This window comes from Planobispora longispora (assembly GCF_016863135.1).
GTDB lineage: Bacteria > Actinomycetota > Actinomycetes > Streptosporangiales > Streptosporangiaceae > Planobispora > Planobispora longispora.
In genome coordinates, this window is record NZ_BOOH01000064.1 from 1 (window position 1) to 57444 (window position 57444).

Consider the following 57444-nt stretch of genomic DNA (forward strand, 5'->3'; position numbering starts at 1 on the left):
CACCGACGGTGTCCTTGGTCTCGGCGGCGTTGGCCGCGGCTGCCTTCGACTGGGTCGCGCGCAGCTCCTCAAAGCCCGCATCGACGCGCTGGCTGAGCGGCTCGGCCTCGTTGAAGCCCGCCCAGAAGGCATCCAGGTCACCGGCGGCAGCGGCGGGCATGATCTTCTCGTCCCGGATGGCGGTGTAGGCGCGCCAGTCGGCATACACCCGCTCCCAGGCGCTCTTGTCGGCCGTCATCTCCGCGAACACAGTGGCGTCCTGGGCGATCTCGGCATCCAGCTGGTGCATCTCCTCGGCGTTCTTCGGCCGGTACTCGGCGTCCGACATGTAGTAGTTGAGCACCAGGTTGCGCACCTGCAGCAGATCGGTGTGCAGCTCGGCCAGGGTCTCGATCGGGCGCACGCCCTCGGTGTAGATGGCCGAGGCCTTGCCATCGGCGGTGTTAAGGCCGCTGAGGCTCACACCGATCACCAGCAGGCCCGCGGCGGCCACCGCGGCGACGGCGGCGAAGATCTTGGCGGTCAGCGGCAGGTCACGGCCGCGGGCGGCCAGCGACCGCCGCGCCGACGGGTCCGATACGGGCAGAGCCGAGGACATGGGTATTCCTTCAGGTGAAAAGACAGGGAAATGAGCAGTGGCCGGGGGTGCTCTTCCCATCGGCCGATATCGGCCGATGTTGAGGGGCAAGCGGCGACGTCGTCAGCGGGCCGCTGCCGGTGCTCTCACCGGTGAGAACCGCACAGCAAGGCCGGCCGTATCACCCGGGCTCGCGGCAATGGCGGCTCAGCGGTGTTCGCCGCTGCGGGCCAGCAGGTGGCCGATGCGTACGGCCAGCTCGCGCGGGCTGAACGGTTTGATCATGTAGTCGTCGACCCCGGCCCGAAAGCCCTCCTCCACATCGGCCTCATGCGATTTGGCGGTCAGCATCAGCACCGCCACCTCGGCCAGCTCCGGCGTGGCGCGCAAGGTGCGGCAGACCTCCGGCCCGCTCAAACCCGGCATCATCCAATCCAGCACCACCACGTCGGGATGCAGCTGCGCGGCCAGCGCCAGCGCCTGGTGGCCGTCTGCGGCGACATGCACCTCATAGCCTGCTGCCTCCAGGCGAAAGGCGGTCAGCTCCTGGATGTCGAGGTCATCATCGACGATCAGCACGTGGGTCATATGCTCCCCCGCTTTCCCCCGTTTTGCCGCTCGATGTCCCGAGGTGTGCCCGCCGCTGCGCCGGCTTATCCGCAGCCGTCCCCCCGAGGTGGCCGGGGTGAACCCCCGGGAGCTGCAGATACCCGGCACGCACGGCCGCGGTGCGGCAGGTGAGGGGCGCGCGTGCTCACCGGCCCGGCGGCCGACGGTTACTTTCAAAGCGCCGGGTCAGCATCGAGGCGCTCGGCACGACCGCCGGCGAAGGAGAGGGGGAGCAGCCACGATGGCGATCCTGCCGTGGCCGCGCGATGAGATCGAGCGCCTGGCCGAACTGCACGCCCTGGGCGCCCTGGAGGACGTGCCGGATCCGGATTTCTCCGCGCCATCGCCGAGGCGGCCGCCGAGATCTGCCAGACTCCGATCGGGCCGGTCAACCCGATCGGCCAGATCCGCCGATATTTCAAGGGCCACGCCGCCGCCACCGGCATGGACCGCCAGATCGCGTTCGCCCACCGGCTGCGTCAGGCCGGGATTCCTTGTGGTGGATGACGGTGAGCGGGATCGGCGTCCCGTCCCGCGCGGGCGCGTGCGTGCACCTCGTCGAAGTCCACCGGTGAGCGGGGCGTGAGCCCGGTGTCCTGGAGGGAGTGGCCGTCGTAGCAGTAGAGCCGTGGCGCGTCGGTCCAGCCGGCCATCAGCAGCAGGGCTTCGGGCCGCGTCGGGTGGGTGGTCCACTCCAGGATCGCGCCGTCGGCCGGCATCGGGAGGTCGGCGGGCTCGCCGGGTGCGGCAGAGCGTCCAGGTGCTCGCGGGCGTGCCTGGCCTGTCCCTGGTCGGCCAGGGCATCCTCGTGGAGACCGAACCGGGATTATTCGCTCAGTCCCGCCCCCGAAGACCCCGGCCCGGACGTGACGTCGTCCATGGGCCGACCCCCCAGGGCGGCGGCGAGACGCGAAGCGAGACTCGCGAGGGCGGCACGCAGTTCCGGGCCGCCCTCGACGCGGAAGGGGAACGGCACGTTCGACAGCCACTCCTGCGCATACATCGTCGGGTTGCTCGTGCTGCCGACGAGCACGCACCCGTCCCGCGACGGTTCGAGCCTTCCCATCGGCGGCCGGATCCAAGGCGCCACCTCGGCCGGGGGAGCGTCGAACACGACGCGCGTGGCGAACTCCCACCCGGTGCCCAGGTTCTCCTCCAGCGCCGCCACCGGGTCGAGGTCGTCGGGCGGCTCGAACGTGTGCGTACTCTGCTGAACCTGGAGGACGCGGTCCACCCGGTAGGTACGGACGGCGTCCGCGCGGTGGCAGTGGCACAGCAGGTACCAGCGCCCGTGACGGACGACGACCGCCCAGGGGTCCACCTCGGTCTTCCACTGGTTGCCGGACTCGCTCCGGTAGGCGACCACCACGCGCCGCCGGTCCGCGATGGCGGTCACGAGCACGCTGGTGGTGGCGGGATCCGGACAGGCCGAGAGCCGGTCGGGCGCCGCCGACGCATACTCACGCAGCGTCGCCGCCTGCCGTCCGACGTTCTCGGGCAGGGCTCGGATGATCTTGCCCAGGGCGGTGCCGACGAGGTCGCCGACATCGGCGGCCGCCGGCTGGCCGTTGAGCACCGCCATGACCAGGCCAAGCGCCTCGGGTTCTGTGAAGGCGACCGCGGGCAGCCGCGTCCCGCGCCCGAGCCGGTATCCACCGTACGGGCCGCGGACCGACTCGACGGGGATGCCCGCCTCCCGGAGGATTCCGACGTACCGGCGCGCGGCCCGCTCCGTGACGCCCAGACAGGCGGCGAGCTCGCCGGCCGTCACGCCAGGGCGGGCCTGGAGGATCTGCATGGCGCGCAGAGCCCGTGCGGTGGGACTGAGATCGGTCGGCACGCGAGCACATTACGAGATCACGTAATGAACAGGAAGTAGAACGTCCGGAATCGGCCCTAGCCTGACGTCCTGACCGCGTTCCGTCCTCACCGGAACGCGCCGAAGGAAGAGAACTGATCATGGATATTCTGCTCATCGCCGGCCTGTGGCTCGACGGATCGGCGTGGGACGACGTCGTGCCCGCCCTTCAGGCGCTCGGTCACCGCCCCGTACCGGTCACCCTGCCCGGGCAGGGTGACGGATCCGCCTCGGCCACTCTCGAGGACCAGGTGGCAGCCGTGCTCGCAGCCGTGGAGTCGGCCTCAGGAAAGCCCATGGTGGTGGGGCATTCCGCCGCTTGCACCCTGGCCTGGACGGCCGCCGACGCGTGCCCGGAGCGGATCGCCAAGGTCGCGTTCATCGGCGGCTTCCCGGCCGCGGACGGGCAGCCCTACGCCGACTTCTTCGAGGTGAAGGACGGCGCCATGCCCTTCCCCGGCTGGGGCCCGTTCGAAGGATCGGACTCCGCCGACCTCAGCGAGGAGGCAAGGAGCAACTTCACCTCCGCGGCGATTCCCGTCCCCGCCGGGGTGACGAAGGGCGTGGTGCGCCTGACGGACGAGCGACGGTTCGACGTGCCCGTCCTCGTCGTGTGCCCCGAGTTCACCCCCGCCCAGGCTCAAGAGTGGATAACCGCCGGTGCCGTTCCCGAGCTGGCCAAGGCCAAGCACCTTGACCTTGTGGACATCGACTCGGGCCACTGGCCCATGATCACACGGCCTGCCGAGCTCGCCCGGCTCCTGGCCGCCGCGGCCCCTGAGGCGGCCCCTTGAGGAACAACCCCACAGCTCCCTGAGCCCTCCATCGTCGCGATAGCTCCAGGACCTGGGCTGGGACATGTGGATCTCCATAGTGCGTCGGAAACCCAGGTGTCAACGATGACCGTCAGTTTTAGAAACCAGCGCGGGCACCGGCGTCACCGAGGCCGTGTACAGGCACCAGCTCAGACCTGTGATCACGAAGGGTGCGCACACCATGAACGCCGTCTTCGGCGCCAGCCGGCGGGCTGAGTTGGAGTGAGGTGGCTCCCCGGCGGGCTCCCATCGCCCCGGAGAAAACAGAAGAGCCCGCCGGTTGGTGTCAACCGACAGGCTCTGACCTGCGTCTCATCTGTGTGGGCGATACTGGGATCGAACCAGTGACCTCTTCGGTGTGAACGAAGCGCTCTCCCGCTGAGCTAATCGCCCGCCCTGTGCGGCTCCTCGCGGTGCCGACGTGGAAAACCATACAGCAATCCGGGGCAGCTCGCGAAGTGACGCCGTCGGAGACGTGATCATGGGGGTGACGGTGTGGCGCCACGCGACAGAGGGCAAAGGGTCGGCGATGAGGCCATTGGGGCGCTACGGTGTCATAGCATCGTCCTGATCCGGAGAAGTACCGTACGACCATGGCTAGACCTCTATCGCCTGAGACGCCCTCCAACCGGGAGTCGACCGTGATGGAAACGATGCGCAAAACCCTCGTAAATACGACCCCGTTGATGGCGTTTAGCCAGCTAGGTGACGAAATGTCGCGCTGTGATGTGCGTTACAGAAGGGCCTGGAGGCGGAATCTCTCCTACGGGTCTCTCCGTTCCGCCTCATAGGAGCGGACGAGATCCGATGAGAGCAGTGGAAGCCCCGCGCAGGGGACCGACGACGAAAAGGTTTGGCTGACGATGAACAGCACCACCGTCTCTGCCGAGCTGGGCCTTCGGCTTGTGGTCCCCGACCGAACCACCGTCCCGTTGCTGGCCGGTCTCAGCTACACGGCCGACGATCCCTACGCGATCCGCATGGCCTTCCACGTGGGCAACGACGAGCCGGTCGAGTGGATCTTCGCCCGCGAGCTGCTGACCGTGGGCATCGTGCGCCGGGTCGGCGACGGCGACGTCCAGGTGTGGCCGGCGCGCGCCGACGGCGAGCGGACCTTGCACATCAGCCTCACCTCCCCGTTCGGGCAGGCGCTGTTCGAGGTGCCGCTGGCTCCTCTCACCGAGTTCCTGCACCGGACCTACGAGCTGGTCCCGGCGGGCCGCGAGACCGACTTCATGGATCTCGACGCCGAGCTGAGCAACATGCTCTGGAGCTCCTGACCCGCAACCCCGTCTCCTCGCCTCAGCCGCGCCCCGGAGAACGGTCCGCACCTCGGAGCCGCGGCCCGGTCAGAGCCGCTCGAGCATCTTCCGCATCCGCGCGATCTCGATGCCCTGACCGGAGGTGACGTCGGCGGCCGTGGCGCGCATGATCCGGTCGGTGCCGTTCCGCAGCTCCACCCCGGCCATCTCCACCGCCGCCTCGTGATGGGCGATCATCAGGGTCAGGAAGAGCTTGTCGAAGGCGCCGCCGCGCGCGGTCCTGAGCTGGTTCATCTGCTCCTGCGTGACCGTGTGGTCGTCGTGTCCCGGAGGCGTACGGCCGACCGACCTCAGCCAGGACGTCATGGCCGCGATCTCCGGCCGCTGCGCCGCGGTGATCCGCTCGGCCAGCGTCTTCACCTCCTGGGACGACGACCGCGGCGGGACCAGCGCCGCCATCTCCAGCGCCTGCCGGTGGTGCGGGATCATGCCCTCGGCGAACGTCACGTCGGCCGCCGTCACCCTGGCCTCCGACTCGCCGAGCCGCTCCCCCGGCCGCGCCGTACGCCCGGATCCTCCGGGATCGCCCGGAATGATGACCGGCGCGCCGCTCTCCGCCACCAGCGGAGTCCTCTCCTCCGGCGCGGATCCCGCGCACCCCGAAAGGGGCAGTGTCAGCGCCATGAGAACGAGAGCGCCACCCAACCGATACATACCCCACATAACATCAATAATGATGTAAAGGAATCCAAGTGATGGGGGCAGTGTGCGATCAACCGTGGCGTTCGCGCTGGCGGCAGTTCTCGTGACGGCGGGCTGCAGCGCGAATCCGGGACCTTCGGAGCCCGCGTCCCCTCCGGCCGCGGCGAGCTCCAGCGCCCCGCCCGCCTCGCCGGGTGAGACCCCCGCGGGCTCCGCCGTCCTGCACAGCGACAACGTCACACACGTCGCCAACGTGCCGCCGCGAGCCCCGCTCGACGGCCCCCAGGCCTGGGGCACCGACCTGGCCTTCCAGGGCGACCACGCCTTCGTGGGCAACTTCGACGGCTTCACCGTGTTCGACGTCTCCGATCCGGCCAAGCCCCGGATCGTCAGCCAGGTGCTCTGCCCCGGCGAGCAGAACGACGTCTCGGTGACCGGGAACCTGCTGTTCCTCTCCATCGACATGCCGCGCGGCGGTCCCGGCTGCGACGACGGCGAGCAGACGGGCGAGCAGGGCTGGGAGGGCATCCGGATCTTCGACATCACCGACAAGGCCCACCCGAAGTTCGTCTCGGCGGTCAGCACCTCCTGCGGCTCGCACACCCACACCCTGGTGCCCGGCAAGACGGCGGAGACGGTCTACCTGTACATCTCCTCCGCCGGCCCGGAGCCCGGGAACCCGAGCTGCCCCGGCCCGCACGACATCTTCTCCATCGTCGAGGTCCCCACCGGCGATCCCGCCAAGGCCAAGGTCGTCTCCAAGCCGAGGCTCTCCGACGACCCCCGGCCGGGCGCCTCGGTGGGTCTCGGCGGCTGCCACGACATCACCGTCTACCCGGAGAAGAACCTGGCCGCGGCCGCCTGCTTCGGTGACGGCATCCTGCTGGACATCACCGACCCGGTGAAGCCCACCGTGATCCAGCAGGTGAGCGACAAGGAGAACTTCTCCATCTGGCACTCGGCCACCTTCAACAACGACGCCACCAAGGTGGTCTTCGGCGACGAGCTGGGCGGCGGCATGGGCGCCACCTGCGACCGCAGCACCCCCAGGACCAAGGGCGCGAGCGCCGTCTACGACCTCTCCGAGGATCGCACCCTGACGCTCCGCGGCTACTTCAAGATCCCCAGGGAGCAGCAGCCGGACGAGAACTGCGTCGCCCACAACGGCTCACTGATCCCGGTCCCCGGCAAGGACATCATGGTCCAGTCCTGGTACCAGGGCGGCGTGTCGATCTGGGACTTCACCGACTCGGCCAACCCCCGCGAGATCGGCTTCTTCGAGCGCGGCCCGGTGGAGGGCCTGGCGGGGTCGTGGTCGGCCTACTACTACAACGGCCACATCTACTCCAGCGACATCACCAGGGGCCTGGACGTCCTGCGGATCGACGACCCGCTGACCGACCCCGCCAAGACGGCGAAGGCGGAGGAGCTCAACGCCCAGACCCAGACGGCCTACTGAGAGCCGAGGGGTTTCGGCTCCCGTACGGCGCACGCGGGCCGTGCGGGAACCGGGGCTCCGGCCGCCACGGGCCCGGAGCCGTACGGGAAACCGGACGCCGGGAGCGGTGCGGAGACCGGGCGGCCGGCCCTCACGGGTCGAGGTCGGCCCCGGCCCGCTCGGCGAAGACCCGCATCGCCTTGGCCGTGACCGGGCCGGGCGCGACCGGGAGCACGGTGCCGTCGACCGCGCGGATCGGCTGGACGTCGCGGGTCGTGGAGGTCAGGAACGCCTCCTCGGCCTCGTAGAGGGCCGAGAGCGGCACGTCCTCCTCGGTCCCGCCGCACCATTCCAGGACGAGCGCGCGGGTGACCCCCGCCAGGCAGCCGGAGGCGAGGGTCGGGGTGACCAGGCGGCCGTCCCGGACGATGAAGACGTTGCTCCCGGTGCCCTCGCAGAGGTTCCCCGCCAGGTTGCCGAAGATCGCCTCGCCGCCCCCGCGGGCCTTGGCGTGGAAGAGCGCCTTGGCGTTGTCGCCGTAGGAGGTGCTCTTCACCCCGGCCAGCGCGCCGCGCTCGTTGCGCGGCCACGGCACCACGGCGACGTCGGCGGCGGCGGGGAACGGCTTCTGCTCCCCGACGATGATCACGGTGGTGGTCCCCTGGTCGCCCCGGTCGGAGCCGAGCGGGCCGGGCCCGCTGGTGTAGGTGATGCGGATGCGCCCGAGCGTCCAGGCGGGGGCCTCGGCCAGGCAGGCCCGGACTCCCTCGGCGATGGCGTCGGTGTCGGGCGCGGGCAGGTCCATGCGCTCGGCGGAGAGCCGCAGGCGGTCGAGGTGGCGGGTCAGGGCGAACGAGGCGCCGCCGACGCACTTGACGGTCTCGAAGACGCCGTCGCCGACCATGAGGCCGTGGTCGAAGACCGAGACGACGGCCTCGGCCGGGTCGATCAGTTTCCCGTTGACCCATACGGGTGTGTTCATCAGATCTCCTTGTCGGGGGTGGAGGCGAGCGCGATGAGCCGGGACGCCTTCAACTCGGTCTCGTGCCACTCACGCCGCGGGTCGCTTCCCCAGGTGATGCCCGCCCCCGTGCCGAAGTGGATCTCGTCGGCGGAGAGCCAGAAGGTGCGGATGCCCACGGCCAGCGCCGCCCGCCGCCGATCGGCGTCGACCCAGCCCACCGCACCACAGTAGGGCCCCCGGGGCTCGGGTTCGAGTTCGTTGATGATGCGGAGAGCAGAATATTTCGGTGCGCCGGTCACCGAACCCGGAGGAAACGTCGCGGCGAACAGCTCCGGCCATCCGAATTCCGGCGCGAGCCGGGCCCGGACCGTGGAGACCAGGTGCACCAGGCCGGGGTGCTCCTCGACCTCGCACAGCGCCGGCACGCTCACCGATCCCACGACGGCGACCCGGCCGAGGTCGTTGCGGACCAGATCGACGATCATCACGTTCTCGGCGTAGTCCTTCTCCAGCAGGTCCTCGGCCGTCGCGCCGGTCCCCTTGATCGGCCCGGACTCGATCACGTCGCCGTCCCGGGACAGGTAGAGCTCCGGCGAGGCCGAGACCACGCTGAGGCCGGGCAGGCACACCGTGGCGGCGTGCGGCGCGGGGTTCCCCTCCGCCAGCCGTACGGCCAGCGCCACCGGGTCCGGGTCCCCGGCCAGCGGCGCGGTCAGCACCCGGCACAGGTTGGCCTGGTAGACGTCGCCGCGCTCGATGTGGTCGCGGATGCGGCGCACGCCGTCCTCGTAGGCGGCCCGGTCGAGCGAGCTGCGCCAGGCCGACGGGCGGGGCCCCCGCCAGGGGCCGCGCGGCACGGGCAGCGGGGCGGGCCGGACGTCGGCGAACCGGGCGCACGTGACCTTGCCCTCGTAGTCGACCACGACGGCCCACCAGCCCCGGCCGTCCAGTGCGGACAGGTCGGTGGTGACGTCGAGGAGCCGGGTGGCCAGCAGGCCGCCGGCGTGGGCGAAGGAGTCGTGCACCCCCCTATTGTCGCGCCTGTCCGCCCGTCACCCCGGCCACCGCCCCCGCCAGGGACTCCAGCAACGCGCGGGCGGCGGGCAGGGGGGTGCGGGGCAGGGCGGCCGAGACGGCGCGGCGCGGCGCGAACTCGCCCAGGGAGCGGAGCGCGAGCCCCGGCGGCACCGCCCACGCGGCGAGGGAGGGCACCAGGGTGACGCCCAGCCCGGCCGCCACGAACCCGAACTTGCCCGTCCACTCGCTGATCCTGAGGGTGCGCGGGGTGAACCCGGCACGGGCGCAGGCGTCGCCGAGCATGGTGCGCTGCCCGGGCGGCGGCGCCTCGATCCAGGTCTCGTCCCGCAGCTCGCGCAGGTCGACGTGCTCCCCCGCGGCCAGCGGGTGGTCGCCGGGCAGCGCGAGGAGCAGTTCGTCCTCCGCCAGCTCGACCACCTCGACCTCGTCGTCGTACGGCAGGCCGGACGGGTAGTCGCTGACCACCGCGATGTCCAGGCTTCCCTCGCGCATCCGGCGCAGCAGGCCGCCGCTGGGCCCCTCGATCGGGACGAGTTCGACCTGCGGGAACTCCTGCCGGAAGGCCCGCAGGGCGGTGGGGACCAGGGCCACGTTGGCGGTGGCGAACGCCCCCAGGCGGACCCGTCCCCGGTAGCCGCCGTGGATCCCGGCCAGCTCGTCGGCGGCCCGGGCCAGGCGGTTGAGGACGACCAGGGCGTGCCGGCGGAGCAGTTCTCCGGCGGGCGTGAGCCGTACGCCCCGGGGCAGGCGCTCGAAGAGCGGGCCGCCCGCCTGCCGTTCCAGGGAGGCGATGCGCCGGGAGACGGCGGACTGGGTGTAGGCCAGCTCGGCGGCGGCCGCGGTGAACGATCCGGTCCGGGCGACCGCGTCCAGCAGCCTCAGGGCGTCGACGTCGAACACATTCCTCCATCGCATGGCTTACATGAATGATAGTCGCTGGTGGAATGCTTGGATTGTTCCTAACGTCGGCCGGGTGATTGCTTTTCTCGGTCTGGGGCTCATGGGCGCCCCGATGGCCCGGCGACTCGTGGAGGCCGGGCACAAGGTGACGACGTGGAACCGCACCCCGCGCGCCGTGGAGGGGGCCGCGACGGCGGGCACGCCCGCCGAGGCCGCGGCGGGGGCGGAGCTCGTCATCACCGTGCTCAGCGACCCCGCGGCCGTGACGGAGGTGCTCACGGCCGCGACGCCCGGGTTGCGGGACGGGACGCTGGTGGTGGAGATGTCCACCGTCGGACCGGCCGCGGTGGCCGCCCTGCGCGACCTCCTCCCCGCCGGGGTGGGACTGGTGGACGCGCCGGTGCTGGGCAGCGTGGGCCCGGCGCGGGACGGCGCGCTGACGGTCCTGGCCGGCGGGCTCCCCGCGGACCTCGCGCGCTGCCGGAAGGTGCTCGGTGTCTTCGGCGAGGTGCGCGAGCTCGGCGGGCCGGGGGCGGGGGCGGCGATGAAGCTGGCGGTGATGAGCGTGCTCGTGCCCGCGCAGGTGCTGCTCGCCGAGGCCGTCGCGTACGGCCGCGCGGCCGGGGTGGACGCCGGGGCGCTGCTGGACGTGCTGGACGCCACCCCGCTCGGGGCGCTCGCCGAGCGGGTCCGCCCGGCGGCGGAGGGCGGGGCCGTCGGGCGGCGGTACGGCCTCGGCCTGGCGGCCAAGGACCTCGCCCTGGCCGTGAAGGACCTGGCCGTGAAGGACCCGGCCGTGAAGGACCCGGCCGAAGACCTGTCCGCCGGGAACCCGGCGCCGGCCGCGCGCCGGGGGCTGACGCTCGCGGCGGCGGCCGGCGAGCGCCTGGCCGGGGCGGTCTCCCTCGGGCTGGGCGGGGAGGATCTGACGGCCGTGTTCGGACACCTCGCCCGGGAGGCGCGGGATCCGGGCGACGGGGCGGCTCGCCGCGCGGCGGACCCGACGGCGACGGAGCTCACGGAGACGGGGCCCACGGCGACGGGCGCTTCGGGGGCGGAGGCCGGGGCGGCCCGCCGTACCGGCGTGGAGAAGATCAACCCCGAGTCGGTCCCGGCGACCAACGGGCTTTACTCCCACGCCACCCGCACCGGGAACCTGCTGTTCGTCTCGGGGCAGGTGGCGCTGGACGCCGCCGGGAACGTGCTCGGCGAAGGCGACATGACCGCCCAGTCCGAGCGCGTGATGGAGTCCCTGGCCCGCATCCTCGCCGATCAGGGCTGCACGTTCGACGACGTGACCCACATCCGGACGTTCCTCACCGACATGTCGCGCCTGCCGGAGTACGGGGCCGTCCGGCGGCGCTTCATCACCGGGGAGCCCCCGGCCAGCACGACCGTGGAGGTGTCGCGGCTCTTCCGGCCGGGGCTGCTGATCGAGGTGGAGGTGACGGCGGCCGTCCCCGCGGGGCGGTGACCGTTCCCGCGGGGCGGGCGGGGCCGCCGCGCATGAGCGCCGGGCGGCCCCGCCCTGCCGGGCCTCAGGCGAGCGGGCCGGTCACCGACTCCGCGGCGGCCACGACGGAGTTGTCGGCGACCAGGCGGACCACCGTCTCGATCTCCGGCGCGAGGAAGCGGTCCGGGCCCGGGCCCGGCACGTTCTGGCGCAGGAGGTTCACCACGGCGCCGGTCGCGGGCGCGGGAGCGTGCGGCGCGCGCAGGTCGATGGCGCGGGCCGCGGTGAGGATCTCCACCGCGAGCACCCGGGTCAGGCCCTCCACCGCGCGGCGCAGCTTGCGCGCGGCCGACCAGCCCATGGAGACGTGGTCCTCCTGCATGGCGGAGCTGGGGATGGAGTCCACGCTCGCGGGCGCGGCCAGGCGCTTGAGCTCGGAGACGATCGCGGCCTGGGTGTACTGGGCGATCATGTGGCCGGAGTCCACGCCGGGGTCGTCGGCGAGGAAGGCCGGCAGGCCGTGGTTGCGGGCCACGTCGAGCATGCGGTCGGTGCGGCGCTCGGCGATGCTCGCCATGTCGGCCGCCGCGATGGCCAGGAAGTCCAGCACGTAGCCGACCGGGGCCCCGTGGAAGTTGCCGTTGGACTCCACCCGGCCGTCGGCCAGGACCACCGGGTTGTCGATCGCGGAGGCGAGCTCGCGCCCGGCGACGGCGGCGGCGTGCGCGAGGGTGTCGCGGGCGGCGCCGGCGACCTGCGGGGCGCAGCGCAGCGAGTAGGCGTCCTGGACCCGGGTGCAGGTGCCGTCCCGGTGGCTGGCCATGATGCCCGAGCCCGCGAGCAGCGCGCGGAGGTTGGCGGCGCTGTCGGCCTGGCCCGGGTGCGGGCGCAGGGCCTGCAGGTCGGCGGCGAAGACGCGGTCGGTGCCGAGCAGCGCCTCCACGCTCATGGCCGCGCTGATGTCGGCGGTCTTGAACAGCCGGGCCAGGTCGTCCATGGCGAGGATCAGCATGCCGAGCATGCCGTCGGTGCCGTTGATGAGGGCCAGGCCCTCCTTGGCGGCCAGCTCGACCGGCTCGATGCCGGCCTGCTTGAGCGCCTCGGCCGCGTCGGTCAGTTTCCCCTCGGCGTCGCGGACGACCCCCTCCCCCATGATCGTGAGGGCCACGTGGGAGAGCGGGGCGAGGTCTCCGGAGCAGCCGAGGCTGCCGTACTCGTGCACGACCGGGGTGATCCCGGCGTTGAGCAGGGCCTGGAGCACCTTGGCCGTCTGCGGGCGCACGCCGGTGTGGCCGGTGGCGAGGGTGTGCAGGCGCAGGAGCATCAGCCCCCGGGTGACCTCGGTCTCCACCTCGGGGCCGGAGCCGGCGGCGTGCGAGCGGACCAGGGAGCGCTGGAGCTGGGCGCGGAGCGAGGGGGCGATGTGCCGGGTGGCCAGCGCCCCGAAGCCGGTCGAGACCCCGTAGGCCGGGGTGGGGCTCTCGGCCAGCTCGTCGACCCGGGTGCGGGCCGCGGCCATGGCCGCCACGGCGTCGTCGGTGAGGCGTACGGCGGCGCCGTACCGGGCCACGGCGACGACCTCCTGGAAGGTCAACGGCTCGGGCCCGATGTTCACGACCACGTTGTCGCGCATGGGGTGTCACTCTCTCCCTGGGGATGTAACTGGCTCATACCATGCTAGCCCCTTACATTTCCCGCGCCGTCCGGCCCCGCCCGAATTCCGGTTTGGGGAGTCGCCAGGTATTCGCTACAGTTCTCTGCGTGAGCCCGGGTTTCCCGGGAACGCACGCGGAAGTGGCTCAGGGGTAGAGCATCACCTTGCCAAGGTGAGGGTCGCGGGTTCGAATCCCGTCTTCCGCTCTGGCTGAGACCCTCGGGTCTCGCTCGGTGGAGTGGCCGAGAGGCGAGGCAACGGCCTGCAAAGCCGTGTACACGGGTTCAAATCCCGTCTCCACCTCTGGTCTTCGCACGCGGACGATTAGCTCAGCGGGAGAGCGCTTCCCTGACACGGAAGAGGTCACAGGTTCAATCCCTGTATCGTCCACCGGAACAAACCCCAGGCCGTCGGCCTGGGGTTTGTCGTTTCCCGGCTCCCCTCACGGGGCGCGGTCGACGAGCGTGCACTCGGCGACCGGTCCCGCCGAGACCCGGTCGCTGATGCCGGCCTGGAGGGTGAGGCCCGAGCCCTTCACCATGAACTCCAGGACGGCCACCTGACCGGGCCCGACCTTGGACGGGTCGAGGCGGAAGCCTGCGCCGCCGTCCTCCTCCGCCTCGCTCTGCGGGCCGGCCAGCCGTACTCCCTCGACCCAGGTCGTCGAGCGGGGCTGCGGCGAGCACTTCTTGCCCTCGGGCACGTAGTCCACGATCGCGTTGAAGCCGCGCGCGCGGAGTTCGGCCTGCAGTCCCTCGGGGTCCTCCGCCTGGTAGATCTTGACGGTGATCGTGCCGTCGGGGTTGTCGGTGACGGCGTAGGCCGGGCCCGTCCCGAGGAACACGGCCGCCGCGGTCGCCGCGGCCGCGGCGACCGCCGCGACGGCGACCGGTACGAGCCGTGGTCTGCGTGGTGTGGTGGTGATGTCGCTCATCACGCGCTCCTTGAGCAGCAGGAAGCGGCCGGGCGAGAGGTGTGGCCGCGGAGCCGGGGACAGCAGTCCGGCCAGTTCGTCGCGATCGTTCATGTGCCGTCAGTCCCGCCGTGCCGGGCCGCGCGGACCGCGCGGCGCGTTGGTCGCGATGCCGAGCAACCAGGGCCGCAGCGAATCCCCGTCCGGCTTTATCTTGCGCCGGGACCGCCACGCCAGCCCGAACGTCGCCGCCGTCACGTCCTCGGCCATCGCCCGGTCCCCGGTCAGCCGGAAGGCGTGCGCGTAGACCTGCCGGGCGAACTCGTCGAACAGCAGCGCGAAGGCGGCATGGTCGCCGTCCCGCAGCCGGGCGCGCAGCGAAGGGTCCACACAAGGTACTGTCCGCCGAACCCCCCGGGTTCCGAAGAACTTCCGGGCGTCATCGGATCGGGGGACATCGCCCGGCCGGTGACGGACGCGGATCCGCGGACCCGTCTCCCGGCGTCGCGCCGCGGCCCCGACCGGGAGGACCCGGCCCCCGCCGGAGCACTCGACCCCGGCCGGGAGACCGCGGGATCCCTTGACGCCTCTTCCCACGGATCTCACTATCACGGCATGCCCCCAGCCTTCACCGCGCGATCCGAGCAGTCGTGGCGCGACCCCTTTCCCATGTACGCCGGCCTGCGCGACCACGACCCGGCGCACCACGTCGAGAAGGGCGACTACTGGGTGCTGTCGCGCTTCGCCGACGTGTGGGCGGCGGCCCGCGACACCGAGACGTTCTCCTCGGCCCAGGGCCTGACCTTCATCTACGGCGAGCGGGAGCGTCTCGGCCTGGCCGAGGCGGCGCCGATGGTGATGCTGGACCCGCCCGAGCACACCGAGTTCCGCAGGCTCGTCAGCCGGGGGTTCACCCCGCGGCGGGTCGCCGACGTCGAGCCGGCCGTGCGGCGGTTCGTGACCGGGCGCGTGGACCGCATCGCCCGGACCCTGGCCGGCGGGCAGGCCGAGGTCGACGTGGTCGCCGAGCTGTTCAAGCCGCTGCCCAGCTTCGTGGTGGCCCACTACCTGGGGGTTCCCGAGGCGGACCGGTCCCGGTTCGACGGCTGGACCGATCAGATCGTGGCCGCCGGCTCCCAGGGCGACCCGCTGATCGCCACCGAGGCGGTGGCCGAACTGCTGGACTACTTCACCCGTCTCGCCCGGCGCCGGCGCGCCGAGCCCGGCGACGACACGATCTCCGATCTCGTCGCCGTCTTCGGCGACGACGACCCCCTCGGCCTGCTGCGCGTCCTCGGCTTCGCGTTCACCATGGTGGCCGGCGGCAACGACACCACCACGGGGCTGCTCGGCGGGGCCTGCGAGCTGCTGGCCGCCCACCCCGGGCAGCGGGAGCTGCTGGTGCGCGAGCCGGCGCTCATCCCGGCGGCGGTCGAGGAGCTGCTCCGGCTGACCTGCCCGGTCCAGGGGCTGGCCCGGACCGCCACCCGCGACGTGAGCGTCGCGGGGACGGTGATCCCGGCGGGCCGCAAGGTCCTGCTGCTGTACGCCTCGGCCAACCGCGACCCCCGCGAGTTCGGCCCGGACGCCGAGCGTCTCGACATCACCCGGCGGCCCGGCCGGATCCTCGCCTTCGGCCACGGCGCCCACCACTGCCTCGGCGCGGCCGCCGCCCGGCTGCAGGCCCGCGTCGCGCTGGAGGAGCTGCTGGCCCGCTTCCCCCGCTTCACCGTCGATCCCGTCCGCGGCGCCTTCGCCCCGGGCCACTTCGTCCGCCGCTACCGGTCGCTGCCCTTCGCGCGGGACGCGGCCTGACCGTGTCCCGCGAGAGCCCGCGCCGGGCTCTCGCGCGCTCTTTCCGGCGTCGTTCCCGTGTGAGATTCGACTCTTTCCCGGTTCCCTCAAGTATCCGGGCGGTCTGCCGATGGAGCGGCGTGGACAGATCTCGGATCTGGCGTGTCTACCTCCTCGGCGGCGTGGTCGCCATGGGGGCGTTCATGCTGCTGCCGTACGGCATGCCGCGCGACGCGCTGTACGCCCTGATCGGCCTGTCCAGCGTCGTGGCGGCCCTGACCGCGGCCGTGCGCTCCGGCGGGGTGGCCGGCCGCTGGGCGACCCGCCGGGCGACCCGCCGGGCCTGGGCGCTGATGGGGCTCGGCCAGCTCATGGCGGTCTTCGGCGACCTCATGTGGATCTACTACACGCACATCGTCCAGACGGACCCCTTCCCCTCCCCGGCCGACCTGCTCTACCTGCTGGAATATCCGCTCGTCACGGCCGCCCTGGCCCTGCTCGTCCTGAACCGGCGCTCCCCCTTCGACCCCGAGGCCCTGCTGGACAGCACCATCCTCGTCGTCGGCCTGGCGCTGCCGTACTGGGTGCTCATGATCAGCCCGAGCATCGGCGGCTACGAGTCGGCCTTCGACCAGACGGTCGCGCTGGGGTATCCCGTCGCCGACGTGGTGCTGCTCGCCGGGCTCATGTGGCTGCTGAACACCTCCTCCCTCCGGACACGCTCCTTCCGTCTGCTCACCGCCGCGCTGGTGCTGCTCCTGATCGCAGACGTGATCTTCATCATGACCGAGGGGCAGCCGATCCTCGACCTCCCCCTGGGCGACCTGCCCTTCCTGATGTCCTACCTGCTCTGGGGCGCGGCGGCGCTGCACCCCTCGGCTCCCGACCTGCTCCGTCCCACCCCGGAGGCGTCCCGCTCCTTCACCACCCGGCGGCTGCTCACCCTCACCGCGGTGGTCCTGCTCGCCCCCGGCACCCTGATCGTGCAGCTCGCCTTCGGGCTGACGCTCGACGCCTGGGCCGCGTCCCTCACCTCCGCCGTGCTGTTCATCCTGGTCGTGGCCCGCATGTCCGCCATGCTCCGGCGCATCCAGGAGCAGGCCCGCCGGCTGGACGAGATCGCCCGCACCGACGTGCTCACCGGCCTGCCCAACCGCCGCACCCTGGACGCCCAGCTCGCCCGCGAGTACGACCGCGCCTCCCGCGACGACGCCCCCCTCTGTCTCGCCATGATCGACCTCGACTACTTCAAGCGCTTCAACGACACCTACGGCCACCAGGCCGGCGACCGGCTGCTGGTCGGCGCCGCGACCGCGTGGAGCCTGGTGATCACCTCCGACGACATGCTGGCCCGCTACGGCGGCGAGGAGTTCGTGCTGCTGATGCCCGGCCGCACCGTGGAGGACGCCGAGCACCTGCTGTCGGCGCTGCGCCTGGTCACCCCGGAGAAGCAGACCTTCTCGGCGGGCCTGGCCCGCTGGGACGGCCGGGAGAGCCCGCTGGAGCTGCTGCGGCGCGCCGACGGCGCGCTCTACGCGGCCAAGGAGGCCGGGCGCGACCGCGTCATGCGGGCCGGACCCGCCGCCCGCATGCGCGTCAAGTCCGCCCCGGTGGGCAGGCACCGCGCGCTCGGAGGACGCGTCGACGGAGCGGGCGCGGCACGGACCGGCGCCGACGGGGCGGGCGCGGCACGGACCGGCGCCGACGGAGCGGGCGCGGCGCAGGCCGGTGACGCGCCGGCGGTGGGACCCGGCGGACCGCTCTGAGATCGGGGCCCCTCCGGGATCATCGGCGGGCCCCTCCCAGATCAGGACCGCTCCGAGATCACCGGCGGGCCGCTCCGAAATCACCGGCGGGCCGTGCGCGCACCGGCCGGAAATTGTCGGCGGGCCGTGCGAGGCTGGCGAGTGGCCAGAGAAGCGGCGCACCGATGTCGGCCCGCGCGGGCCGAGACGCGCCGCCCGTCACGCACGGACCCCGAAGGAGCGCGTCATGCTCACCACACAGTACGTCTCCGGAGCCCCCAACTGGATCGACCTCGGCTCTCCCGACGTCGAGGCCTCCGCCTCCTTCTACCGCGGGGTGTTCGGCTGGGACTTCCAGTCGGGCGGTCCCGAGGCGGGAGGCTACGGCTTCTTCCAGAAGAACGGCCAGACCGTCGCCGCCCTCGGCCCGCTCACCGAGGAGGGCTCCGACTCGTCCTGGATCGTCTACTTCCACACCCCCGACGCCGACGCCACCGCCAAGGCCGTCGAGCAGGCCGGCGGCACCGTCCGCGCCGCGCCGTTCGACGTCTTCGAGCACGGCCGGATGGCGCAGTTCACCGACCCGGCCGGCGCCCGGTTCGCGGTCTGGCAGTCCTACTCCATGAAGGGCCTCGACCTCGTCACCGAGCCGGGCTCCCTGGGCTGGGTCGAGCTGTACGTCCCGGCCCCCGACGCCGTCCGCCCGTTCTACACGTCGGTCTTCGGCTGGCGGATCGAGGACAAGCCGTTCGGCGACGGGAACCACTACACCATGGTGTCGCCAGCCGAGGGCAAGGGCGACGACGCGAGCATGGCCGGCATCGTGCCGCTCCAGGGGGGCACGCCCCACTGGCTGCCGTACTTCGAGGTCGCCGACTGCGACGCCGCGGTCTCCAAGGCCCAGGAGCTCGGCGGCGCCGTGACCATGCCCGCCGTGGACGCCGAAGGCGTCGGCCGCTTCGCCGCGCTCACCGACCCGTACGGCGCGCGCTTCGCCGTCATCACCAGCGTCGCCGGCTGATCCCCGCCGCGGCGCACGACCTCGACGCGGTGCGCGACCCCGGTCCGGCGGCCGCCCTCACCGGCGCGTCTCCGGCCCGGGGTCCAGCTCCCGCAGGATCGCCCGGACGGCCTCCTGCCGGGCCCAGGCCGCGTCGCAACCGGGCAGGCCGAGCAGGACGTCGCTCGCGAGACTGTCCATGACGCGGCACATCCGCGTCGCGTGCTCCTCCGGGTCGCCGATCGGGCGGAAGACCCCCGTGCCGATCCCCCGGTCCACGATCCCGGCCAGCTCCCGCGCCCAGGTGCCCGTGAAGCCCGCGATCCTGGCCAGCGTCTGCCCGTCCGCCGGCGGCCGGGCGATGACCTGCGCCCACAGCCGCCACCGCACGTCCGTGGCGCTCGCGGGGAGGTACAGCTCCGCGAAACGGCCGACCGCCTCGTGCGGGTCGGCGACGGAGGCGAGTTCGGCGGTGCGGCGCTCGGCCAGTTCGTCCTCGCTGAGCAGTAACGTCGAGACCAGGATGCGGTCGCGCTTGCCGAAGTAGTACATGACGTGGCCGCTGCTCATGCCCGCCCGCTCGGCGATGTCCCGCACCCGCACGCGCTCCGGGCCGACCTCGTCGATCGCCAGCAGCGCCGCCCGGAGCACGTGGGCCCGCACGTCGGGGCGCTCCAGCTTCGCCACGGCCCTCGGTCGCGCGGCCTCCCCGGGCTCCGGTCGGGCGGAGGGTTCCTGCTCGGCAGTCATAGGTGACACCGTACCGGTTTAGAATGCTGCTCTAAGTTTGAAGGAAGTTCTAAAAAGGGGGCGGCTGTGCGGCTGACACCTACGGAACGCGACCGGCTGCTGCTGTTCACCGCCGCCGAGCTGGCGCGGTCCAGGCGGGCGCGAGGACTGCGGCTGAACGTGCCGGAGGCCACCGCGCTGATCGCCGACGCGGTCTGCGAGGCCGCCCGGGACGGGGCCCGGCTCGCCGAGGCGATCGAGGCCGGGCGGGCCGTGCTCGGCCCCGGCGACGTGCTCCCCGGCGTGGCCGACATCGTGACCGAGGTGATGGTCGAGGCCGTCTTCGACGACGGGACCCGCCTGGCGGTGGTGACCGATCCGATCGGGGGCGGATCCCTCGGCGCGGAGGCCCCCGGCGCCGTGATCGAGCCGGTCCGCGCGGGGGACCCCGCGGTGGGGAACATCCCGGCGGAGGACGGCGCAGCGGGGAACGCCGCCGTCCATGCGGGCGTCACGACCCGCGCGGGTACCGCCGTCCACACCGACGGCCCGGTCCCGGCGGCCGGTGAGACCGCCGGCCCGGACGGCGAGGTGGAGGTGGAGGTGCTCAACACCGCGACCGTGCCGATCAGCGTCACCTCGCATTTCCACTTCTTCGAGGTGAACCCCCGGCTCCGCTTCGACCGGGGCGCCGCCTACGGGCGCAGGCTCGCGATCCCGGCGGGCTCCACGGTCCGGTTCGATCCGGGCGAGAGCCGTGCCGTCCGGCTGACCCCGATCGGCGGGGCCCGGGTCGCGATCGGATTCGCCGGTCTGGTGGACGGGCCGCTGGACGCTCCGGGGGCGTTCGAGCGGGCGATGGAGAAGGCGCGGGCCTGCGGCTACCTGGGGAGTGACGCATGAGCGCGCGACTGACGGACACGGCGGCGTCGCCCATGCGGCCGACGGAGGAGGCACCGTGAGTGTGTACGGCCCGCGCAAGGGCGACCGGGTCAGGCTCGGTGACTCGGGTCTCGTGGTCGAGGTCGAGCACGACTCGCAGAAGCCGGGCGAGGAGTTCCTCGCCGGGTTCGGCAAGACGGCCCGGGACGGCCTGCACCTGAAGGCCGCCTCGATCGGGGAGACCTGCGACCTGGTGATCAGCAACGTGCTGATCCTGGACCCGTTCCTGGGGGTGCGGACCGCGTCGATCGGCGTCCGGGAAGGACGCATCCACGCCGTCGGCCGCGCCGGGAACCCCGACACGCTCGACGGGGTGGACGTGGTGGTCGGCACCGGCACCACGATCGTGTCCGGCGAGGGGCTGATCGCCACGGCGGGCGCCGTCGACACCCATGTGCACCTGCTGAGCCCGCGCATCATGGAGGCCTCGCTCGCCTCGGGCGTCACCACGATCATCGGGCAGGAGTTCGGCCCGGTCTGGGGGGTCGGGGTGAACTCGCCGTGGGCGCTGCGGCACGCGTTCAACGCCTTCGACGCCTGGCCGGTGAACATCGGTTTCCTGGCGCGCGGTTCGTCCTCCCATCCGGCTCCCCTCGTGGAGGCCCTGGTGGAGGGCGGGGCGAGCGGCTTCAAGGTGCACGAGGACATGGGGGCCCACACCCGGGCGCTGGACACCGCGCTGCGGGTGGCCGAGGAGCACGACGTCCAGGTGGCGCTGCACACCGACGGCCTGAACGAGTGCCTGTCGGTGGAGGACACCCTCGCCGTGCTGGAGGGCCGGACGATCCACGCCTTCCACATCGAGGGCTGCGGCGGCGGCCACGTGCCGAACGTGCTGAAGCTGGCCGGGGTGGCCAACGTCATCGGCTCCTCGACCAACCCGACGCTGCCCTTCGGGAGGGACGCCGTCGCCGAGCACCACGGCATGATCGTCGCGGTGCACGGGCTCAAGCCCGAGCTGCCCGGGGACGCGGCGCTGGCCAGGGACCGGATCCGGGAGGGCACGATGGGCGCCGAGGACGTGCTGCACGATCTCGGGGTCATCGGCATCACCTCCTCCGACGCCCAGGGCATGGGCCGGGCGGGCGAGACGGTCCGCAGGACGTTCGCGATGGCCGGGAAGATGAAGGCCGAGCTGGGCGCCCCCGAACGCCACGACAACGAGCGGGTGCTGCGTTACCTGGCCAAGCTGACGATCAACCCGGCGATCGCGCACGGCCTGGCCCACGAGATCGGCTCGCTGGAGCCGGGCAAGCTCGCCGACATCGTGCTGTGGCGGCCCGACCACTTCGGGGCCAAGCCGCAGCTCGTGCTGAAGGCCGGCTTCCCCGCCTACGGCGTGACCGGCGATCCCAACGCCTCCACCGACACCTGCGAGCCGCTGGTGCTGGGCCCGCAGTTCGGCGCGCACGGCGCGACCGCCGCGGACCTGTCGGTGGCCTTCGTCAGCCAGGCCGCCGCGGCCTCGGGGAACGATCACATGACGACCCGCCGGCGGCGCGTCGGCGTGCGCGGGACCCGCGGGATCGGCCCGGGGGACATGGTCCGCAACTCCCGGCTCGGGTCCGTCCAGGTGGACGCGCTCGGCCGGGTCAGCCTCGACGGCGAGGAGATCCGCTCGGCCCCCGCCGACTCGGTCTCCCTCAGCCGCCTGTACTTCCTGTGAGACCCGCCGGAGATCCCGGATCCCCGGCACATCCGAACCCCGGGGGCGGCCGAATCATCGACAGCCGCTCCTTTCCGACCCTCCCGACAGGAGCCAGCACGTGTTCTCCATGCCGCCCGAGTGGCACCCGCACACCCGGACCTGGATGTCCTGGCCGGTCTCCGGCTACGCCCTCACCGACCCCGAGGCGTCCTACCGGGCCTGGTCCGATGTGGCCAACACGATCGTGCGCTACGAGCCGGTGACGATGGTCGTCGACCCCAGCGAGATCGACTCGGCCGCCCGGTGGCTGGACTCGCGGGTCGAGGTGCTGGAGCAGCCGCTCGACGACTGCTGGATGCGCGACAACGGCCCGACCTTCCTGCTGGACGGCCGGGGCGGCCTGGCGGGCGTCGACTGGACCTTCAACGGGTGGGGCTGGAACGTCCACGCCAAGGACGACCTGGTGGCCGCGGCGGTCCTGGAGCGGGCCGGCGCGCGCCGCTTCCGCTCGGAGCTGGTCAACGAGGGCGGCGGCATCCACGTGGACGGCGAGGGCACGGTGATCGTCACCGAGACCGTGCAGCTCGGCGAGAAGCGCAATCCCGGCTGGACGAAGGAGCGCGTGGAGGACGAGCTCCGCGCCCGGCTCGGGGTGGAGAAGGTCATCTGGCTGCCGCGCGGCCTGACCGCCGACTACGGCCGGTACGGCACCAGCGGCCACGTGGACCTGCTGGCCTCCTTCGCCCGGCCCGGGGTGGTGCTCTGCCACGTCCAGCCCGACCCGTCCCATCCCGACCACGAGGTCACCCGCGAGAACCTGGCGATCCTGCGCTCCTCGACCGACGCCAAGGGCCGCCCGCTGGAGGTCGTCGAACTGCTCGCGCCGGAGACCACGGAGGCCGATGGGGAGCTGGTCGACTACTCCTACATCAACCACTACCTGGCCAACGGCCTGGCGCTGCTCTGCTCGTTCGACGACCCGCGCGACGCCGAGGCCGCCGAGATCTTCGCGAAGCTCTTCCCCGGGCGGGCGATCGAGTCGGTGGACGCCCGCGACATCTTCGCGCTGGGCGGTGGCATCCACTGCATCACCCAGCAGCAGCCTCGCCCCTGAAAGGTGAGCTCACACATGACAGATTTGTTTAGTTATGTCTAGTGTTTGGCCGGAATCGGCCACTCGACAGAAAGATCTTGTCAATCTCAGCACATACTACGAATACTTTCGATTTGTTCTTTCTTCGGAAAAGGAGCGGAAATGAAGAAAGTCATCGTTCACAAGCCCGGCACCGTCGCGCTCAACGGGGCCGCCAGCCCCAAGCACGTGGGCTGAGCAGGGCTGACAGCACCGGCGTCCAACGGCGGGCGCCGGTCCACGCCGAAACGCGACGCGAAAAGACGAAACACGAGGAGATCCGGTGAGCCGGGGATCACCCATCATGGAAGAACCCCACCGCCCTCCCCTGCTCCTGCCACCGATCGACGCCGACCGGCGCCTGCGGGGGCCGTACACCGCCGGGGGCGCCGTCGCCGCGGCGCTGGTCCCGGAGGCCCGGCCCGAGCTCGTCGCCCGTTACGACATCGAGCTGTGCACCGTGGCCCCCGACCTGCGCGAGCTGGTCCCGGCGCGGCGCCGGTCGATGGCCGCCCGGCTGCCCCGGGCCGAGCGCATCCTGGTCCACGCGCCTCGGCGGACGCTGCGCATCGCCAACGGCCTGGCCGAGTTCGTCCGCGAGCACCTGTCCGCGACCGGCCCGCGCACGCTCGTCGTCACGAACGTCCACGAGGCCGACCCCACCGACCGGGAACTCCTGCGGGTGCTGCGCCGCCGGATCGGCCCGGAGCTGCTCACCGTGGTGACCACCGGGCAGGAGCCGTCCGGGGAGGGAGCCGGCGGGAAGCCGGGAGAGGAGCTCAGCCCCGAGGAGCACGACAAGCGCGCCGACGAACTGGAGGCGCGGGGCTCCATCGGCGCCCGGCTCGGCGCGATCCCCTACCATCGCGAGCACGGGACCGACCCGCGCAAGGCGGTCGAGGCCCTCAGATTCGCGGTCGAGTGGTGCCTGGACGCCGGATGCCACCACGCGGTGGCGGAGCTGGGTCTGCGCGCGCTCCCGCTGGTCGACCCGGAGACCGACCCGGACCTCTGGTGGCGGTTCCTGCACAGCACCGCGACCGCGCTCGGCTCGCTGCACCGGGAGGACGAGGCGGAGGCCCTGTTCGACCGTGCCCGGCGGGAGAGCCTCTCCCCCGTCACCCACGCGGCGGCGGCCTACTCCACCGGCATGCTGAAGGTCCGCCACCACGACCCGGCCCGCCGCGACCTGGACGCGGCACTGGCCTGGGTGAACGAGGCGATCGCCATCTCCACGCTCCTGCCCGACCCGGGCGAGCGCGCCTTCAAGCTGGGCTTCGACCTCAACGGCCGGGCCCTGATCGAGGTACGGCGCGGCCGCCCCGCCAAGGCGCTGGAGTTCGTCCAGCGGGCGGTGGAGCTGGCCGACGGCGGACTCCGGCCGGACGAGCACCCGATCCACCGGATGGTGCTCCTGGCCAACCGGGCGCAGCTCTCCGTCATGCTGGGCGATCCCGAGGGCGCGCTGGCGGACCTGAACCGGGTGATCGACGCCGACCCGGGCTATCCCGACTACTACATCGACCGCGGCAACCTCCTGTACCGCCTCGGCCGGCCGGCCGAGGCGGTCGCCGACTACGAGACGGCGGTCGAGGTGGGCCCGCCCTTCCCCGAGCCGTACTACAACCGGGCCGAGGTCCGCTTCTCCGCCGGAGACTACGCCGGCGCGCTCGCCGACCTGGACCACGCCCTGGAGCTGGACCCGGATTTCGTGGACGCGCTGGCCAACCGGGCCGGTCTGCTGGTGGCGCTCGGCGAGTACGGCAGAGCGCGGGCGGACGCGGAGGCGGGGCTCGCACTGGAGGAGGGGAACCCGTACCTGCTGTGCGCCCTGGGGCAGGTGGAGATGGCGGAGGGGCGCCACGCGCAGGCGCGGGCCGCCTTCGACCGGGCTCTGGAACGCGCCCCCTCGCTCATCGCGGCCTGGGCCGCCCGGGGCGCGCTGGCGTTCGAGACCGGCGACCCGGCGGGGGCGGCCGAGGACTTCACCCGCGCCCTCGAACCGGGCGCGGATCCGGCGCTGCTGTTCAACCGGGCGCTGGCGCTGCGCGCGGCGGGGCGACCGGAGGAGGCCGCGGCCGACCTCGCCAGGGCGCTGGAGCTGGACCCCGCGGACGAGGACGCTCAGCGGGAGTTCGCCGCCCTGCGCGCCGAGATGGACGGGAGGCGATGATTCCGGTGCGGAGCCGCGGACCGTCCCCTCGATAGGCACCGCCCGCCCGGTCCTCGCCCGCCCGCCCGGTCCTCACCCGCCCGGCCTGCCCTCCTCCGCCCGTCCGGCCCTCGTCCGGCTGTGACGGGCTCCGCCTTCCCGTTTCCCGTCCGGCTCACGCCGACCGCGCCGGCCGGGGATCATCGGTCCCGGTCGCGTGCAGGAGGGACCGGAGCTGGGGGCGGCCGGAGATTCCCAGCTTGGTGTAGGCGCGGGCGAGGTTGTTGTTGACGGTGGTGACGGCGAGGCCCAGCCGGGAGGCGATCTCGGCGCTGGTGTGGCGGGCGGCCAGCAGGAGCACCTCGCGCTCGCGGGGGCTGAGCACGGTGATGAGGCGGGTCGTCTGGAGCAGCGGGGTGCGGGCCCCGGGGACGGCGGCGCGGAGCGCCTCCGCGCGCGCCTCGGCGATCTCGGCCCGTGCGGTGCGCGCGCGGGCCCGGTGGCGCTGTCCCGCGACGGTGTACGCCTCGGCGGCGTGCAGGTCGTAGCCGAGCGCCCGGAACTCTCCGGCCGCCCTCTCCAGGTCCGCGGCCCCGTCCGACGCGGCGAGCGCCCGGGCGGCGCGCCCGGCGAGCCCGGCCAGGTCGTGGTCGACGCCGTCCAGCCGGGCCAGGTCCGGCCGGCCGCCCAGACGTGCGACGTCATAGAGGGCCAGCGCCTCGACGGCGGGGAACCCGGCCGTGCGGGCCAGCTCGGCGGCGCGTTCCGCCGCGGTGATCGCCCCGGCCACGTCGCCCCCGGCATAGACCGTCCAGGCCCGCCAGGTCTCGATCCACGGCGCGAAGGCCCGGTTGGAGGCGTGCGCCCGGCTGTCGGCGTCGGCCATGAACAGGTCCGCGTCCGGGTCGCCGCGCAGCGCGCCGACGGCGGCGCGGGCGGCCTGGCAGCAGCGGGCCAGCCGGACGGTGTCGTTGACCGCGTACCCGGCGTACGCCTCGGCGAGCAACCGGTGCGCGTCGTGGACGTGGCCGCGGGCCGCGGCCACGAGCCCGCCGAACAGCGACCAGCCGGCCAGCATCATGGCGGCGCCGACCTCGGTCGCCGCCCGGTACTCGGCCGTGGCGAGAGCCTGCGCCGCCGCCGGGCGCCCGCCGGCCAGCAGACCCAGGACCGCGGCGACGTTCACTTCGTACGCGCCCCACGGCATCGTGTCGGCGAGCGCGGCGGCGGCCGCGAGACCGCGCTCGTGGGCGGGGCCGGCCTCCTCGACGCGTCCGAGGAACCCGGCGGCGGCCGCGGCCGTCGAGGCGGCCCACATGACGGCCCCGGGCTCGGCCGCCGGGTCCTCCAGGACGCCGCGGGCGACGCGGGCGCCCTCGGCGCAGCGGCCGTCGAAGCACATCAGCCACGACCTCGACGCCCGCGCCGTGGGATGGTCGCCCCGGCCGTCCAGCACGGACAGCGCCGCCTCGATGTCGCCGGTGCCCCAGTAGAGGGTCTTCGCCCGGGTCACGGCCCAGGAGATCTCGTCGCCGGCCTCGGCCGTCGGCGCGACGGGCAGGACCTCGACGGCGTCCTCGGTGCGTCCCTGGAGAGTGAGGATCTCGGCCAGCAGCCGGTCGGCCCGCTGTCCCGGCGCGGCCGCGCACCAGGCGCGGGCCAGGCGCTCGGCGAGCTGGAGATCCGCGTACGCGACCGCCAGCCACACCCCGGCCGGGAGCAGGTCGGGCCGGGTGACGACGCCGCCCTCGACCTGCCAGACGACGGCCTGCAACGTGTCGTGACGCCGGCGCAGCGGGGTGGACAGGAGCGCCTCCGCCAACGCCCGGTAGGCGCGCCTGGCCCGGGTGACCGTCAGCCGGGACCTCAGCACCTCGCCGTAGAGCGGATGGTCGAAGCGCGCCTGGTGACGCTCGCCCGACCGCTCCACCACGATGACGCCGCTGTCCTCCGCCCGCGTCACGACGGCGAGCCCGGCCACGTGCTCCAGGAGCGCGAGCGGCAGCGGCTCGCCGCAGGCCACCAGCTCGGCGACCCACCGGCTCTCCGGGTCGAGCCTGGCCAACCGCGAGGTGATCAGCTCCGTGAGGCCGCCCAGCTGCCCGCCGTACAGCAGCTCGCGCAGGGCCAGCGGGTTGCCGTTCGCCAGCCGGCGCAGGCGTCGCCGGGCGGGGGCGTCCAGGCCGCCGCCGCGGGTGTGGTCGATCAGTCTGTCGATGATCTCCTGCGGCAGCGGGGGCACCTCGATCCGGACCCCGCGGCCGTCGGCGACCAGCCGGGCCGGCGCGTCGGCGACCGGCGCGTCCGACCGGGCGGTCATGACGAGGAAGGCGAGCCGGTCCGCGGCCAGGTGCGCGACCAGCGTGGCGGAGGCGTCGTCGAGCAGGTGGGCGTCGTCGACGACGATCACCGTCCGGCTCCGGCCGTCCCGGCGGCGCAGGCTCCGCGCGGTCGCCCGGATCACCTCCACGGAGCCGCCGGGCCCGGCGCCGTCGGGCAGGAGCGGGGCGGCCGCGCCGAACGGGATGGCGGCGGCGGCCCGGGTCGCGGTGATCCACAGAGGGCTCGCACCGCCCAGGCCGTCCACGGCCTCCCGGACCAGGCGGGTCTTCCCTATCCCGGCCGGTCCGCTGACCAGCACGACGTCCACGCCGGACCCGGTGAAGGCGGAGCGGATCTCCGACAACTCCGCCTGGCGTCCCTCGAAGGGCCACATCCGAAGCCTCCTCACACACCACCACGCGGAATTCGCCGTACGGCGCCCGGTGGATGGAGCGCGAGGCCGCTCACTCCCGGCCGGTCAGGAAGGACAGCAGGTCGAAGCGTCCGGACGGGGGCCGGGGCGCGGCGGGCAGGTGCGCGCGGTGCAGGTCGCACAACATGCGGGCCACGGCCGCGGTGACGGCGGTCGTACCGGCCTTCGCCTCCATCCAGCGCCAGTCCCCGTCGGGGTCCATCTCCAGGAAGACCGGTTCGCCGTCCCGCATGAGGAAGTCGAAGGCGCAGTAGCGCAGCGACGCCGCCGCCGCCAGCGCCCGGGCGGCGCGGACGACGCCGGGCGGCGGGTCCACCGCGTGCACGGAGACCCGGTCCTCACGCACCCAGAGGTCGTCGGGCGCGGTCTTGACGACCCGGAAGCCGTAGACCTCCCCCGCCACGCAGTGCACGCGCAGTTCGGCCTCGTGCTCGACGTATTCCTGCACCAGGACCGGCGGGCCGGGCCGGGGCGGAGGGACCGGCCCGGAGGCGGGGTCGCCGCGGGCGACGAGCACCGGGAACACGCCGGTCAGCGTCCCGGGCGCCGCTTCCACGAAGTGCCGGTGCGCCGCTTTGATCACCAGCCGGGAGCCGCGGAGCTCTCCGCCCGCCCGGCGGGGATCGGTGGTCAGCAGCGTCGCCGGCACCGCGACTCCGGACGCCGCGGCGAGGCGGAGCTGCGCCGGCGCCCGCAGGCGGGGAGCGCGGAGGCTGACGGCCGCGACCTCGCAGAGCTGGTCGGCCGCGGACTCCCAGGACTCGCGGAGGAACAGGTCGCGCGCGGGCTCCCCGCCGCCCTCGATGGCGCGCGCGGAGAAGTGCCGCGGCCACACCACGGTGGGCCGCAGCCGGCGGCCGTCCACGCGCACGACGCCCCGGAGGGGGTCCACCTGGAGGTCGGCGCCGTCGATCCCGTCGGCGTCGACGCGTACGGCCGGCACCCCCACCCTGCCGAGCAGCTCCGCCACGGCGCGGAACTCACCGTCCCCGGAGCGGCTGACGAGCAGGACGGCGGGTGACGGCGCGCGTCCGCCGGGAGATTCCGCCCGGCGCGGCGCGGACCCCGCCGGCGGCCCCGCGCCGGGTGCGTGCGACCGCAGGTCGAGCACGTAGCGGGGACTCGACAGCTGGTCGAGGAACGCCGCGGCGCCGTCCGGGGTGGTCTGCCGGACGCCGGCGCCGCTCCGGCCGCCTTCCACGCCGCTCCCGATCGGGCGGGCGCCGCCGGTCGCGGCGCTAGGGAGCGGCAAGGTAGACCTCTTCCGCCGCCAGGAGCTCGTCGGCGGTGACCAGCAGCCGGCGCGCGGTCGCCGCGGCCGAGCCGGCCCCGCCCAGCCGTTGCGCCACCCGGTGCAGCAGAGCCAGGTCCTCGCCGCCGGCCGCCGGCCGCGGCCGGTCCCCGCCGCCCCACCGCACCTGGACGAGCAGTTCCAGCGCGAGGGCGACCTCGGTGGCGAGCAGCGCGAGCAGGTCGACGTCCCCCAGGTCGCCGCGCGGTCGGAGGCCGCGGTCCAGCACCTCGACGACCCCGATGCACTCCCCGTCCTTGATCAACGGGGCGGCCATGATGCTGCGCGGCACGTAGCCGGTCGACTCCGCGGCCCCGCGGGCGAACTGCTCGCTCTGACGCACGTCGTCGACCAGGAGCGGCTGGCCGCACATGGCCACCCACCCGGCGATGCCGGTGCCGCCGGGGAAGCGCGTGCCCACGAGCACCCCCTCGCCCTCGCCCGCGACCGCCTCGAAGACCAGCTCGCCCGTCCCGCGGTCGACGAGGAAGACCGACGCCGCCGCGGCGCCGAAGACGCGGCAGGCCACCTCCACGATCGACTGGAGCAGCCGGCGCTGCGTGACGTCCGGTTCCACCGGCCCGTCCGCCTCCGATGTGTCAAACACTGATGTCTCCCTCTCTCCTGGCGTCTCTCCCGGCGACGTTCTTGGCCGCCAGGTAGAGCACGGACTTGAGCTGGAACGGGGTGAGCGACCGGTGCTTGCTCAGGATGAGGGAGCAGATACCGGCGATGTGCGGGGTGGCGAAGCTGTTGCCGGTGCTCAGGATCTCCCCGCCGCCCGGCCAGGCCACGCGGACCCGCAGGCCGCGGGCGTAGAACTCCACCGGCGGTGACGGGTTGTAGTAGAACGTCATCGGGTCGCTCTCGTCATGGCTGGCGACGGAGATGACCGACGAGAAGAGCCAGGGGAAACTCCGCACCGGCATGTTGTGCGCGGACGCGACCAGCGCGCAGCGGCGGAAGTAGGCGCGGTCGGCCAGCTCCTGCAGGGCGGGACGGAACCGCGTCTTCGTCGTCGACAGGCTCATGTTGATGACGTCGTAGCCCTGCTCGACGGCCCACTCCAGGCCGGTGAGCAGGACCTCCCCGGTGCCGTGCCGGCCCTCGGTGAGGACCCGGACCGAGGTCAGGGAGACGCCGGGGGCGATCGACCTGATCACACCGGCGCACGCCGTCCCGTGACCGGCGACGTCGTACGGCTCCGTCTCGACCACGGCGAGCCCGCCGCGCGCGCCGGCCGCGACCTCGAACGCGCCGTCGAGGCCGCCCACCAGGGGGTGCGCGCCGTCGACACCGCTGTCGAGCACGCATACGCGCAGGCCGGAACCGTCGGCTCCGCCCCACGCCCACTCGGGGGTCACCCGGGCCAGCGGGGTCACGTCGAACCGCTCGTGCGGCCGGTCGGCGGTGGGCGCGCCCCAGGCGGGCACGCCGGGGAAGTGGCTGCGCGGCGGGCGCCGCCAGGGAGGCGCGTCGGTCGTCCCCGTCGGTTCAGGCGTCCTCGTCGGTTCAGGCGCCGCCATCGATCCACCTCTCGACCCGGGCGGCCAGCAACGCGGCGCCCTTCGCCGCGTACCGCCCGGCCGCGCGGCGCGCGGCGTCCGCCGACTCGCCGGGCAGTCCGGCCGCCCGCAGCACGACCGCGGCGTCGAAGAGCGCCTCCCCGGCGAGGCGCGGGTCGTCGACCGGCCCGCTCAGCTCGCGGGCCTCCGTGACCGCCGCGACGGCCTCGTCGTGACGTCCGTACGCCGAGGCGATCCGGCCCCGGAGGGAGGCGGTGGTGATGCGCGTGCGCAGGCTCGGGCCGGCGGCGCGCCGTACCAGCCGGTCCAGGGCCGCGGCGGCCTCGCCGGTCCTGCCCTGGTGGAAGAGCTCCCGGGCGGCGGCGGCCTCCGCCGCGTCGGCGTCCGGGGCACGGGGCGCCGCCCGCAGGGCCGCCGCCGCCCGCCGGAAGAGCGTCTCGGCCCTGTCGTGGGCGCCCGCCAGCGATTCCACGACGCCGGACATCTCCAGCACCGCGGCGTCCGCCAGGTCGAGGTGGAGGTCGCCCGCGTGGTCGCGCGCCGTGCCCAGCGTACGGCGGGCGTCGTCGACCCGGCCGGCCAGCGCCGTCAGATACGCCTCGGTCACGAGCACCGGGACCAGGAGCGCCCGGTTGGCGGCGAAGCGCGCCGACAGCGCGGCGCACAGCTCCAGCCCCCCGCCGAGGTGGCCCGGCGTCCACTTGGCGACCTCGCAGACCGCGCAGAGCAGCCGGTCCTCCTCGTAGCGATCCCGCATGGCGCGGGCTCTGGCCAGCGCGCGCCGCAGGGACGCGTCGGCGGCCGCCCGCTCCCCGGCCAGGTGCAGGTAGGCCTGGAGCTGGTGGTACCTGCACCAGCTCAGGTCGTCGTCCGCCTCGTCGCGCAGTTCCGCGGCGAGCCGGTCGGCGTCGGCCTGGATCGCCTCCGGCGGCCTCAGCCCGAGCCGGAGCGCGACCACGGACCGCTGGATCGCGCAGGTGACCCGCGTGCGGCGGTCGGCGCCGTCCGCGGACTCCTCCGCCGCCAGCACGGCCAGGCACCGGTCGGCGTCCCACATCCCCAGCCAGGCGTCGCAGACGTGCAGCGCGACGGCCAGGCGGCGGGGGTCGCCGGCGGCCAGGAGCCCGCGCCCGCGCTCCAGCAGGGCCGCGGCGGCGGGGAGGTCCTTGCGCCGCAGCGCCCGCTCGCCCTCGCCGATCAGCACGTCGGCGGCGTGCGGAGCCAGGTCGGGCAGCCGCGCGTCGCCGGGGAGGAGATCGCGCTGCAGGTGGCAGGCGGCCTCCACGTGGCAGGCGAAGGCCAGGCGGTCCTCCCCGTCCCGCCGCAGCCCGCGGGCGAGGAACAGGTGCCTGCGCCTGCGGTGGGTCTTGGGGGTCCGCGCGTAGGCGGTGTCACGCAGCAGCGACTGCCGGAACCGCAGGCTCCCCCGGTCGACGCGCTGGATGATCCGCCGTCTGATGAGCCTGGTCACCACGTCCGGCACCGAGACGTCGGCGCCTTCGTCGCCGGCCATGGCCCGCAGCGTGTCGCCGGAGAAGTCGCGCCCGATCACCGCGGCCATCTCCACCAGCTCCCGCTCGTCGTCCGGGAGCTGGTCCAGGCGGGCGCCGAGCAGCGCGTGGACGGTGGGCGGGATCCGCGTGCCGGACGCGGCGCCGGTCAAACCGGACGCGGTGCCGGTCAAACCGGACGCGGTGCCGGCGAACAGGTCCAGCATCAGCTCGGCGAAGAGCGGATTGCCGTCGCATTCGGCCGCGATCCGCTCGTGGGCGTCCCGGCTCGCATGGGACTGCACCTCGGCGCGCGCGGCCAGCTCGCCGACCAGCCTGGCGCTCTCCTCCGGGGTCAGGGGCCCCAGTTCGAGCGTCGAGACGCACGGCTTCCCGCCGCCCCAGGCCGGGCGGGTCTCCAGCAGTTCGGTGCGGGCGACGCACAGCAGCAGCACGGGCACGTCGACCAGCCAGGTCGCGATGTCGTCGATCAGGTCCAGGAGGGTTTCCTCGGCCCGGTGCAGGTCGTCCCAGACCATGATCACCGGCCGTTCCCCGCCGAGCTCCTCCAGGAGATGTCTGACGGCCCAGGAGATCTCCTCGACACCCGCCGGGTCGCCGGCGGTCATGACGGCCTCGAGGGTGCGGATCGCCCGCGGGCCGGCCTCGGAGTCGAGGCGGTCCGGCCCGGTGAGCTCGCTCCAGCCCTCGCGGAGCATGTCGGCGAGCGGCGCGTAGGTGATGCCCCGGCCGTAGGCGGAGCACCGTCCCCGCATGACGACGGCCGCCCCGTCGGCGAGCGTGCCGAGGAACTCCCCGACCAGGCGGGTCTTGCCGATCCCGGGCACGCCGAGCACGGTGACCAGGCACACCTGGCCGCGGTCCGTCACCCGCCGCAGGCTGTGACGCAGCTCGCCGAGCTCGCCGTCGCGGCCGACCAGCGGCGCGCCCGGCGTCCCGGGACCGCCGTCCTCATCCGGCACGGGGCCGGTGACCCGCCACGCGGGCACGGCGACGGCCTTGCCCTTGAGCCGCACCGGCGGCACGGGCTCGATGCCCACGTGGCCCCGGACGACGGCCGCGGTCTGCTCCCCGATCAGGATCTCCCCCGGCCGGGCGGCTCCCTGGAGCCTGCTCGCGGTGTTGACGGCGTCCCCGACGACCCGGAAGTCGCCGTCCGGCGCGGTGATCACCATGACCTCGCCCGTGCACAGGCCGCACCGGGCCTCCAGCCGTACACCGTGGCTCGCGGTGACGTCGGCGTCGAGGGCGTGGAGCGCGTCGAGCGCCCCGGCGGCGGCCCGTACCGCGCGCACGGCGTCGTCCTCCCGGGTCGCGGACGCGCCGAAGACCGCCATGACCGCGTCGCCGATGAATTTCTCCACCGCGCCGCCGTGCTCGCCGATGGCGGACACGCACGCCGCGAAATAGCGGTCGAGCAGCTCGCGCAGCGGCTCGGGATCCAGCCGTTCCGCCAGTTCGGTGGAACCGACGACGTCAATGAAAAGGCTCGTGACGGTTTTCCGTGCCTCGCGCACCGGGCCACCGGATTCCACCGGCGTTCCGCACATCGCACAGAAACGGCTGCCACCTCCCAGCGGGGAGCCGCAGGAAACGCAATTCATCGCCCAGGTCCAGGCATCTCCATAAAAGGCAGTGTCCGGTCCGGAAACACGGCTGTCCATGCTCCTTTTGGGCCAACGCCCCAGACAAGAGACGATGACCAGCGAACATACCACTATCAAACCAACAGAAAACCAGCTCCATACCGCACGCTCCTACGGTGGCATCACGGCAACAAGAAAGGACGGGAAATGTCTGACACCGAAAAGCAGCGAAACGACGAGACTCCACCGGAGAACGACGAGGGCATCGACGTCGTCGCGCACGAGACCGAGGAAGAGGAAGACCCCTGCCTGTGGTTCTCCGGCCAGTGCGCCGTCTACTACGCGGACTCGTGAGCGAAACGAAAAAAGACGATTAGGCATCGAGGCTTATTGACATGAGCGGGCACAGGATCAGCCACGTTCCTCGGGAACGAATCATTCGAGGAAAGAACGACTGGTGGTTCTTGGGTCCCGGCGGGGTGGCCCGGCTTCGTGCCGGGCACCTCACCCCCGAGGGGACGCTGACCCCGTCGGCGGCACGCCGGCTGGCGGAGATGGGCCTGTTCCGTACGAGCCGGCCGAAGACCTACTCACTGACCGTCCTCACCAGCACCGACTGCAACCTGGGCTGCGGTTACTGCTTCCAGAACGTCGACCAGGACCCGACGGGAGGGAGCCGGCCGCCCCGGATCTCCCACGCCCGCCTGACCTCCGACACCATCACCGACATCCTGGAGTTCACCCGGCGCCGGATGGCCGCGGCCGGCATGGAGGCGCTCCACATCCTGCTCTTCGGCGGCGAGCCGCTGCTCAATCCGCGCGGCTGCCGCGAGCTGCTCTCCCGCGCGGCCGGCCACGGGCTCGCGTCGGCGTCGATGATCTCCAACGGCACCCTGCTCACCCCGTTGCTGGCCGGGCAGCTCGTGGACCTCGGCCTCCGCTCGGTGCAGATCACCTTCGACGGGGACGCCGTGACGCACGACCACATCCGGGTGCGCCGCTCGGGCGGCGGCACCTTCGAGGGCATCATCCGCAACATCGCGAGGGTGTCGGAGACGACGCCCCTCGGCTGGGGACTGCGCATCAACGTCTCCCATCTCAACCACGCGGGCATCGACTCCCTCATCGACACCCTGGCGGACAGGCTCGATCCGTCGAGATGCGCCGTGCAGTTCGCCTGGGTCGGCGACGTGGGAGTCGGCTACGCCAACGAGATGCGGCACACCGCCGGCCTCGCGGAGAGGTTCTTCCGGTGGCGGCGGCACGCGCTCGAACGCGGATTCGGCGTGGGCCGGCCGCGCGCCCATCTGCCCTGCGGGACGTGTTCGCACGCGGACGGCCTGTACGGCGCCGTGGTGAGCGCGGACGGGACCCTGTCCAGCTGCTGGGAGACGGCCGGCAAACCCGGCTGGCAGGTCGGCACCGTCGTGGACGGCTACCTGCCGTCCGGGCAGACCGAGAACATATGGGTCTCATGCGACGACCAGAATCATTACTCCGATGACGACCAGGCGGTGACGGCGTTCAACGACGCAGCCGACGCCGCGTTCCTCGACTACCTGGCCGAGACCGGGCGGCTGCGGACATGACCGGGACAGCGGACTCGATCAGCCTGTGGCGCGACCGCGACTACCGCAACTACCGCGTCTCCCGGGCGATCGCCATGCTCGGCAGCCACATGTCGAGCCTGGCCTTCCCCCTCCTCGTGCTCGGCATGGGGGAGGGCGCCGTCAAGGCGGGGCTGCTGGGGACCTGCGCGGTCGTCATCGGCACGATCTCCAAGCTCCCCGCGGGACATCTGGCCGATCGTTTCGACCAGAAACGGCTGATGCTGGCCATGGACGCGGTCCGGCTCGCGACCGTCGGCTCCATTCCCCTGGCGGCGGTGCTCGGCCACCTGACCTTCCCCCAGCTGGTGGTGGTGGCCCTGGTCGAGGGCGTCGCGACCGCGGTCTTCGGCAGCGCGTCCATGGTGTTCGTCCGCGTGATCGTGCCGCCGGCGCAGTTCGCCCTCGCGATGAGCCAGAGCCAGCGGATCTTCGGGATCGCCGCGCTCGTCGGCCCGATGCTCGGAGGCGCGCTGTACGCGGTGGATCCGCTCCTTCCCTTCGTCGTCGACACGGCCTCCTACGCCGTGTCCGGCGCGCTTCTCCTGGCGGTGTCGGCGCGTCCGGGGCGGCGGGAGGAGGGCGGGCCCGCCGGCGAGGACCGGCGGGTCACCGCCGGCCTGCGCTGGCTGGCGGCCCACCGGGGCATCCTCGGCCTCACCGGGTTCTGCGCGGTGCTCAACCTGGCCGGGGCCGCGTCGGGCCTCGCGGCGGTGCTCGTGATGAGCGGGCAGGGCGTGCCGAGCGGCGTGATCGGGGTCGTGATGGCCTGCGGCGGATGCGGCGTGGTGGCCGGATCGATGGTCGTCACCCGGGTCGTCGGACTGGGACCGGCACGGCTCTATCCGGCCGCCGGCCTCCTGTGGGCGGGGTCCTTCGCGATCCTGTCGGTCTCCCAGTCCCCCTGGGCCGTGGGCGCCGTCCTCACCTTCCTGGCCGCGCTCGGGCCCTCGACCTCGGTGATGCTGTTCCAGCTCGTCGCGGAGCGTGCTCCCCAGGGCCTGTACGGGCGGGTCATCGCGGCGCAGGGCCTCATCAGCACCAGCCTGGCGTTCGCCGGCCCGCTGCTGGCCGGGGTCGCGGTGGCGTGGTTCGGCGGCGCCGCCGTCTGGCTGGTGTTCGCGGGCCTGTGCCTCGCGGCCACCCTCGTCATGATCCCCTTCCTGCCCTGCGTGGACCGGACGGCGGAGCCCCCGGAGCTCGCGGAACCCGCGGGGCCCGCCGTGCTCGCGCACGACGCGCACGACGCGCACGACGCGCAGGGCCCGCGAACCGGACCGGAGACCTGACATGGGGAACGGCAGGACGGGCGACGGCACGCCCCGGTACCCGGACGCGGAACGCCTGGCCCTCGTCGAGGAGCGGCACGGCCTGGCCGTCCGGGACCCGTACCGCTGGCTGGAGGACGGCGCGGACCCCCGCACGGACGCGTGGCTGAGGGCGCAGGAGGAGCTCTACGCCGCGAGCCGCCCGGCCTGGCGGGTCGATCACTGGCGGACGGCTCTGGCCTCCCTCCACGCCGTAGACCTCTACTCCCCTCCTCTGACGCGCGCCGGGAGAAGCTTCTTCTCCCGGCAGCTCGCCGGCGAGGAGCACCCGACGCTCATGGTCGCCTCACACGGGCAGGACCGGCCGCTGGTCAAGCCCGAGGACCTGGACCCCACGGGGCTGACGGTGCTGGACGCGTGGCGTCCCTCGGCCGAGGGAGACCTGCTGGCCTACCAGCTCTCCTCCGACGGCACGGAGGAGTCCCGGCTGTGGGTCATGGACATCGCCACCCGGCGCGTGCTGGACGGGCCGATCGACCGGGTCCGGCGTTCGTCCGTCGCCTGGCTGCCCGGCGGCACGCACTTCTACTACGTGCGGCGGCTGCCGCCCGGGCCGCACCCGGGCGAGGAACGCTACCACCGCCGCGTCTTCCTGCACCGGGTCGGATCCCATCCCGACGAGGACATCATGATCTTCGGGGAGGGCCGGGACAGGGCCCAGTTCTACACGGTGAGCGTCACCGCCGACGGCCGCTGGCTCAGCGTCGCCGCGACCCAGGGCACCGACCGGAACACCGACGTCTGGCTGGCGGATCTGACCGCCGGCCCCTGGCACGCGCCCGCGCTGCGGCCGGTGCAGGAAGGGGTGCGCGGGCACACGAGGCTGCGCGTCGCCCCGGACGCCGTCGCCGACCCTCCGATCTGGCTGAGGACCACGCGCGGCGCGCCGTACGGGCGCGTCATGACCGCCACCCCCGCGACCGCCGGCGGCGAGTGGCGGGAGCTGATCGCCGAGCGACCGGGATCGGTGCTCACGGACTTCGCCGTGCTCACCGGCGCGCGGCTGCCGCGCCCGCTGGGACTCCTCTCGTGGGTACGGCACGCCGTCAGCGAGATCACCGTGCACGATCTGACCGACGGGACGCAGATCGGCACGGTGCCCCTGCCGGGCGCCGGATCGACCGGAGGTCTCGCGGTCAGCCGCGACGGAGGCCACGAGGCGTGGTTCTCCTACTCCGATCACCTCACCCCGTGGACGGTCCTGCACTACGACGGGCTGACGGGGACGACCCGGTCGTGGCACCCCCAGCGCTCCGTGGTCGCCGCCGCCGGCGCGCGCACCCGCCACGTGGCGTTCCGGTCCGCCGACGGGACCACGGTCCGGATGTTCGTCGTCTCCCCCGAGGGCCGGCCGGACCGCCCGCGACCGGCCGTCCTCACCGGTTACGGCGGGTTCGGCGCCCCCGTCGTCCCCACGTACTCGCCCGAGGCGCTGGCGTGGGTGCGGGCGGGCGGTGTCTGGGCGGTGGCGTGCCTGCGCGGCGGAGGAGAGGAGGGCGAGGAGTGGCATCACGCCGGCCGCGGCGCGAACAAGCAGAACGTCTTCGACGACTTCGCCGCCGCCGCCGACCACCTCGTCGAGGCCGGGTGGACGAGCCGTGACCGGCTCGGGATCGCGGGCGGGTCCAACGGCGGGCTCCTGGTGGGCGCCGCGGTCACGCAGCATCCGGAGAAGTACGCGGCCGCCGTGTGCATGTCCCCTCTGCTGGACATGGTCCGCTACGAGCTGCACGGGCTCGGCCCGAGCTGGCGGCCCGAGTACGGCAGCGCCGACGACCCCGGCGAGCTGCGGACCCTGCTCTCCTACTCCCCCTACCACCGCGTGCGCGCCGGGACGGAGTATCCCGCCGTGCTCTTCACCGCCGCGGAGGCGGACACCCGGGTGGACCCCCTGCACGCGCGCAAGATGTGCGCCGCGCTGCAGCACGCCTCGCCGGGCCCCGGGCCCGTGCTCCTGCGGCACGAACGCGACGTGGGCCACGGCGACCGGGCGCTCTCCCGGACGGTCGCCCTGCAGGCCGACTGTCTCGCGTTCCTCGCCGCCCACCTCGGGCTGAGGGTATGAAGGTCCTGGTCTGCCCGCTGAGCGACCCCGGCTATCTGTATCCCTCGATCGCGATCGGCCGTGAACTGCGCCGCCGGGGAGCCGACGTGCACGTCCTGGGCGGCCGCGAGGCCGGGACCCCGGCGACCGCCGCCGGCCTCCCCTTCCTGGCCGCGCGGGACTACGGCGCGGGCCCCGCCTCGTTCAGCGTCGCGCGCTGGGTGCGGCAGGAGGCGGGCCAGTATCACGCGGTACGGCGGGCGGCCCGCGAGGTGGGCGCCGACCTGCTGCTGACCTCCGTGCTGTGCCACGGGGCGCTGCTGGCGGGCGAGCGGCTCGGCCTGCCCGTGGTGGTGGTCGGGCTCGCGGCGCACCTGTGGGAGTACCGGTCGGGCGGCGGCGCGGAGCCGGAGCTGCCGGCCGCGCGCCTGTGGAGGTCGCGGGAGATGCTCGCCGCCTATCGCCGGTCCCGGGAACGGCTCGGGATGACACCGCGCGACGGCGGACATCCGCTGCCGGGAGTCACACCGCCTGCCGACACGCATTCACTGCCCGGAGTCACATCGCCTGCCGACACGCATTCACTGCCGGGAATCACATCGCCTGCCGACGCGCACCCGCTGTCCGGGGCCGCGTTGCTGCTGCGGGGCGACCCCGTGTTCGAGTTCCCCGGCGCGGTGCTGCCCGAGCGGGCGCACCACGTCGGGCCGTGCTCCTGGGAGCCGGACCCCGACCCGGACGAGCTCGGCCTGATCCTCGATCGTCTGGAGCGGGTGGGCAAGCCCGTCGTCTACGTCCACCTCGGGCGGGTCTTCGGCGGCACGAGCCCGTGGCCGCGTCTGGAGGCCGCCTTCACCGGCGGCCCCTTCCAGGCCGTCGTGGAGCTGGGGCGCACCCCGGCCCCGGCAGCCGTCCTGGAGCCGGGGCGCGCGCGGGCTCCGGTCGCCGCCCCCGACGCCGACCTCACGGTCGTGCGCAAGCCGTGGATGGGGCCGCTGATCGACCGGGCCGGGCTGGTGCTGACCAGCGGCACCTCGGCGCCCGTGCTGAGCGCGCTGCTGCGCGGCCGTCCGCTGGGCGTGTCTCCGGCCGGCTCGGAGCAGCCGCTGCTGGCCGAGGCGTGCGTCCGCGCGGGCGTCGCCGTCTCCGTCCCGAACGACCTGGCCCGCGATCCCGTCGAGGTGCTCGGGTCCGCGTGGCGGGACGGCGGCACGAGGGCGAGGGCCGCGGAGATCGGCCGCCGGCTCGCGGCGGCCGACGGCGGCGGGCGGGCGGCCGACGTCGTTCAGGCCGTGGCGGCGGGACGGCCGGTTCCCGCCCCGGACCCCGCCCCGGCCTCTGTCCCGGCCGTCCGCGGATGAGGTGATCGCTCTTCCGCGTCTTCCGTGGCGCTCGCGAGTTCCCACGCGTAGGCGTGCATGAGGACCGGCATCTCATACACGCGTGTCCCGGCGTACGGTACCGCGACGACGTTGGCCTCCAGCAGGGACTCCAACGTGCGCAGGGCCGCCTCCTCGTCGGCCTCCAGCGCCCCGGCGGCCTCGCGCAAAGTGAAGCGGCTCCGCGGCAGGGCTCCCAGACGGCGCAGGGCGTGAGCGGCCGATGGAGGGAGATCGGCCACCGCCCCGGCCAGCCTGGCCCGGACGGACACGTCGCCCACGGCCAGCTCGTCGAGCGGGCTCCGAGCGCCTTCGAGACGCCGCAGGAAGTCCTTCAGCGACATGTGATCGAACAGGGCCAGCTTCTCGCCGGCCACCCGCACGGCCAGGGGCAGCAGCCCCACCGCGGTCACGATGCGCCGCGCGGACGGCTCGTCGCCGTCGATCCGGCGCCGGCCGACGATCCGCCGGAGCAGGGCGAGCGCCTCGGCTCCGCTGAACGCCGGCAAGGTCGTCCGGTGGCAGCAGCCGAGCCCCGCCAGCGCCGTCCGGGCGGTGACGATCACGGCGCTGTCCCCGGTCTCCGGCAGCAGCGGCCGGATCTCCGACTCGCGGCGCGCGTCGTCGATCACGATCAGGGCCCGGCGCCCGGCGAGCCAGCGCTGCCAGGCCGCGTGCGTCTCCGCCGGGTCCGCCCGGTCGGCGCCGCCCGGGACGCCCGCCGACCACAGGAGCCGGGACATGATCTGGGCCGGCGTGCGGGGCGTGCCGTTCTCCTCGCGGAGCCGTACGAAATGGCACCCGTGCGGGAAATGCTCGTGCAGCCGATGAGCCGCGGAGACGGCGAGCGCCGTCTTCCCGACGCCGACCGGCCCCGTGATCACCGTCAGCCGCCCGCCGGCGCGGGCCAGCGTCTCCATCAGCGTGCGCCGCTGGTCCTCGCGCCCGGAGAAGCCGGGCGCCTCCCGGGGGAGCAGATGGCCCGCGGCCGGTCGCGGCGGCGTGAGACGCACCCGCGACTCGTGATCGTCGAGCAGTGACCGGTGCAGCTCGACCAGGGCCGGGCCGGGGGTCAGCCCGAACTCGCCGGCCAGCGAGCGGCGTAGCTCGTCGAAGACCGCGAGCGCCTCGGTGCGGCGGCCGAGCTGGCTCAGCGCGGCCATCTGGGTCATGCGCAGCCGCTCGCGGACCGGGTGCCGCTGCGCCACCACGGCGATCCGCTCGGCCACCTCCAGCGAGGCGCCCCGGGCCACCTCCAGCTCCGCCCAGTCCTCGAAGGCGGCGAGAAAGCCGTCCTCCAGCCTCTGCGCGGCCCGGCCGATGACCGCGGCGTCGCGCATGCCCTCCAGCACGGGACCGCGCCAGAGGACGAGCGCCTCGTGCAGCGCCCGCGCCGCGCCGCCGTCCGGCTCACCGTCCGCCCCACCGCGGCGGAGCCGCCGGCCGTCACGCACCTTCCTCTCGAACTGCAGCCAGTCCAGCTCCGCCTCGTCGGCCGCCAGCACGTAACCGCCCATCTCGTGGACGATGCGGGGCCCGGCGGGCGTGGCGCCCAGCAGGTTGCGGAGCGCGGACACGTAGACCTGCAGGTTCTTCCTGGCCGTCCGGGGCGGCCCGTCCTCCCAGAGCGCGTCGATGAGCGAGTCGACCGCCACCGGCGCGTTGGCGTTGCACAACAGGACCGCCAGCACGAGCCGCTGCTTGCGCGGCCCGGCGTCCAGCGGGACGTCGTCGCGCAGCACCCGCAGGGGGCCGAGGATTCCGAGCCGCAGCGCGGCGGGCTCCGCCGCGCCGGGGATCGCGCGGACCGGGCGCACGTCACACGACCTTGACGGACACGTGCCCCTCCACCTCGCTGTCGGAGGCCGCGTCCAGGCGTTCCTTGACGGATATGAGGACCCGCACCTCGGACTCGGTGAGCTGCGCGAGGACCGCGCGCTGCCGGTCGGAGAGCAGATCCACCAGGTTGCCGGCACGGCGCAGTTCGGCGAGCGCGTCAAAAGTCATGATCCGCTCCGAATACAGATGGTTGAAGGTTAAATGTCATGGAAATCGAACCGCCGGTCCATAAGACTTTCGGGCCGCGGACTTTCAGGCCGCAGGCCTCCTTCAGGCCACACGTCCCCTGGCCACACGCCTTCGGACCTCGTGCTTTCAGGCCACGCGTCTCCGGGCCACGCGGCCGTCTCCGCCGAGCCGGCGGAGACGATCAGCGCGACGAGCCCGGCCTGCAGGCGGGACTGCAGGTTCAGCTTGCCGAGGATCGCCGTGACATGGCGCTTGACCGTGCGCTCGCTGATCTGGAGCGCCCGGGAGATGGACCGGTTGTCGTAGCCGTGGCCGAGCAGTTCGAAGATCACGCGTTCGCGCGACGTGAGGGCGTGGATCAGGCGCAGCGCCGCGGCGAACGCCTGCGGGACGACCGCGCGCGGCGCGCCGCCTCGCCCGTGGTCCGGCTGGGTGTCGCGTACGGCTCCGCAGGCCGGGCACGACGGCCTTCCTCGGCTCAACATCGTGTCAAGCTAACAGTGAGGCACCTTCGTGTCATGATGAGGCGCGTTAATCTATTCGCCCGGTTCCACCGGGTGACTCCGGCCGGTTCTCCTCGGGAGAACAGCTGTTCCACGGGAGAACGGCTGTTCCACGGGACCGCTGAGACGCCGCCTCCGGCGCGCAGCCTGCCGGGTCGGAAAGCCCGGAGCGGGACGCCGGGTCAGGCCGGGAGCCGGCCCGCCAGATAGCGCTCGGCCAGCTCGCAGGTGCCCAGGGTGTAGCCCGCGCCGAGCTCGGCGGCGATGTCCACCCCGGTGTGGGTGCCGATCCAGGCGACCAGCAGCAGCCGGCGGAACATGATGAACGTCCAGATCTCGGCCTCCTCCTCCGCGGCGAGGGCGAGCACGGTCCGGTAGCCCCGCAGCCACGCCTCGATCATCTCCGGGACCAGGGGATGGTGCTCGATGAAGCTCAGCGCCGCGGCCAGGTCGTAGAGGTACCAGCTGAAGCCGGAGTCGTCGAAGTCGATGACGCTGGGCGGCCCGTCGCCGGTCGTCAGCAGGTTGGCCAGGCGCAGGTCGGCGTGGATCAGCCCGTAGCGGCCGGGGTCGCGGCCGAACCGGCGCAGCCGCTCGCGCAGTTCCTCCTCCAGCCGGTCCAGTACGGCCCGCGCCCCGGAGTCCATCCCCAGGCCGTCCTGCCAGCGCCCCCAGCGGGACTCGTCCCCCAGTGCGGCGTCGTAGTCCCAGTGGAAACGGGTGAATCCGGCGGGCCGGCGCCAGGTCCGCGCGTGCCGGTGCATCCGCGCCGTGACCTCGCCGAGCAGCTCGAAGTCGTCGACCAGGCGGTCCTCCGGCGGCTCCGTCCCGGGCAGGAACTCGAACATGACGCAGTCGCGGGGCCGCTCCCCGGGGACGGTCAGCACGCGGGAGCCGTCCGGGGCGGGGATCACCCTCGGGGTCCTGACCCCGGCCTCCTCGCGGAGCGCCTCCAGCCAGGCCAGCTCGGAGAGGATCGCCGGGACGGAGTGGTAGCCGAGCCGGTGCACCCGCAGGATCGAGCGGGCCCCGGTCGCCGGGTCGTCCACCCGGAAGGTGGCGTTCTCCGAGACGTTGATCAGCGTGACCTCGGCGCCGGGCAGGCCGTGCAGCCGCGCCGCCGCGCGGGCCGTGTCGTGCACGCGGGCCAGCACGTCACCGCCGGACGACAGGTCATGGGCCTGCATGGGTCTCCTCCCGGACGCTCGCGCGAGGTCCCGGCCCCTCGCGCGAAGGCTCGGATCTTACCCGAGGTCCCGCCGGGGAGCCGCGCCCGGGCCCTCGGCGGAGCGGGGGCGGGCCGACAGGGCGGGGACAGGCCGACAGGGCGGGGACAGGCCGGTGGGGCGGCCGCCATGCGGCGGCGGGCGTCAGGAGCGGAGGTAGGCCAGCACCGCCAGGACCCGGCGGTGCTGGTCGCCGTCCTCGGCGTGCAGGCCGAGCTTGGCGAAGATGCTGCGGATGTGCTTCTCCACCGCCCCGTCGCTGATCACCAGCTGGCGGCCGATGGCCGGATTGGACCTGCCCTCCGCCATCAGGCCGAGGACCTCGCGCTCCCGGGGGGTGAGGGAGGCGAGCGGGTCGTCGCGGCGGCGCCGTACCATCAGCTGCGCCACCACCTGGGGGTCGAAGACCGTGCCGCCGCCCGCGATCGCGCGCAGGGCCCCCATGAAGTCGTCGACGTCCACGACCCGGTCCTTGAGCAGGTAGCCCACCGCGCCCCGGGCGTCGGCGAGCAGGTCGTCCGCATAGGACACCTCCACGTACTGGGACAGGATCAGCACCGGGGCCCCCGGCACCCGCCGCCGCGCCTCGACCGAGGCCCGCAGGCCCTCGTCGGTGAAGCTCGGCGGCATCCGGACGTCCACCACGGAGACGTCCGGACGGTGGGCGGCGACGGCCTCCACGAGACCGCCGCCGTCACCCACCTCCGCCACCACCTCGCAGCCGAACTCCTCCAGCAGCCTGACCAGGCCCGACCTGATCAGCACAGCGTCGTCAGCCACGACTACCCGCACGGCACCTCCGCCACGATCACCGTCGGCCCGCCCACCGGGGAGTCCACCGACAGCTCGCCGTCCACCGCCTTGAGGCGGTCGGCGAGCCCGGACAGGCCGTGTCCCTTGGCGACGTGCGCGCCGCCGACCCCATCATCTCCGATCGTGAGCATCAGAACGCCACCGGTTTTGCTCAGCGTCACGGTGCAGAGGGTGGCGTGGCTGTGCTTGGCCACGTTGGTCAGGGACTCGGCGACCACGAAGTAGACGGTGTTCTCCACGGCGGCGGCGAACCGCTGGTCGACCTGGACGTCCAGGTCCACCGGGACGGTGCACCGGCCGGCGAGCGCGGCCAGCGCCGGAGCGAGACCGCGGTCGGTCAGAACCGGCGGGGCGATGCCGCGCGACAGGGCGCGCAGCTCGTCCAGGGTCTCCCGGGTCGAGCTGATGGCCTCGGAGAGCAACTGCTCGACGGCCTGCGGGTCGCGCTTGAGCTGGCGCTGGGCCCGGGAAAGGTCCATGGCCAGGGAGACCAGGCGCTGCTGCGGCCCGTCGTGGATGTCGCGCTCCAGCTTGCGCAGCGCGTTGGCCTCGGCCGAGACCGCCGCGGCCCGCCCCTCGGCCAGGTCGTCGATGCGCTCGTGCAGCTCGGCGACGCCGGTCAGCATGGCCCGGCTCAGACCGCCCTGGATCAGCGCCGCGCCGCGGAGCACCACCGGGAGCGTGATCGCGAACAGCACGCCGATCGTGGCGTTGATGACCACGTTGAGCAGGGCGCTCCCGGAGCCGAAGATCAGCTCGGCCAGGCCGTTGTTGTCCGGGATCCCCTCGAGGATCCACCCGTAGATCGGATAGGTCAGCCCGGTGATCGTCCCGGCCCACCAGGTCACCGTGAGGCAGAACGTCACGACGGCGATCGGGAAGTTCACGACGGCGTACAGCAGGTCCAGCCACGACTGGCCGCTGGCCATCGGGTTCACCAGCCGGCGGAACGCCCCGGCGCCCTGCGGGGCGGGGCGGTAGCGCGGCCGGGCCACCGGGCGGCCGAGCACCTCGGGCAGCATCCGGCGCTCCAGGTCGGCGAAGCCCCGGGCGAGCATCATGGTCGCCGCCAGGATCGGCACGCCGATCCACACCACCACCGTCCCGACACCGGCCGAGAAGCCGACGACCGTCAGACAGAAGGCGATCAACGCCAGGGGGAAGCTGATGAGCAGGTAGCGGGTGTCGATGCCGATGCGGCGCAGGAGGGGTCTCATGGGGGAAACGCTACGAGCCCCGGTCGAGGAGAGCGACCCTGCCGGCAGGCGTCCGGGGGTAGGGCTGTCCCTACCCCCGCCGGTGGGGTGATCTCGCCGCGAAGAGGCCCGCAGCCGTCACTGCGTCACCCGGGGCACTCGCGAAAGTCTCGAAGCACGACATCGTGCACCCCCTGAGGAATCGAGACGACCGATGGCCACCGTTCTGACCCGCCCCGCGCCCGGGACCGCCGTGGGCCGCGCACCGCTCACCCCACGGTCTGCTCCCCCGGCCCCCGTGCGCGCCCCCGGCAGGGATCTCTTCATCGACGTTCTGCGATTGTTCGGCATCGCGCTGGTGGTGCTCCAGCACTGGAGCATGCCCGTGTTGTCCTTCACCGGCCGGGAAGTCGTCACCGGGAACGCGCTGGCCTCGGGGAACGCCTGGATCATCACGTGGATCAGCCAGGTCATGCCGCTGGTGTTCTTCGCCGGGGGCGCCGCCAACGCGATCAGCCGGCGCGGCGCGGTCCGGCGCGGAGTCGCCGCCCCCGCCTGGCTCGCCTCGCGGCTGCGCCGCCTGGCCTGGCCGGTGCTGCCGCTGGCGGCGGTCTGGCTCCCCCTGCCCCACCTGCTGCTCGCGTCCGGCCTGCCCGAGCAGCCGGTGATCACGGCGGCGCGCCTGGCCGGGCAGCTGCTGTGGTTCCTGGCGATCTATCTCGTCGCGGTGGCGGCGACGCCGCTGATGCTCAGGCTCAACGCGGCGTACGGCTGGCGGGTGCCCGCGGCGCTGACGGCGGGGGCCGTCGCGGTCGACGCCGTCCGGTTCGCCAGCGGGCTGGAGGTCGCGGGGTTCCCCAACATCGTCCTGGTCTGGCTGGCGGTGCACCAGCTCGGCTTCCTGTACGCCGACGGCCGCCTGCGCCGCCCGTGGGCCATGGCGGCGGCGGGGTACGGCGCGGCCGTGCTGCTGGTGACGGACGGGCCGTACCCGGGCAGCATGATCGGCATGCCGGGGGCCGCGATGTCCAACATGGCCCCGCCCACGGTGGCGCTCCTGGCGGTGGCATTCGGCCAGATCGGGCTGGCGCTGGGCCTGCGGCGGCAGATCGTCGCGTTCGCCTCCTGGCCGGGGGTGACGCGGGTGCTGGGCTGGGCGGGCACCCGGATGATGACGATCTACCTGTGGCACATGAGCGCGCTGTTCACGGTCACCGCGGTGGTCGTGGTGGGGCTGGGCGTCTCCACCCCGGAGCCGGGCACCTCCGCCTGGCTGTCGGGCTGGCCGCACTGGCTGGTCATGCTCGCGCTGGCGGTGTGGCCGCTGCTGCGGGGCTTCGCCCGGTTCGAGGAGCCGCCGGCCGCCGGGCCGTACCGGGGCGGGGCGGTCAGGATCACGATGGCGGCGGCGCTGACCGGGACGGGACTGCTCCTGCTCACCGTGTTCGGTTTCGTCCCCGGCGTCGCGCCCGTGATCGGCGCGGGCGCGCTCCTGGCGGGTCTGCTGCTGACCTTCTCCGCCCGGGTGCGCGACACGGCCCGCGCGTAGACCGCACCGGCCCGCACGCGGACCTTCCCCGCGCGCCCCCTTCTCGACCCGCGTACGGGCCTTCCCCGCCGCGTGCGCACCCCTTCCCGCTCACCTGGGGGGAGCAGATGATGTGGTCGGATCGCCCCCGGCGGTCCGACCACCGCCGATTGTTCGGCAGGATGGGAACCGTGAGCCTTGTAGATCGCCTGCCGGAAGAGATCGACGCCGACCCCGACACCATCTTCGACGCCTTCGTCGGGTGGAACGCCGAACGCGGCCTCACCCTCTATCCCGCCCAGGAGGAGGCCCTCATCGAGGTCGTCTCCGGCAACAACCTGATCCTGGCCACCCCGACGGGCTCGGGCAAGAGCCTGGTCGCGGCGGGCGCGCACTTCGCCGCGCTCACCCGGGACGTGCGGACCTTCTACACCGCGCCGATCAAGGCGCTGGTGTCGGAGAAGTTCTTCGACCTGTGCGAGATCTTCGGCACCGAGAACGTCGGCATGATGACCGGCGACGCGAGCGTCAACCCCGGGGCCCCGATCATCTGCTGCACCGCCGAGATCCTCGCCAACGTCGCGCTGCGCGACGGCGCGGCGGCCGACATCGGCCAGGTGGTGATGGACGAGTTCCACTTCTACGCCGAGCCGGACCGGGGCTGGGCCTGGCAGGTGCCGCTGCTGGAGCTGCCGCAGGTGCAGTTCGTCCTGATGTCGGCGACCCTCGGCGACGTGACCATGTTCGAGGAGGACCTGACCCGGCGCACCGGCCGCTCCACCGCCGTGGTCAAGCACGCCGAGCGCCCGGTCCCGCTGGTCTACTCCTACCGGCTGACCCCGCTCCACGAGACCCTGGAGGAGATGCTCTCCACCAACCAGTACCCGGTCTACGTGGTCCACTTCACCCAGGCCGCCGCCATGGAGCGGGCGCAGTCGCTGATGAGCATCAACATGTGCTCGAAGGCCGAGAAGGAGGCCATCGCCGCGCTCATCGGCAACTTCCGGTTCACCACGAACTTCGGCCGGGCCCTGTCCCGGCTGGTGCGGCACGGCATCGGCGTGCACCACGCCGGCATGCTGCCGAAGTACCGCCGCCTGGTCGAGCGCCTGGCCCAGGCCGGGCTGCTGAAGGTCATCTGCGGCACCGACACCCTCGGCGTCGGCGTCAACGTGCCGATCCGCACCGTGCTGTTCACCGCGCTGAGCAAGTACGACGGCAACAAGGTCCGGCGGCTGCGCGCCCGCGAGTTCCACCAGATCGCCGGCCGGGCGGGCCGGGCCGGGTTCGACACCATCGGCTACGTCGCCTGCCAGGCCCCCGAGTACGTCATCGAGAACGAGCGGGCGCTGGCCAAGATCGGTGACGACCCCAAGCGGCGGCGCGGCTACGCCCGCAAGAAGCCGCCGGAGGGCTTCGTCGGCTGGAGCGAGGAGACCTTCGTCAAGCTCCAGGAGGCCGAGCCCGAGCCGCTGACCTCCCGCTTCAAGGTCAGCAACGCCATGCTGCTGGCGGTCATCAACCGGCCGGGCGACTGCTTCGCCGCGATGAAGCACCTGCTCACCGACAACCACGAGGACCGCAAGTGGCAGCGGCGGCACATCAGCCAGGCCATCGCGATCTACCGCTCGCTGCTGGCGGGCGGCGTGGTGGAGCAGCTGCGCGAGCCCGACGAGCAGGGGCGCAGGGCCCGCCTCACCATCGACCTGCAGGAGGACTTCGCGCTCAACCAGGCGCTGTCGACGTTCGCCCTGGCCGCCTTCGAGCTGCTCGACCGTGAGTCGCCGACCTACGCCCTGGACATGGTCTCGATCGTGGAGTCCATCCTCGACGACCCGCGCCAGATCCTGTCGGCCCAGCTGAAGAAGGTCAGGGGCGAGGCCGTTGCGCAGATGAAGGCCGACGGGATCGAGTACGAGGAGCGGATGGAGCTCCTGGCCGAGCTCACCCACCCGATGCCCCTGGCCGACCTGCTGCTGGGCGCCTACGAGACCTACCGGCGCGGCCACCCGTGGGTGGCCGACTACACGGTGAGCCCCAAGAGCGTCATCCGGGACATGTACGAGCAGGCGATGACCTTCACCGAGTACGTCGCCCACTACGAGCTGGCCCGCTCCGAGGGCACCGTGCTGCGCTACCTCGCCGACGCCTACCGCACGCTCTCCCGGACCATCCCCGAGCACCTGAAGACCGAGGACCTGGTCGACCTGATCGAGTGGCTCGGCGAGCTCGTCCGGCAGGTCGACTCCAGCCTGATCGACGAGTGGGAGAAGCTGGCCAACCCGGCCTTGACGCCCGAGGCCGAGCAGGAGATCGAGAGCAGGCCGCGCCCGGTCACCGGCAACCCGCGTGCCTTCCGGGTGCTGGTCCGCAACGCGATGTTCCGCCTGGTCGAGCTGGTCGCCCTGGAGAAGGAGGAGGAGCTGGCCGAGCTGGCCCCCGACGTCGACTGGCCCGCCGCGCTGGACGCCTACTACGAGGACCACGACGAGGTCGGCACCGGCCCGGACGCCCGGGGCCCGGCCCTGCTCCGGATCGAGGAGGAGAAGGAGCTGTGGAAGGTCCGCCAGGTCATCGCCGACCCGGCGGGCGACCGCGACTGGGGCATCGACGCCCAGGTCGACCTGGCCGCCTCCGATGAGGAGGGCCGCGCGGTGGTCCACGTCATCGGACTCAACCGCCTGTGAGGTTCACCGGAGGTCCGCCGGAGGTCCGGCGCCTGCGGCGGATCCCTGAAGTTCCAGCGGTGGAGTCACGTCCGTGAAGTTCCACCCGTGAAGTTCCACCCGTGAGATTCCGGCGGCGGGATCTCACGGACGTCCTGCCGGCGTCCTGCGGCCGTCTCGCGGGCAGGATTTCCGGTGGCGGCGCGTGAGCGGGAGCCGGAAGGATGAACTCATGAGTGATGAGGCGATCAGGCAGGTTCTCGGTCTTCTGTACCAGGACGACACGTTGCGGGTGTTGTCGGCGCTGGCCCTGGAACGCGGGCCCGAGGAGTCCGGGCTGGACCGGGACGCGATGCTGCTGGCGCTGAACCGGCTGGAGCGCGGCGGGCTGGCCGTACCGGACGGCGAGGGCGGGTGGCGGGTGCGGCGCGAGCGCTTCCGCGAGTTGCTGCACGCCTCCGCCCCCGCGCCCGAGGTGCTCTCCCCGGAGGAGAAGGTCCTGCGCTCCTTCCTCGTGGACGGGCGGCTGCGGGCCATCCCCACCAAGCGGGACAAGCAGCTCATCGTGCTGGACTACATCGCCCAGGTCTTCGAGCCGGGCGTGCGCTACCCGGAGAAGGCCGTCAACGTGGCGCTGCGCGCCTTCCACGACGACTACGCGGCGCTCCGCCGCTACCTGGTGGACGAGGGCATGCTGACCCGTGAGAACAACGTCTACTGGCGCAGCGGCGGCGCCGTGCACGTCTCCCCCGGCGAACCGTCCGGCAGCGTCTCCGGCGGCGTCCCCGGCGGTCTCTCCGGTGGCGCCGACGCCTGAAGCCGGGCCGCCAGCTCCCGGACGTGCTCGACCAGCTCGGCCGGCTCGTGCACGGTGAAGGGGAAGCCGAGCAGGCCGACGGTGAGGGCGAGCCACTCCAGGGAGTCGGCGCCGCTGCGCAGCAGGCAGCGGTCCTCCCCCGCCGGTTCCAGCACGGTCCCCGGGCCGGGGTAGCGGTCGGCGACGGCCGCGAGCGGCGCGTGCACGGTCACCACCGCCCGGTAGCGGGTGATCGGAGCGGTGATCGACTCCTCGACGTACCCGGGCGGCGGCTCGCGCGGGGCGGAGCGCACCCCGACGGCCAGCGGCCGCGAGAGCCGGTCCACCCGGAAGGTCCGCCACTCCTCCCGCCCGGTGTCCCAGGCGACGAGATACCAGCGCCGCCCGGTGGACACCAGCCGGTACGGCTCCACCAGGCGGCCGGTCACGGCGCCGTCGCGGCTGCGGTAGCCGAACCGCAGCCGTTCGTGGTCCCGGCAGGCCTGGGCCAGCGTCGCCAGGGTGCCGGGCTCGACGGTGGGCCAGGCCCCCTGGATGGTCACCGTCTGGGTCTGCAGGGTGTTGACCCGGCGGCGCAGCCGGGAGGGCAGGACCTGCTCCAGCTTGGCCAGGGCGCGGGCGGAGGTCTCCTCGATCCCGGCCACCGTGCCGCTCGCCGCCGTGCGCAGGCCCACCGCGATGGCCACGGCCTCGTCGTCGTCGAGCAGGAGCGGCGGCATCGCGGTCCCGGCCTCCAGCCGGTATCCCCCGGCGGGGCCGGTCGTCGCGCGGACCGGGTAGCCGAGTTCCCGCAGGCGGTCGATGTCGCGGCGGAGCGTGCGCGGGCTCACCCCGAGCCGCCCGGCGAGCTCCGGTCCCGGCCACTCGCGGCGGCCCTGCAGCAGGGAGAGCAGTCGCAGCACGCGTCCCGTGGTGTCGGCCATGTCCTCCACGATGCCACCGGTTGCGGCCGGGAACTGGCCTAAACCCTCGCTAGCGTCGAGACACATGAGCTACATCGAGATCACCGGCGCCCGCGAGAACAACCTCAAGAACGTCTCGCTGAAGATCCCCAAGAGGCAGATCACGGTCTTCACCGGCGTGTCGGGTTCCGGCAAGTCGTCCCTGGTGTTCGACACGATCGCCGCGGAGTCGCAACGGCAGCTCAACGAGACCTTCACCGCCTTCGTCCGCAACCGCCTGCCCCGCTACGGCAGGCCGGACGCCGACGCCCTGGAGAACCTCTCCCCCGCGGTCGTGGTCGGCCAGCGCCGCCTGGGCGGGAACTCCCGCTCCACGGTCGGCACGATCACCGACGTCTACGCGCTGCTGCGCCTGCTCTACTCGCGCGTCGGCCGGCCGCACGCCGGGTTCTCCAACGCCTTCTCCTTCAACGATCCGGCCGGGATGTGCCCGGAGTGCGAGGGGGTCGGCAAGAAGATCGCCCTGGACCTGGACCGGGCGCTGGACAGGTCCAGGGCGCTCAACGAGGGCGCGATCCTGCTGCCGAACTTCGGGGTCGGCACCTGGTACTGGAAGACGTACGCGCTGTCGGGGCTGTTCGACAACGACAAGCCCCTGCGGGACTACACCGGGGCCGAATGGGAGCTGCTGCTGCGCGGCCGGGGGCCGGACGTCAGATTCGAGACGAAGGGCGGCCCGGTCCACCAGAAGTTCGAGGGCCTGCTCGACAAGTTCGACCGGCTCTACATCAAACGGGACATCGACACGATGTCCAACCGGGAGGCGCTGTTCCGCTTCGTCTCCGACGAGGTCTGCCCGCTGTGCGCGGGGGCCAGGCTCAACCAGGCCGCGCTGTCCAGCAAGATCGGCGGGCGCTCCATCGCCGAGCTGGCGGCGATGGAGATCCGACTGCTGGTCGACGTGGTCGCGGAGATCACCGAACCGGTGGCGGCGACGATGGTCGAGGCCCTGCTGGACCGGTTGCGGCACCTGATCTCCATCGGGCTCGGATATCTCACCCTGAACCGGGAGACGTCCACCCTGTCGGGCGGCGAGTCGCAGCGCGTCAAGCTGGTGCGGCACCTGGGCAGCAGCCTGGCGGACATGACGTACGTCTTCGACGAGCCGACCGTCGGCCTGCACCCCCGTGACGTGTCCCGCATGAACGACCTGCTGCGCGAGCTGCGGGACAAGGGCAACACGGTGCTCGTGGTGGAGCACGACCGCGACGTCATCGCGATCGCCGACCACGTGGTGGACGTCGGCCCGGGGGCCGGCGGGGACGGGGGCGAGATCGTCTACGAGGGCGACGTCTCCGGCCTGTACCGGGCCGCCGGCCTCACCGGCGGGCACCTGCGCCGCGATCCCCCGGTCAAGCGGGACTTCCGCGAGCCGACCGGCTGGCTGACCGTCGCCGGCGCCACCGCGCACAACCTCAAGGACGTCACGGTCTCCTTCCCCACCGGCGTCCTGACCGTGGTCACCGGAGTGGCGGGCTCCGGCAAGAGCACGCTGGTCGGCGAGGTGTTCCTGGCCCGGTACCCGCAGTCCGTGGCCGTGGACCAGTCGGGGGTCTCCACCTCGATCCGCTCCAGCCCCGCCACCTACACCGGCCTGATGGACGACGTCCGCCGCCTGTTCGCCAAGGCCTGCGGCGTCAGCCCCTCCCTGTTCAGCTTCAACTCCGCGGGCGCCTGCCCGCGGTGCCAGGGGCTCGGGCTCATCTACACGGACCTGGCGTTCATGGAGGGCGTGACGTCGGTCTGCGAGGCGTGCGAGGGACGGCGTTTCCGGGAGGAGGTGCTCGCCCACCGGCTGCGCGGCAGGTCCGTCCACGAGGTGCTGGAGATGACGGTGGGCGAGGCGGCGGGCTTCTTCACCGAGCCCCGGCCGCTGCGCACGCTGCGCGCGCTGGAGGAGGTGGGCCTGGGTTATCTCACGCTCGGCCAGCCGCTGAGCACCCTGTCGGGCGGCGAGTGCCAGCGCATCAAGCTCGCCGCGGAACTGCGCAAGAAGGGCGGCGTCTACGTGATGGACGAGCCGACCACGGGGCTGCACATGGCGGACGTCGAGCACCTGATCGCCGTCATGGACAAGCTGGTGGACGGGGGGAACACGGTCATCGTGATCGAGCACGACCTCGACGTCGTCAAGAGCGCCGACTGGGTGATCGACCTCGGCCCCGACGGCGGCGACCTGGGCGGCTCCGTCGTCTTCGAGGGCACGCCCGAGCGGTTGCTGCGGGCCCGGGACTCCCTGACCGCCGAACACCTCCGCCGCGACCTCGCCCGGCGGCCGCAGGGCGAGGTCCCGGCGGCGGGGTCACCGCGTCCGGATGACGGCCGAGCCCCGCTCAGCCGTAGTACTTCTTCGCGCCGTCGTGCAGCGGGACCGGGTCGGTCGTCGGCGCCTTCTCACGGGTGATGCTCTTGGCCGAGGGGTGGACCTTCTCCAGATCCGCCTTGCGGTCGAAGAGCAGCTTGGTCAGGCTCTCCGCGAGCGCCGCGTCCATCGCCGAGTTCACCACGAGCAGGTTGGGGACCACGATCGTGGGCACGTCGGCCGGGGTGGAGTAGACGTCCTTGCCGATCGTGCCCTGCGCGTAGACCTGGCCGTGCCCGGCCTGCATCTTCGGCAGGGAGGCGTCGAGCGGGACGAAGGCGACCTTCTCCTTCATGCTGGTGAACAGGTCGGTGATGCCCGGGGTGGGCAGGCCGCCCGACCAGATCAGCGCGTCCAGGCTGCCGTCCTTCATGCCCTGCACGCTCTCGGGCAGGCCCAGGGACTGGCGGGTGACGTCCTTGTCGGGGTCGAGCCCCGCCGCCTCCAGCAGGCGCAGCGCGATGACCTCGGTGCCGGAGTTCGGCGAACCGGTGGAGACCCGCTTGCCCTTGAGGTCGGCGATGGACTTCACGTTCGCCTCGGTGGTGGCGACGACCTGGGTGGAGTTGTCGTACAGCCGGGCGATGGCGCGGATCGGCTGCGGCGAGGTGAACGCCCCCTTGCCCGCGATCGCGTCGGCCGCCGAGTCGGCGAGGGTGAAGGCGATGTCGGAGTCGCCCCGGACGACGCGCTGGATGTTCTCCACCGAGGCGCCGGTCGCCTCGGCCGTCGCCTGGTAGCCGGGGAGGTTCTTGTTGATCTGGTCGGCCAGGCCGCCGCCGAGGACGTAGTAGACGCCGGTGGTGTTGCCGGTGGCGATCGACAGGCGCTTGCCCCCGTCGCCGGCCGCCGTCCGGTCGGCGGTCTGTTCGGCGGACCGGTCGCCGCCGCAGGCGCTGAGCGCCAGGATCCCGGCGGCCAGCAGGACGGTGAGACGTCTCATGATCGAACCTCTCGTTTCACGGGAGAAGTCCTCCCAGGGGTGTCGTGAGGATGTTCTTCGAGCGGTCTATGAGGTCTATGAGGTCTGTGAAGGGCCTTCCTGCGGGGCGCCTTCGCGCGGCTCTCCCTGCGGCGGGCGCGGCTCTCCCTGTGAGGTGTACGGCTCCTCCTGCGGCGGGCGCGGCTCCCCCCGTGACGGGTGCGCCTCCCGCCCGGAGTCGGGCGGGGCGAACCTGCGCAGCACCAGGTGGAGGACCGCCGCCAGGACGAGCACGCCCGCCCCGGCCAGCACGGGCCAGGGCGACAGGAACAGCAGCAGGACGGCGGCCGCGCCGCACAGCGCCCGGACGGGCGCCCCGGACCGGCCCGGCGGCCAGCCGCCGGTGGCCGCGGCCAGCGCGGCCACGGCCAGCGCCGACACCCCGGCGGCGAACAGGATCTCCCCCGCCGAGCCCTGGGCGAGCAGGCCCGCGCCCGCGGGCGTCAGCACGAAGGCGAAGGGCACCAGGAAGGCGGGGAGGGTGTACTTCCAGGTGGCGAGCATGGTGCGGTAGGCGTTGCCGCCCGTGATGGCGGAGGCGGCGAAGGCCGACAGCGCCGTCGGCGGGCTCACCTCCGACAACACCGCGTAGTAGAAGATGAACATGTAGGTCTCGGCGTCGCTCACGCCGAGGTCCTTCAGCGCGGGCGCGATGATGACCGCGGCGATCACGAAGGACGCGGTCACCGGCACGGCGAGGCCGAGCAGGAGCACCGCCAGCGCGCACATCAGCGCGGTGACCGCGAGCACCCCGCCGGAGACCCCGACGATCAGCGAACTGGCCTTGAGTCCCAGCCCGGTGAGCGTGACGACGGCGACGATCATCCCGGCGGCGGCGCAGGTGGCCGCGACCGGCAGCACCCCCAGGGCGCCCGCGGCCAGCGCGCGGGCCGCCCGGCGGGGCGTGAGCCGGTGCTCGCGGTCGAGGAAGGAGAGCGCGAAGGCCAGGAGCGTGGCGTACACCACCGCGCGGAACGGCGACTGGCCCAGTGCCATCAGCGCGACGATGACGAACAGCGAGCTGAAGTGGTAGCCGAAGCGCCGCAGCAGCGGCCCCAGGCGCGGCGCGTCGATGGCGACGGCGTGCGTGCCGTACCGGCGGGCGTCGATCTCGATCGCCAGGAAGATCCCCAGGTAGTACAGGAGGGTGGGGATCAGGGCGTAGATCAGCACCGTCAGGTAGCCGACCTCCATGTACTCGGCGATGATGAACGCCGCCGCGCCCAGCGTGGGCGGGGACAGGATCGCCCCGATGCCCGCCGCGGCGAGCACTCCCCCGCCCTGCTCGCGCGGGTAGCCCGCGCGGCGCAGGATCGGCCAGGCGACGCTGCCGACGCTCACCGTCGTCGCGACCCCGGAGCCGCTGACCGTGCCGAGCAGGAAGCCCGCCAGGGTCACCGTACGGCCCGGCGCGGCCCGCGAGCGCCGGAACGCCGCCAGCGAGACGTCCACGAAGAACCGCCCCGCGCCGGAGTGGTCGAGGACGGCCCCGTAGATCGTGAACAGGATGATGTAGGTCGCCGCGACGTCCAGCGGCACGCCGTACACCCCGTCGGTGCCCATGACGAACGAGGCGAGGATCCGGTCGATGTCGTAGCCGCGGTGCCCGAGCAGCCAGTCGAAGGGCAGGTAGCCGCCGTAGTAGGCGTAGGCCAGGAACACCAGGCAGACCGCGGGCAGGATCCAGCCGACGGTCCGGCGGCACGCCTCCAGGATCAGCAGGCAGATGACCGCCCCGGCGACCGTGTCGAGGACGGTGGGGTCGAACGTGCGCCGGATGAAGTCGTCGAAGACCACCAGCGGGTAGGCGCACGCCGCCAGGGAGAGCGCGGCCAGCGCCCAGTCGGCGGCGCCCGGCCCGTTTCCGCTCCGCCGCCGGGGCTTGTAGCAGACGAAGACGAGCGGGAGCACGACCGCCAGGAAGAGCATGCGGTACGGCAGGACGGAGCCGGGGAAGAACGTCCACCACAGCACGTAGACCGACAGGCCCAGCGCGATCAGGGTGACGG

46 protein-coding genes and 4 tRNA genes (1 of these 50 only partly in view) are annotated in these 57444 nt (G+C 73.1%); 23 read left to right on the forward strand and 27 right to left on the reverse strand.

Annotation, left to right across the window (positions count from 1 at the left end; translation table 11 throughout):
- The 4 genes from Plo01_RS35600 to Plo01_RS35615 form a co-directional block, all read right to left on the reverse strand.
- A partial coding sequence (locus tag Plo01_RS35600; RefSeq protein WP_203895180.1) for an MCP four helix bundle domain-containing protein occupies positions 1 to 598 on the reverse strand: 598 nt, incomplete at its 3' end.
- 186 nt (positions 599 to 784) lie between these two features.
- Entirely contained in the window at positions 785 to 1165 is a 381-nt protein-coding gene (locus Plo01_RS35605) for a response regulator transcription factor (RefSeq protein ID WP_203895181.1), read from the reverse strand.
- 500 nt (positions 1166 to 1665) lie between these two features.
- Positions 1666 to 1905 (reverse strand): hypothetical protein, encoded by a 240-nt coding sequence (locus Plo01_RS35610; RefSeq protein ID WP_203895182.1) that lies wholly within the window; start codon positions 1903 to 1905, stop codon positions 1666 to 1668.
- A gap of 107 nt (positions 1906 to 2012) precedes the next feature.
- Positions 2013 to 3026 (reverse strand): helix-turn-helix transcriptional regulator, encoded by a 1014-nt coding sequence (locus Plo01_RS35615; RefSeq protein WP_203895183.1) that lies wholly within the window; start codon positions 3024 to 3026, stop codon positions 2013 to 2015.
- Between the two features lie 119 nt (positions 3027 to 3145).
- Here Plo01_RS35615 and Plo01_RS35620 point away from each other — a divergent pair, with 119 nt between their 5' ends.
- The gene (locus tag Plo01_RS35620) at positions 3146 to 3838 is read left to right on the forward strand and encodes an alpha/beta fold hydrolase (protein WP_203895184.1); all 693 of its coding nucleotides are present in this window, start codon (positions 3146 to 3148) and stop codon (positions 3836 to 3838) included.
- Positions 3839 to 4180: 342 nt separating this feature from the next.
- On the opposite strand, the gene Plo01_RS35625 is transcribed toward Plo01_RS35620, so the two are convergent.
- Positions 4181 to 4252: transfer RNA gene (locus Plo01_RS35625), tRNA-Val, on the reverse strand.
- 470 nt (positions 4253 to 4722) lie between these two features.
- Between Plo01_RS35625 and Plo01_RS35630 the strand changes: the two genes are divergently transcribed.
- Positions 4723 to 5139, forward strand: coding sequence for an SsgA family sporulation/cell division regulator (locus Plo01_RS35630; protein ID WP_203895185.1), 417 nt, complete (start codon positions 4723 to 4725; stop codon positions 5137 to 5139).
- A 69-nt stretch (positions 5140 to 5208) separates the two neighbouring features.
- On the opposite strand, the gene Plo01_RS35635 is transcribed toward Plo01_RS35630, so the two are convergent.
- Positions 5209 to 5742: a DUF305 domain-containing protein gene (locus Plo01_RS35635; RefSeq protein ID WP_239317713.1), complete on the reverse strand. Its 534-nt coding sequence runs from the start codon at positions 5740 to 5742 to the stop codon at positions 5209 to 5211.
- A 145-nt stretch (positions 5743 to 5887) separates the two neighbouring features.
- On the opposite strand from Plo01_RS35635, the gene Plo01_RS35640 reads away from it, so the two are divergent.
- Positions 5888 to 7282, forward strand: a complete 1395-nt coding sequence (locus Plo01_RS35640; protein WP_203895187.1) for an LVIVD repeat-containing protein — start codon at positions 5888 to 5890, stop codon at positions 7280 to 7282.
- Positions 7283 to 7412: 130 nt separating this feature from the next.
- On the opposite strand, the gene Plo01_RS35645 is transcribed toward Plo01_RS35640, so the two are convergent.
- Genes Plo01_RS35645 through Plo01_RS35655 form a run of 3 tightly spaced genes read right to left on the reverse strand, consistent with a single transcriptional unit; the run spans position 7413 to position 10163 of the window.
- Positions 7413 to 8243, reverse strand: coding sequence for an aminotransferase class IV (locus tag Plo01_RS35645; protein ID WP_203895188.1), 831 nt, complete (start codon positions 8241 to 8243; stop codon positions 7413 to 7415).
- Complete coding sequence (locus Plo01_RS35650) at positions 8243 to 9250, reverse strand: chorismate-binding protein (RefSeq protein ID WP_203895189.1); 1008 nt, start codon at positions 9248 to 9250, stop codon at positions 8243 to 8245. Before Plo01_RS35650 ends, Plo01_RS35645 begins: the two co-directional genes overlap by 1 nt.
- A 4-nt stretch (positions 9251 to 9254) precedes the next feature.
- Positions 9255 to 10163 carry a LysR family transcriptional regulator gene (locus Plo01_RS35655; protein ID WP_203895190.1) on the reverse strand — a complete coding sequence of 303 codons (909 nt, stop codon included), beginning with the start codon at positions 10161 to 10163 and terminating at the stop codon, positions 9255 to 9257.
- 73 nt (positions 10164 to 10236) lie between these two features.
- Between Plo01_RS35655 and Plo01_RS41170 the strand changes: the two genes are divergently transcribed.
- Complete coding sequence (locus Plo01_RS41170; protein ID WP_203895191.1) at positions 10237 to 11637, forward strand: NAD(P)-binding domain-containing protein; 1401 nt, start codon at positions 10237 to 10239, stop codon at positions 11635 to 11637.
- A 64-nt stretch (positions 11638 to 11701) separates the two neighbouring features.
- Here the strand turns inward: Plo01_RS41170 and hutH are convergent, their stop codons facing one another.
- On the reverse strand, positions 11702 to 13249 hold the full coding sequence (gene hutH / locus Plo01_RS35665; protein ID WP_203895192.1) for a histidine ammonia-lyase: 1548 nt from the start codon (positions 13247 to 13249) through the stop codon (positions 11702 to 11704).
- Positions 13250 to 13404: 155 nt separating this feature from the next.
- Between hutH and Plo01_RS35670 the strand changes: the two genes are divergently transcribed.
- The 3 genes from Plo01_RS35670 to Plo01_RS35680 all read left to right on the forward strand — a co-directional run bounded on the left by Plo01_RS35670 (position 13405) and on the right by Plo01_RS35680 (position 13660).
- Positions 13405 to 13476: transfer RNA gene (locus Plo01_RS35670), tRNA-Gly, on the forward strand.
- Between the two features lie 26 nt (positions 13477 to 13502).
- A tRNA-Cys gene (locus Plo01_RS35675) sits at positions 13503 to 13573 on the forward strand.
- Positions 13574 to 13588: 15 nt separating this feature from the next.
- Positions 13589 to 13660: transfer RNA gene (locus Plo01_RS35680), tRNA-Val, on the forward strand.
- 52 nt (positions 13661 to 13712) lie between these two features.
- Here Plo01_RS35680 and Plo01_RS35685 read toward each other — a convergent pair.
- Together Plo01_RS35685 and Plo01_RS35690 are read right to left on the reverse strand one after the other, a co-directional pair.
- The gene (locus Plo01_RS35685) at positions 13713 to 14297 is read right to left on the reverse strand and encodes a hypothetical protein (protein ID WP_203895193.1); all 585 of its coding nucleotides are present in this window, start codon (positions 14295 to 14297) and stop codon (positions 13713 to 13715) included.
- A 6-nt stretch (positions 14298 to 14303) separates the two neighbouring features.
- Complete coding sequence (locus Plo01_RS35690; RefSeq protein WP_203895194.1) at positions 14304 to 14573, reverse strand: RNA polymerase sigma factor; 270 nt, start codon at positions 14571 to 14573, stop codon at positions 14304 to 14306.
- 225 nt (positions 14574 to 14798) lie between these two features.
- Here Plo01_RS35690 and Plo01_RS35695 point away from each other — a divergent pair, with 225 nt between their 5' ends.
- The 3 genes from Plo01_RS35695 to Plo01_RS35705 all read left to right on the forward strand — a co-directional run bounded on the left by Plo01_RS35695 (position 14799) and on the right by Plo01_RS35705 (position 18743).
- The gene (locus Plo01_RS35695) at positions 14799 to 15998 is read left to right on the forward strand and encodes a cytochrome P450 (RefSeq protein ID WP_203895195.1); all 1200 of its coding nucleotides are present in this window, start codon (positions 14799 to 14801) and stop codon (positions 15996 to 15998) included.
- A 119-nt stretch (positions 15999 to 16117) separates the two neighbouring features.
- Complete coding sequence (locus Plo01_RS35700; RefSeq protein ID WP_203895196.1) at positions 16118 to 17743, forward strand: GGDEF domain-containing protein; 1626 nt, start codon at positions 16118 to 16120, stop codon at positions 17741 to 17743.
- 226 nt (positions 17744 to 17969) lie between these two features.
- On the forward strand, positions 17970 to 18743 hold the full coding sequence (locus Plo01_RS35705; RefSeq protein WP_203895197.1) for a VOC family protein: 774 nt from the start codon (positions 17970 to 17972) through the stop codon (positions 18741 to 18743).
- 57 nt (positions 18744 to 18800) lie between these two features.
- Here the strand turns inward: Plo01_RS35705 and Plo01_RS35710 are convergent, their stop codons facing one another.
- Positions 18801 to 19472 carry a TetR/AcrR family transcriptional regulator gene (locus Plo01_RS35710; protein ID WP_203895198.1) on the reverse strand — a complete coding sequence of 224 codons (672 nt, stop codon included), beginning with the start codon at positions 19470 to 19472 and terminating at the stop codon, positions 18801 to 18803.
- Between the two features lie 66 nt (positions 19473 to 19538).
- Between Plo01_RS35710 and ureA the strand changes: the two genes are divergently transcribed.
- From ureA to Plo01_RS35730, 4 genes are all read left to right on the forward strand, one after another.
- Positions 19539 to 20354, forward strand: coding sequence for an urease subunit gamma (gene ureA / locus Plo01_RS35715; RefSeq protein ID WP_203895199.1), 816 nt, complete (start codon positions 19539 to 19541; stop codon positions 20352 to 20354).
- 55 nt (positions 20355 to 20409) lie between these two features.
- Positions 20410 to 22059, forward strand: a complete 1650-nt coding sequence (locus Plo01_RS35720; RefSeq protein WP_203895200.1) for an urease subunit alpha — start codon at positions 20410 to 20412, stop codon at positions 22057 to 22059.
- A 109-nt stretch (positions 22060 to 22168) separates the two neighbouring features.
- Positions 22169 to 23155, forward strand: coding sequence for an agmatine deiminase family protein (locus Plo01_RS35725; protein WP_239317721.1), 987 nt, complete (start codon positions 22169 to 22171; stop codon positions 23153 to 23155).
- 322 nt (positions 23156 to 23477) lie between these two features.
- A complete protein-coding gene (locus tag Plo01_RS35730; protein ID WP_203895202.1) occupies positions 23478 to 25346 on the forward strand; it encodes a tetratricopeptide repeat protein in 1869 nt (622 codons plus the stop codon).
- A 154-nt stretch (positions 25347 to 25500) separates the two neighbouring features.
- Here the strand turns inward: Plo01_RS35730 and Plo01_RS35735 are convergent, their stop codons facing one another.
- The 5 genes from Plo01_RS35735 to Plo01_RS35755 form a co-directional block, all read right to left on the reverse strand.
- Entirely contained in the window at positions 25501 to 28041 is a 2541-nt protein-coding gene (locus tag Plo01_RS35735; protein ID WP_203895203.1) for a helix-turn-helix transcriptional regulator, read from the reverse strand.
- Positions 28042 to 28111: 70 nt separating this feature from the next.
- On the reverse strand, positions 28112 to 29332 hold the full coding sequence (locus Plo01_RS35740) for an MvdC/MvdD family ATP grasp protein (RefSeq protein WP_203895204.1): 1221 nt from the start codon (positions 29330 to 29332) through the stop codon (positions 28112 to 28114).
- Positions 29319 to 29978 (reverse strand): GAF domain-containing protein, encoded by a 660-nt coding sequence (locus Plo01_RS35745; protein ID WP_203895205.1) that lies wholly within the window; start codon positions 29976 to 29978, stop codon positions 29319 to 29321. The genes Plo01_RS35740 and Plo01_RS35745 overlap by 14 nt, the downstream gene beginning before the upstream one ends.
- Positions 29971 to 30897, reverse strand: a complete 927-nt coding sequence (locus Plo01_RS35750; protein ID WP_203895206.1) for a S8 family serine peptidase — start codon at positions 30895 to 30897, stop codon at positions 29971 to 29973. The genes Plo01_RS35745 and Plo01_RS35750 overlap by 8 nt, the downstream gene beginning before the upstream one ends.
- Entirely contained in the window at positions 30884 to 33925 is a 3042-nt protein-coding gene (locus Plo01_RS35755; protein ID WP_203895207.1) for an adenylate/guanylate cyclase domain-containing protein, read from the reverse strand. Before Plo01_RS35755 ends, Plo01_RS35750 begins: the two co-directional genes overlap by 14 nt.
- Positions 33926 to 34201: 276 nt before the next feature.
- Between Plo01_RS35755 and Plo01_RS35760 the strand changes: the two genes are divergently transcribed.
- The 5 genes from Plo01_RS35760 to Plo01_RS35780 all read left to right on the forward strand — a co-directional run bounded on the left by Plo01_RS35760 (position 34202) and on the right by Plo01_RS35780 (position 40334).
- Entirely contained in the window at positions 34202 to 34348 is a 147-nt protein-coding gene (locus tag Plo01_RS35760; RefSeq protein ID WP_203895208.1) for a hypothetical protein, read from the forward strand.
- A gap of 125 nt (positions 34349 to 34473) precedes the next feature.
- A complete protein-coding gene (locus Plo01_RS35765) occupies positions 34474 to 35583 on the forward strand; it encodes a radical SAM protein (protein WP_203895209.1) in 1110 nt (369 codons plus the stop codon).
- Positions 35580 to 36890, forward strand: coding sequence for an MFS transporter (locus Plo01_RS35770; protein ID WP_203895210.1), 1311 nt, complete (start codon positions 35580 to 35582; stop codon positions 36888 to 36890). Before Plo01_RS35765 ends, Plo01_RS35770 begins: the two co-directional genes overlap by 4 nt.
- Position 36891: 1 nt before the next feature.
- Positions 36892 to 38994 (forward strand): prolyl oligopeptidase family serine peptidase, encoded by a 2103-nt coding sequence (locus Plo01_RS35775; protein WP_203895211.1) that lies wholly within the window; start codon positions 36892 to 36894, stop codon positions 38992 to 38994.
- The gene (locus Plo01_RS35780; RefSeq protein ID WP_203895212.1) at positions 38991 to 40334 is read left to right on the forward strand and encodes a glycosyltransferase; all 1344 of its coding nucleotides are present in this window, start codon (positions 38991 to 38993) and stop codon (positions 40332 to 40334) included. The genes Plo01_RS35775 and Plo01_RS35780 overlap by 4 nt, the downstream gene beginning before the upstream one ends.
- Here Plo01_RS35780 and Plo01_RS35785 read toward each other — a convergent pair.
- The 6 genes from Plo01_RS35785 to Plo01_RS35810 all read right to left on the reverse strand — a co-directional run bounded on the left by Plo01_RS35785 (position 40259) and on the right by Plo01_RS35810 (position 46139).
- On the reverse strand, positions 40259 to 42169 hold the full coding sequence (locus tag Plo01_RS35785; RefSeq protein WP_203895213.1) for an AfsR/SARP family transcriptional regulator: 1911 nt from the start codon (positions 42167 to 42169) through the stop codon (positions 40259 to 40261). The genes Plo01_RS35780 and Plo01_RS35785 overlap by 76 nt on opposite strands.
- Before the next feature lies 1 nt (position 42170).
- Positions 42171 to 42359, reverse strand: coding sequence for an aroma-sacti cluster domain-containing protein (locus Plo01_RS35790; protein ID WP_203895214.1), 189 nt, complete (start codon positions 42357 to 42359; stop codon positions 42171 to 42173).
- A gap of 29 nt (positions 42360 to 42388) precedes the next feature.
- Positions 42389 to 42865, reverse strand: coding sequence for a helix-turn-helix domain-containing protein (locus Plo01_RS35795; RefSeq protein ID WP_203895215.1), 477 nt, complete (start codon positions 42863 to 42865; stop codon positions 42389 to 42391).
- A gap of 200 nt (positions 42866 to 43065) precedes the next feature.
- Positions 43066 to 44070 (reverse strand): phosphotransferase enzyme family protein, encoded by a 1005-nt coding sequence (locus Plo01_RS35800; RefSeq protein ID WP_203895216.1) that lies wholly within the window; start codon positions 44068 to 44070, stop codon positions 43066 to 43068.
- A gap of 183 nt (positions 44071 to 44253) precedes the next feature.
- Complete coding sequence (locus tag Plo01_RS35805) at positions 44254 to 44901, reverse strand: response regulator (protein ID WP_203895217.1); 648 nt, start codon at positions 44899 to 44901, stop codon at positions 44254 to 44256.
- Positions 44892 to 46139: a sensor histidine kinase gene (locus tag Plo01_RS35810; protein ID WP_203895218.1), complete on the reverse strand. Its 1248-nt coding sequence runs from the start codon at positions 46137 to 46139 to the stop codon at positions 44892 to 44894. The genes Plo01_RS35805 and Plo01_RS35810 overlap by 10 nt, the downstream gene beginning before the upstream one ends.
- A gap of 193 nt (positions 46140 to 46332) precedes the next feature.
- Here Plo01_RS35810 and Plo01_RS35815 point away from each other — a divergent pair, with 193 nt between their 5' ends.
- The 3 genes from Plo01_RS35815 to Plo01_RS35825 all read left to right on the forward strand — a co-directional run bounded on the left by Plo01_RS35815 (position 46333) and on the right by Plo01_RS35825 (position 51129).
- On the forward strand, positions 46333 to 47667 hold the full coding sequence (locus Plo01_RS35815) for an acyltransferase family protein (protein WP_239317715.1): 1335 nt from the start codon (positions 46333 to 46335) through the stop codon (positions 47665 to 47667).
- Between the two features lie 161 nt (positions 47668 to 47828).
- The gene (locus Plo01_RS35820) at positions 47829 to 50333 is read left to right on the forward strand and encodes a DEAD/DEAH box helicase (RefSeq protein WP_203895219.1); all 2505 of its coding nucleotides are present in this window, start codon (positions 47829 to 47831) and stop codon (positions 50331 to 50333) included.
- A 211-nt stretch (positions 50334 to 50544) separates the two neighbouring features.
- The gene (locus tag Plo01_RS35825) at positions 50545 to 51129 is read left to right on the forward strand and encodes a DUF2087 domain-containing protein (protein ID WP_203895220.1); all 585 of its coding nucleotides are present in this window, start codon (positions 50545 to 50547) and stop codon (positions 51127 to 51129) included.
- On the opposite strand, the gene Plo01_RS35830 is transcribed toward Plo01_RS35825, so the two are convergent.
- Complete coding sequence (locus Plo01_RS35830) at positions 51027 to 52052, reverse strand: helix-turn-helix transcriptional regulator (RefSeq protein WP_203895221.1); 1026 nt, start codon at positions 52050 to 52052, stop codon at positions 51027 to 51029. The genes Plo01_RS35825 and Plo01_RS35830 overlap by 103 nt on opposite strands.
- 64 nt (positions 52053 to 52116) lie before the next feature.
- Here Plo01_RS35830 and Plo01_RS35835 point away from each other — a divergent pair, with 64 nt between their 5' ends.
- Complete coding sequence (locus Plo01_RS35835) at positions 52117 to 54495, forward strand: excinuclease ABC subunit UvrA (protein WP_203895222.1); 2379 nt, start codon at positions 52117 to 52119, stop codon at positions 54493 to 54495.
- Here the strand turns inward: Plo01_RS35835 and Plo01_RS35840 are convergent.
- Together Plo01_RS35840 and Plo01_RS35845 are read right to left on the reverse strand one after the other, a co-directional pair.
- Positions 54425 to 55396 carry a TAXI family TRAP transporter solute-binding subunit gene (locus Plo01_RS35840; protein WP_203895223.1) on the reverse strand — a complete coding sequence of 324 codons (972 nt, stop codon included), beginning with the start codon at positions 55394 to 55396 and terminating at the stop codon, positions 54425 to 54427. The genes Plo01_RS35835 and Plo01_RS35840 overlap by 71 nt on opposite strands.
- Before the next feature lie 75 nt (positions 55397 to 55471).
- Positions 55472 to 57444, reverse strand: partial view of a TRAP transporter fused permease subunit gene (locus tag Plo01_RS35845; protein ID WP_203895224.1) — the 3' portion only. The gene runs 103 nt beyond the window's last position; only the last 1973 of its 2076 coding nucleotides appear in the window; the start codon falls outside the window, past its right edge — the gene reads right to left on this strand; it ends in the stop codon at positions 55472 to 55474.

What these genes read in the sequence shown, in the direction of transcription:
- Plo01_RS35795 (WP_203895215.1), bottom strand. Translation starts at nt 42,865, where the DNA reads ATGTTGAGCCGAGGAAGGCCGTCGTGCCCGGCCTGCGGAGCCGTACGC.
- Plo01_RS35835 (WP_203895222.1), top strand. Translation starts at nt 52,117, where the DNA reads ATGAGCTACATCGAGATCACCGGCGCCCGCGAGAACAACCTCAAGAAC.
- Plo01_RS35780 (WP_203895212.1), top strand. Translation starts at nt 38,991, where the DNA reads ATGAAGGTCCTGGTCTGCCCGCTGAGCGACCCCGGCTATCTGTATCCC.
- Plo01_RS35830 (WP_203895221.1), bottom strand. Translation starts at nt 52,052, where the DNA reads ATGGCCGACACCACGGGACGCGTGCTGCGACTGCTCTCCCTGCTGCAG.
- Plo01_RS35770 (WP_203895210.1), top strand. Translation starts at nt 35,580, where the DNA reads ATGACCGGGACAGCGGACTCGATCAGCCTGTGGCGCGACCGCGACTAC.
- Plo01_RS35815 (WP_239317715.1), top strand. Translation starts at nt 46,333, where the DNA reads ATGGCCACCGTTCTGACCCGCCCCGCGCCCGGGACCGCCGTGGGCCGC.
- Plo01_RS35645 (WP_203895188.1), bottom strand. Translation starts at nt 8,243, where the DNA reads ATGAACACACCCGTATGGGTCAACGGGAAACTGATCGACCCGGCCGAG.
- Plo01_RS35790 (WP_203895214.1), bottom strand. Translation starts at nt 42,359, where the DNA reads ATGACTTTTGACGCGCTCGCCGAACTGCGCCGTGCCGGCAACCTGGTG.
- Plo01_RS35620 (WP_203895184.1), top strand. Translation starts at nt 3,146, where the DNA reads ATGGATATTCTGCTCATCGCCGGCCTGTGGCTCGACGGATCGGCGTGG.
- Plo01_RS35825 (WP_203895220.1), top strand. Translation starts at nt 50,545, where the DNA reads ATGAGTGATGAGGCGATCAGGCAGGTTCTCGGTCTTCTGTACCAGGAC.
- Plo01_RS35810 (WP_203895218.1), bottom strand. Translation starts at nt 46,139, where the DNA reads ATGAGACCCCTCCTGCGCCGCATCGGCATCGACACCCGCTACCTGCTC.
- Plo01_RS35710 (WP_203895198.1), bottom strand. Translation starts at nt 19,472, where the DNA reads ATGACTGCCGAGCAGGAACCCTCCGCCCGACCGGAGCCCGGGGAGGCC.
- Plo01_RS35800 (WP_203895216.1), bottom strand. Translation starts at nt 44,070, where the DNA reads ATGCAGGCCCATGACCTGTCGTCCGGCGGTGACGTGCTGGCCCGCGTG.
- Plo01_RS35605 (WP_203895181.1), bottom strand. Translation starts at nt 1,165, where the DNA reads ATGACCCACGTGCTGATCGTCGATGATGACCTCGACATCCAGGAGCTG.
- Plo01_RS35735 (WP_203895203.1), bottom strand. Translation starts at nt 28,041, where the DNA reads ATGTGGCCCTTCGAGGGACGCCAGGCGGAGTTGTCGGAGATCCGCTCC.
- Plo01_RS35725 (WP_239317721.1), top strand. Translation starts at nt 22,169, where the DNA reads ATGCCGCCCGAGTGGCACCCGCACACCCGGACCTGGATGTCCTGGCCG.
- Plo01_RS35730 (WP_203895202.1), top strand. Translation starts at nt 23,478, where the DNA reads ATGGAAGAACCCCACCGCCCTCCCCTGCTCCTGCCACCGATCGACGCC.
- Plo01_RS35685 (WP_203895193.1), bottom strand. Translation starts at nt 14,297, where the DNA reads ATGAACGATCGCGACGAACTGGCCGGACTGCTGTCCCCGGCTCCGCGG.
- Plo01_RS35820 (WP_203895219.1), top strand. Translation starts at nt 47,829, where the DNA reads ATGGGAACCGTGAGCCTTGTAGATCGCCTGCCGGAAGAGATCGACGCC.
- Plo01_RS35610 (WP_203895182.1), bottom strand. Translation starts at nt 1,905, where the DNA reads ATGCCGGCCGACGGCGCGATCCTGGAGTGGACCACCCACCCGACGCGG.
- Plo01_RS35775 (WP_203895211.1), top strand. Translation starts at nt 36,892, where the DNA reads ATGGGGAACGGCAGGACGGGCGACGGCACGCCCCGGTACCCGGACGCG.
- Plo01_RS35750 (WP_203895206.1), bottom strand. Translation starts at nt 30,897, where the DNA reads ATGGCGGCGCCTGAACCGACGAGGACGCCTGAACCGACGGGGACGACC.
- Plo01_RS35695 (WP_203895195.1), top strand. Translation starts at nt 14,799, where the DNA reads ATGCCCCCAGCCTTCACCGCGCGATCCGAGCAGTCGTGGCGCGACCCC.
- hutH (WP_203895192.1), bottom strand. Translation starts at nt 13,249, where the DNA reads ATGCGCGACAACGTGGTCGTGAACATCGGGCCCGAGCCGTTGACCTTC.
- Plo01_RS35630 (WP_203895185.1), top strand. Translation starts at nt 4,723, where the DNA reads ATGAACAGCACCACCGTCTCTGCCGAGCTGGGCCTTCGGCTTGTGGTC.
- Plo01_RS35705 (WP_203895197.1), top strand. Translation starts at nt 17,970, where the DNA reads ATGCTCACCACACAGTACGTCTCCGGAGCCCCCAACTGGATCGACCTC.
- Plo01_RS35840 (WP_203895223.1), bottom strand. Translation starts at nt 55,396, where the DNA reads ATGAGACGTCTCACCGTCCTGCTGGCCGCCGGGATCCTGGCGCTCAGC.
- Plo01_RS35760 (WP_203895208.1), top strand. Translation starts at nt 34,202, where the DNA reads ATGTCTGACACCGAAAAGCAGCGAAACGACGAGACTCCACCGGAGAAC.